This window comes from Anaerorhabdus furcosa, assembly GCF_900167375.1.
GTDB lineage: Bacteria > Bacillota_I > Bacilli_A > Erysipelotrichales > Erysipelotrichaceae > Anaerorhabdus > Anaerorhabdus furcosa.
This window is the reverse complement of sequence record NZ_FUWY01000002.1, coordinates 346028-403698: the sequence shown is the minus strand read 5'-3', so window position 1 is coordinate 403698 and position 57671 is coordinate 346028. Positions and strand designations below refer to the sequence as shown.

The 57671-nt window shown below is 29.2% G+C and carries 51 protein-coding genes (1 of these 51 cut by a window edge); 2 read left to right on the top strand and 49 right to left on the bottom strand.

Annotated elements, in window-relative coordinates:
- From B5D14_RS05005 to B5D14_RS04875, 27 genes are all read right to left on the bottom strand, one after another.
- Positions 1-333: the beginning of a lipopolysaccharide biosynthesis protein gene (locus B5D14_RS05005; RefSeq protein WP_078711500.1), read on the bottom strand. It extends 1197 nt beyond the left edge of the window; only the first 333 of its 1530 coding nucleotides appear in the window; it begins with the start codon at positions 331-333; the stop codon falls past the left edge of the window.
- An 11-nt stretch (positions 334-344) separates the two neighbouring features.
- On the bottom strand, positions 345-1298 hold the full coding sequence (locus B5D14_RS05000; RefSeq protein WP_078711499.1) for a glycosyltransferase: 954 nt from the start codon (positions 1296-1298) through the stop codon (positions 345-347).
- A 2-nt stretch (positions 1299-1300) separates the two neighbouring features.
- Positions 1301-2332: a glycosyltransferase family 2 protein gene (locus tag B5D14_RS04995; protein ID WP_078711498.1), complete on the bottom strand. Its 1032-nt coding sequence runs from the start codon at positions 2330-2332 to the stop codon at positions 1301-1303.
- A gap of 10 nt (positions 2333-2342) precedes the next feature.
- Positions 2343-3317 (bottom strand): glycosyltransferase family 2 protein, encoded by a 975-nt coding sequence (locus tag B5D14_RS04990; RefSeq protein WP_078711497.1) that lies wholly within the window; start codon positions 3315-3317, stop codon positions 2343-2345.
- Positions 3314-4762: an oligosaccharide flippase family protein gene (locus B5D14_RS04985; protein ID WP_159443731.1), complete on the bottom strand. Its 1449-nt coding sequence runs from the start codon at positions 4760-4762 to the stop codon at positions 3314-3316. The genes B5D14_RS04990 and B5D14_RS04985 overlap by 4 nt, the downstream gene beginning before the upstream one ends.
- A gap of 88 nt (positions 4763-4850) precedes the next feature.
- Positions 4851-6017: a UDP-galactopyranose mutase gene (gene glf / locus B5D14_RS04980; protein WP_078711495.1), complete on the bottom strand. Its 1167-nt coding sequence runs from the start codon at positions 6015-6017 to the stop codon at positions 4851-4853.
- Positions 6018-7037, bottom strand: coding sequence for a dTDP-glucose 4,6-dehydratase (gene rfbB, locus B5D14_RS04975; RefSeq protein WP_078711494.1), 1020 nt, complete (start codon positions 7035-7037; stop codon positions 6018-6020).
- Complete coding sequence (locus B5D14_RS04970) at positions 7034-7924, bottom strand: NAD-dependent epimerase/dehydratase family protein (RefSeq protein ID WP_078711493.1); 891 nt, start codon at positions 7922-7924, stop codon at positions 7034-7036. The genes rfbB and B5D14_RS04970 overlap by 4 nt, the downstream gene beginning before the upstream one ends.
- Positions 7925-7935: 11 nt before the next feature.
- Positions 7936-8826: a glucose-1-phosphate thymidylyltransferase RfbA gene (gene rfbA / locus B5D14_RS04965; RefSeq protein WP_078711492.1), complete on the bottom strand. Its 891-nt coding sequence runs from the start codon at positions 8824-8826 to the stop codon at positions 7936-7938.
- A 95-nt stretch (positions 8827-8921) separates the two neighbouring features.
- Positions 8922-11360: an LCP family glycopolymer transferase gene (locus tag B5D14_RS04960; RefSeq protein WP_078711491.1), complete on the bottom strand. Its 2439-nt coding sequence runs from the start codon at positions 11358-11360 to the stop codon at positions 8922-8924.
- A gap of 14 nt (positions 11361-11374) precedes the next feature.
- The gene (locus B5D14_RS04955) at positions 11375-12049 is read right to left on the bottom strand and encodes a hypothetical protein (protein WP_078711490.1); all 675 of its coding nucleotides are present in this window, start codon (positions 12047-12049) and stop codon (positions 11375-11377) included.
- A gap of 11 nt (positions 12050-12060) precedes the next feature.
- Positions 12061-12990, bottom strand: coding sequence for a glycosyltransferase family 2 protein (locus B5D14_RS04950; protein ID WP_078711489.1), 930 nt, complete (start codon positions 12988-12990; stop codon positions 12061-12063).
- 121 nt (positions 12991-13111) lie between these two features.
- The gene (locus B5D14_RS04945; protein ID WP_078711488.1) at positions 13112-14890 is read right to left on the bottom strand and encodes a hypothetical protein; all 1779 of its coding nucleotides are present in this window, start codon (positions 14888-14890) and stop codon (positions 13112-13114) included.
- Positions 14891-14989: 99 nt separating this feature from the next.
- A complete protein-coding gene (locus B5D14_RS04940) occupies positions 14990-15961 on the bottom strand; it encodes a glycosyltransferase (RefSeq protein WP_078711487.1) in 972 nt (323 codons plus the stop codon).
- 69 nt (positions 15962-16030) lie between these two features.
- On the bottom strand, positions 16031-17602 hold the full coding sequence (locus tag B5D14_RS04935) for an O-antigen ligase family protein (protein WP_078711486.1): 1572 nt from the start codon (positions 17600-17602) through the stop codon (positions 16031-16033).
- 11 nt (positions 17603-17613) lie between these two features.
- Positions 17614-19125: a DUF6056 family protein gene (locus B5D14_RS04930; protein ID WP_078711485.1), complete on the bottom strand. Its 1512-nt coding sequence runs from the start codon at positions 19123-19125 to the stop codon at positions 17614-17616.
- Positions 19122-20279, bottom strand: a complete 1158-nt coding sequence (locus tag B5D14_RS04925) for a glycosyltransferase (RefSeq protein WP_078711484.1) — start codon at positions 20277-20279, stop codon at positions 19122-19124. Before B5D14_RS04925 ends, B5D14_RS04930 begins: the two co-directional genes overlap by 4 nt.
- Positions 20269-21228 carry a glycosyltransferase family 2 protein gene (locus B5D14_RS04920; protein WP_078711483.1) on the bottom strand — a complete coding sequence of 320 codons (960 nt, stop codon included), beginning with the start codon at positions 21226-21228 and terminating at the stop codon, positions 20269-20271. The genes B5D14_RS04925 and B5D14_RS04920 overlap by 11 nt, the downstream gene beginning before the upstream one ends.
- 65 nt (positions 21229-21293) lie before the next feature.
- Positions 21294-22661: an MBOAT family O-acyltransferase gene (locus B5D14_RS04915; protein ID WP_078711482.1), complete on the bottom strand. Its 1368-nt coding sequence runs from the start codon at positions 22659-22661 to the stop codon at positions 21294-21296.
- A gap of 6 nt (positions 22662-22667) precedes the next feature.
- A complete protein-coding gene (locus tag B5D14_RS04910; protein WP_078711481.1) occupies positions 22668-23222 on the bottom strand; it encodes an HAD-IB family phosphatase in 555 nt (184 codons plus the stop codon).
- A 6-nt stretch (positions 23223-23228) separates the two neighbouring features.
- Positions 23229-24518 (bottom strand): hypothetical protein, encoded by a 1290-nt coding sequence (locus B5D14_RS04905; protein ID WP_078711480.1) that lies wholly within the window; start codon positions 24516-24518, stop codon positions 23229-23231.
- Positions 24519-24812: 294 nt separating this feature from the next.
- On the bottom strand, positions 24813-25148 hold the full coding sequence (locus B5D14_RS04900) for an EamA family transporter (RefSeq protein WP_078711479.1): 336 nt from the start codon (positions 25146-25148) through the stop codon (positions 24813-24815).
- Entirely contained in the window at positions 25141-25464 is a 324-nt protein-coding gene (locus B5D14_RS04895) for an EamA family transporter (RefSeq protein WP_159443730.1), read from the bottom strand. Before B5D14_RS04895 ends, B5D14_RS04900 begins: the two co-directional genes overlap by 8 nt.
- Before the next feature lies 1 nt (position 25465).
- Positions 25466-26407, bottom strand: coding sequence for a glycosyltransferase family 2 protein (locus B5D14_RS04890; RefSeq protein ID WP_078711477.1), 942 nt, complete (start codon positions 26405-26407; stop codon positions 25466-25468).
- Between the two features lies 1 nt (position 26408).
- Complete coding sequence (pseH, locus tag B5D14_RS04885) at positions 26409-26921, bottom strand: UDP-4-amino-4,6-dideoxy-N-acetyl-beta-L-altrosamine N-acetyltransferase (protein ID WP_078711476.1); 513 nt, start codon at positions 26919-26921, stop codon at positions 26409-26411.
- Entirely contained in the window at positions 26914-28044 is a 1131-nt protein-coding gene (gene rffA, locus B5D14_RS04880; protein ID WP_078711475.1) for a dTDP-4-amino-4,6-dideoxygalactose transaminase, read from the bottom strand. The genes pseH and rffA overlap by 8 nt, the downstream gene beginning before the upstream one ends.
- A 132-nt stretch (positions 28045-28176) precedes the next feature.
- On the bottom strand, positions 28177-28593 hold the full coding sequence (locus tag B5D14_RS04875; protein ID WP_078711474.1) for a GtrA family protein: 417 nt from the start codon (positions 28591-28593) through the stop codon (positions 28177-28179).
- A 92-nt stretch (positions 28594-28685) separates the two neighbouring features.
- On the opposite strand from B5D14_RS04875, the gene B5D14_RS04870 reads away from it, so the two are divergent.
- On the top strand, positions 28686-30962 hold the full coding sequence (locus tag B5D14_RS04870; RefSeq protein WP_078711473.1) for a YfhO family protein: 2277 nt from the start codon (positions 28686-28688) through the stop codon (positions 30960-30962).
- An 80-nt stretch (positions 30963-31042) separates the two neighbouring features.
- Here B5D14_RS04870 and B5D14_RS04865 read toward each other — a convergent pair whose 3' ends face one another.
- The 15 genes from B5D14_RS04865 to B5D14_RS04795 form a co-directional block, all read right to left on the bottom strand.
- A complete protein-coding gene (locus B5D14_RS04865) occupies positions 31043-33322 on the bottom strand; it encodes a YfhO family protein (protein WP_078711472.1) in 2280 nt (759 codons plus the stop codon).
- A gap of 57 nt (positions 33323-33379) precedes the next feature.
- Positions 33380-35461 (bottom strand): DUF6077 domain-containing protein, encoded by a 2082-nt coding sequence (locus tag B5D14_RS04860; protein ID WP_078711471.1) that lies wholly within the window; start codon positions 35459-35461, stop codon positions 33380-33382.
- A complete protein-coding gene (locus B5D14_RS04855) occupies positions 35458-37185 on the bottom strand; it encodes a glycosyltransferase family protein (protein WP_078711470.1) in 1728 nt (575 codons plus the stop codon). Before B5D14_RS04855 ends, B5D14_RS04860 begins: the two co-directional genes overlap by 4 nt.
- 47 nt (positions 37186-37232) lie before the next feature.
- Complete coding sequence (locus B5D14_RS04850; protein ID WP_078711469.1) at positions 37233-38498, bottom strand: glycosyltransferase; 1266 nt, start codon at positions 38496-38498, stop codon at positions 37233-37235.
- Positions 38491-38844, bottom strand: coding sequence for a DUF2304 domain-containing protein (locus B5D14_RS04845; RefSeq protein WP_078711468.1), 354 nt, complete (start codon positions 38842-38844; stop codon positions 38491-38493). The genes B5D14_RS04850 and B5D14_RS04845 overlap by 8 nt, the downstream gene beginning before the upstream one ends.
- A 6-nt stretch (positions 38845-38850) precedes the next feature.
- On the bottom strand, positions 38851-39519 hold the full coding sequence (locus B5D14_RS04840; protein ID WP_200804759.1) for a glycosyltransferase family 2 protein: 669 nt from the start codon (positions 39517-39519) through the stop codon (positions 38851-38853).
- 40 nt (positions 39520-39559) lie between these two features.
- Positions 39560-40687, bottom strand: coding sequence for a non-hydrolyzing UDP-N-acetylglucosamine 2-epimerase (wecB, locus tag B5D14_RS04835; RefSeq protein ID WP_078711467.1), 1128 nt, complete (start codon positions 40685-40687; stop codon positions 39560-39562).
- Between the two features lie 11 nt (positions 40688-40698).
- A complete protein-coding gene (locus tag B5D14_RS04830) occupies positions 40699-41799 on the bottom strand; it encodes a polysaccharide biosynthesis C-terminal domain-containing protein (RefSeq protein ID WP_078711466.1) in 1101 nt (366 codons plus the stop codon).
- A 60-nt stretch (positions 41800-41859) separates the two neighbouring features.
- A complete protein-coding gene (locus B5D14_RS04825) occupies positions 41860-42873 on the bottom strand; it encodes a polysaccharide biosynthesis protein (protein ID WP_078711465.1) in 1014 nt (337 codons plus the stop codon).
- Between the two features lie 18 nt (positions 42874-42891).
- Positions 42892-44025, bottom strand: a complete 1134-nt coding sequence (locus B5D14_RS04820; RefSeq protein ID WP_078711464.1) for a glycosyltransferase — start codon at positions 44023-44025, stop codon at positions 42892-42894.
- A gap of 46 nt (positions 44026-44071) precedes the next feature.
- Positions 44072-45010, bottom strand: a complete 939-nt coding sequence (locus B5D14_RS04815; protein ID WP_078711463.1) for a glycosyltransferase family 2 protein — start codon at positions 45008-45010, stop codon at positions 44072-44074.
- Positions 45007-45699, bottom strand: coding sequence for a polysaccharide deacetylase family protein (locus B5D14_RS04810; RefSeq protein WP_078711462.1), 693 nt, complete (start codon positions 45697-45699; stop codon positions 45007-45009). Before B5D14_RS04810 ends, B5D14_RS04815 begins: the two co-directional genes overlap by 4 nt.
- 12 nt (positions 45700-45711) lie before the next feature.
- Positions 45712-46878: a nucleotide sugar dehydrogenase gene (locus B5D14_RS04805; protein ID WP_078711461.1), complete on the bottom strand. Its 1167-nt coding sequence runs from the start codon at positions 46876-46878 to the stop codon at positions 45712-45714.
- A 223-nt stretch (positions 46879-47101) separates the two neighbouring features.
- A complete protein-coding gene (locus B5D14_RS04800) occupies positions 47102-48010 on the bottom strand; it encodes an ATP-grasp fold amidoligase family protein (RefSeq protein ID WP_159443729.1) in 909 nt (302 codons plus the stop codon).
- A 44-nt stretch (positions 48011-48054) separates the two neighbouring features.
- Complete coding sequence (locus B5D14_RS04795; RefSeq protein WP_078711459.1) at positions 48055-48993, bottom strand: glycosyltransferase; 939 nt, start codon at positions 48991-48993, stop codon at positions 48055-48057.
- A gap of 214 nt (positions 48994-49207) precedes the next feature.
- Here B5D14_RS04795 and B5D14_RS04790 point away from each other — a divergent pair, with 214 nt between their 5' ends.
- Positions 49208-50734 (top strand): lipopolysaccharide biosynthesis protein, encoded by a 1527-nt coding sequence (locus B5D14_RS04790; RefSeq protein WP_078711458.1) that lies wholly within the window; start codon positions 49208-49210, stop codon positions 50732-50734.
- A gap of 78 nt (positions 50735-50812) precedes the next feature.
- On the opposite strand, the gene rfbH is transcribed toward B5D14_RS04790, so the two are convergent.
- Genes rfbH through B5D14_RS04755 form a run of 7 tightly spaced genes read right to left on the bottom strand, consistent with a single transcriptional unit; the run spans position 50813 to position 57391 of the window.
- Positions 50813-52162, bottom strand: a complete 1350-nt coding sequence (gene rfbH / locus B5D14_RS04785) for a lipopolysaccharide biosynthesis protein RfbH (RefSeq protein WP_078711457.1) — start codon at positions 52160-52162, stop codon at positions 50813-50815.
- Positions 52152-53057 carry an NAD-dependent epimerase/dehydratase family protein gene (locus tag B5D14_RS04780; RefSeq protein WP_078711456.1) on the bottom strand — a complete coding sequence of 302 codons (906 nt, stop codon included), beginning with the start codon at positions 53055-53057 and terminating at the stop codon, positions 52152-52154. Before B5D14_RS04780 ends, rfbH begins: the two co-directional genes overlap by 11 nt.
- A gap of 13 nt (positions 53058-53070) precedes the next feature.
- Positions 53071-54132: a CDP-glucose 4,6-dehydratase gene (gene rfbG / locus B5D14_RS04775; RefSeq protein ID WP_078711455.1), complete on the bottom strand. Its 1062-nt coding sequence runs from the start codon at positions 54130-54132 to the stop codon at positions 53071-53073.
- Complete coding sequence (gene rfbF, locus B5D14_RS04770) at positions 54129-54908, bottom strand: glucose-1-phosphate cytidylyltransferase (protein ID WP_078711454.1); 780 nt, start codon at positions 54906-54908, stop codon at positions 54129-54131. The genes rfbG and rfbF overlap by 4 nt, the downstream gene beginning before the upstream one ends.
- Positions 54909-54956: 48 nt before the next feature.
- The gene (locus tag B5D14_RS04765; RefSeq protein WP_078711453.1) at positions 54957-56051 is read right to left on the bottom strand and encodes a DegT/DnrJ/EryC1/StrS family aminotransferase; all 1095 of its coding nucleotides are present in this window, start codon (positions 56049-56051) and stop codon (positions 54957-54959) included.
- A 1-nt stretch (position 56052) separates the two neighbouring features.
- Positions 56053-56457 (bottom strand): sugar 3,4-ketoisomerase, encoded by a 405-nt coding sequence (locus B5D14_RS04760; protein WP_078711452.1) that lies wholly within the window; start codon positions 56455-56457, stop codon positions 56053-56055.
- Positions 56450-57391 (bottom strand): glycosyltransferase family 2 protein, encoded by a 942-nt coding sequence (locus B5D14_RS04755; RefSeq protein ID WP_078711451.1) that lies wholly within the window; start codon positions 57389-57391, stop codon positions 56450-56452. Before B5D14_RS04755 ends, B5D14_RS04760 begins: the two co-directional genes overlap by 8 nt.
- Between the last annotated feature and the right edge of the window lie 280 nt (positions 57392-57671).

The window sequence follows — 57671 nt, the reverse complement described above, 5'->3', positions numbered from 1 at the left end:
GAATGGGAATAAGAAAGCAAGGGCAATACCTAGTATTAGAACAATTGTTCCTGTTGCATTAAATACTTTTTTTGCACCATGATAAATTCTTAAAACAGCTTCCTTATCATCATTTGCAAGTGGCTTAAATAATAATTGTCTAAATGCTAATGAAAATGCTAGCTCACAAATATTTAAAAACATAATGATTTGTGCAATTGTTAATTGTAATCCATTGATATCTCGACCATATAAGCCTATAAAAAGACTTATCTTTACAAACCCTACCAAAGGTAAAATAACGCTTGTAATTAAGCTTACAATGAAATTGTAAAATGAATGCTTAGTACGCATAGTTGTTCCTCCTACTTGATAAATATTGTAAAGACTGCTTTTGTTTTCTTACTAAAATATTGTAGAAACCCACGGTTTTTGATACTTAAATTTTTAATATATTTATTTTTCTTCCAGTTTGGAAAATTTGTACTCATACATTCTTCTGATAAATCATATAGTTCATCAAAGATTGGTGAGCGTAGAAATCTGAACATACCATAAAGTCGTAGATGTTCAATATGAAGGTATTCTATTTCATTATGATATTCATCAAATAAATTTAAATCCTTCATTGTATTTCGTACACTTTCCATGACTCCAAATATTTCTTTAAGTCTCTCACTCTTTGTAACCGACATAATTGATCCTTCACGTTGGCGATAATGAATTAATGTTTCATCCAAATACCCAATTTTAGATGTTAAAGCAAATATCGGTGTTGTGACTGGTATATCTTCATACCATGTATTCAAAGGATAGCGATATCCATCTTCTTTAAAGTAGCGAGCATCATATATTTTATTCCATGCAAACATTGGTGAAAGTATAGCTCTTTTTGATACAGAAGGTGCTTGCCATGAAGTTAACCCTTTCATGATCCAAGAAGGATTTCCATTTTCATAAAAATACTCGATGTTTGTAACAACAACATCAAAACCTTCCTCCATTTTTACAACTAACTTTTCATACAAAGTTGAATCTACATAATCGTCGCTATCTAAAAAACAAATATATTTCCCTTGGGCAAAAGATAATCCATAGTTTCTAGCATCACTCAATCCGCCATTCTTTTTATGAACTTGTTTAATAAGATTTGGATATTTTTTAATCATTTCATCAACAATGGCAGGCCCCTTATCAGAAGATCCGTCATCAACTACAATAATCTCATAGTCACTACATGTTTGGTTGACTAAACTATCCAAACATTGTTGGATATAATTCTCTACATTGTACATTGGAACAATGATGGATAGTTTCATAGTTATTTCTCCTTAAAATTTTGAATCATTTTTTCTTCTATTATCGCATATGTTTTTTTACTAGATGAAGACTTTAATAATTGCATATCACGATATTTTTCCAAGAAACCGCCCTTAGCATTTTTCTTATAGATTGGCTGAATTTGACTACGATGTGGAATTAGTTTTTCTACAAATTCATACAAATGATCTAACTTTTCTTTGTACTCTGTTTTAGTTCCCATCATTCTTGGTGTTTGATAAAGAATAAATTTATAACTCTCAAACATACGATAATAGAACATATCACATGGATTAAGAGACTGTGCTTGATCAACAATTGTCTTAAATACTTCAATGTGTGCATCCAACGCTTTTGGACGAATATCAGTCATCGTATTTCCAGCACGATCAACCAAATAATAAGCACATGCTTTATCTGTATAAATTACTTTGCTTGCCGTTAGCAAACTGATGTAGAAAAGAAGATTATCTGTATAGCCAACTTTATGCAAGAACTTAATCTTTTTAGCTACTTCTTTTTTGTATAGCTTACTGTGTGGTGATGGATCAATATAAAATAAATCGTTATATTCATTTGTACCTGAATTATAAACTGTATTTACTTTTAATTTTGTAAATGCAGTATTGTATGCTGCATCGTAATCTTTATCAGTTCCATCTGAATAGATAAAGTATTTTGCCCCAATTGTAATATCAGCTTCTGATAACTCTGCAAGATCAACTAAATGTTCAAGTGCGTCATCCGCTAAATAATCATCTGGATCACAAATAATGAAATAAGGTGTTTCACATTTTGAAATAGCCATTTCAAGAACTGAACCATATCCCCCATTTTCTTTTTGTATTCCTACAAATTTATTAGGGTATTTTGCTACATATTCATCAATGATGCTTTGTTCATTTGCTGGTGAACCATCATTTACAGCATAAACAACAAAATCTTCAAATGTTTGTTTCAAAAGTGAATCAAAACATGTTCTAACATACTGCTCAACATTGTATATTGGTACAATTACTGTAACTTTATTCATAAGTATCCTCCTAGTGCCAACATTTTCGTATAGCTAAATAAAACTTTAGAATCCTTGGATTTGCATAAATCCAATCGTCTTTATGATGAATTATAAAATATTTACAAAAAGGAAATTTAGGAAATTGTTTATAAATATAAGAAAAACATGTATCAATAAATTTATCTGCTTCTTCTTTATCCGCTATATCTCTAGTTTTCTTTAAACTATTTAATAAATTTACTCCTGAAATACACATTAATTCCTGCTTATATTTTTCAAACTGTCCTTCTTTTTTATAATAAGAACACATTTCATCTATCATATCGATAACATCATAAATTTTCTTATTAAATTGCTGCGTAATATTTCCTGTTCTATCTACAAGGTAATCATATAATGGTTCATTGATAAAACAGATTTGATTCGCCTTAAGCATTAATTTATAAGTAGTACCTAAATCTTCATAATAATACCCCAGTGGATATTCAATGTGATTATCTTTAAATAAAGATAATTTATACATCTTATTCCATGCTGCATTCAATACCTTTGTTAATACTTCAGGGTTATTCGCTACACTTACGCATCTAGAATCACCATATCCATTTTTAATTATTTCTTTTGTATTTGTTTTCATAGAATATTGATAAACATCAAAGATGATCATATCTGCACTAGTTTCATCAAGTTTATTTACACATTTTTCTATTAATGTTGGTTCAATAAAATCATCAGAATCTAGGAAATAAATATAAGGTGAAGTTGCAATCTTCATTCCAGCATTTCGTGCATCACTTAACCCACCATTAGGTTTATCCAACACTTTAATTCTTGAGTCTTTCATTTCGTATTCACGACAAATACTTAATCCGTTATCTGTACTACCATCATTAACTAAAATTAGTTCATAATCCACAAATGTTTGACAAAGGCATGACTCAATACATTTTCCTAAGTATTCTTCAACATTATAAATAGGTACAATAATACTTACTTTAGTCATACAGTTCCCCTCCTTTTCAATACTTTGTTTAATAGATTCATATGAAAGTCATCCTTTAATACAGTAAGTAAAATAAAGTAAACTCCACAACCTGAAGTGATTGCTATTATATTACTTAGGAAACTTGGTTCTAACCACTTGCATACTAAGTAAACAATAGTCCCCATAACTAGACTTGAAATAATGTATTTATAGATATTTTTAAACTTTATTTTTAAATCAATTTTATTTCTTATGTGCAACCATTGAATGAATGTAACAATAAATTCTGCCGTAACTGATGCTGCAATTGCACCAAATGCACCATACTTGGGCATAAGCACAAAATTCAAGGCGGCATTTGTACATGCACCCGCAACAACTGATGTCGTATACTCTTTTGTCATACCAGTAGGCAACATATATTGTGTTCCATATACATTACTTAAACTTATGAAAAGAATGATTGGTGTTGTAAAAATGATAAGTGGCGTTACTACCTGGTATTCTTGATCTAAAAACCAAGCAATGAAAGATGGAATGAGTGTTATGATTCCTACAATCATTGGTATCGCCAAATACAAAGCCATTCTAAGTGTAGTTTGTAAGAAACGAGTAATTTCTGCCTTCGCTTCTTCTCCACGGGTATTCATATTCGCAATTCTTGGAAGCATAACAGCTCCAATAGATGTGATAAAGAAAAGAAACATTTTAATAAATCGTTGTGCTTGTTGATAATAGGAAACATGCGCAACATTAGGATATAAATATCCCAGCATACTTACATCTAACATCGTATAAATACTTGTCGCAATTTGTGGTATAAACAATAAAATATTAGGTTTTAAATGTTGTATTACACCGCTTGCCGATATTTTTTCTATAGAAATATAATGGCGTAATTGAATCCACATGATTGCTTGTCCAAGAACTCCACTGCCTGCATTAATTAATATAAATAAGCCTAAATCATTTTGAGATTTAACAAATGTAAAAATCAGTATGATTCCAAGTACTTTAATAATCATATTTCGAATTGATGCTTTCTTGAAATCCTCTACTCCATAGAAGAACCAAGTAACATCTAATGCTACAGATATTAGAGAAATACTTTGTAAGAAAGCATACAATCGAATATCAGGATTAATTGTTTGTATAAATAACAAATATGCAATCCCAGAAATAAGCATGCAAATAAATTGCATCACAAAGATTTCAAAGAAGGTTTTTGACATTAATTTTTTGTCGTCGCGAACTTCTGCAATCTTCTTATTTCCATAGATATTAACACCTAGTATTCCAAACAATACAAACCACTGAACAATACCTGCTGTCCAATCACTTGTACCAAGTGCTTCACCACCCAAGGCGCGCGTAATATAAGGAACTGTTATGAATGGGGTGATCACCACAAACAGCTGATATAGTATGTTATAAAAGTAATTTTTTAATATTTTTCTATCCATAAAATTCTCCAAAATTAACCTAGTATAGTATACCATATTTGGATGTTTCTTTATATAGTCTCTACAATAGAAAAATAGGCTAATCAGCCTATTTAATATTTTTATAAACCATAAGAGCTCTTGCGACGATTTGGTCCATGTTGTAGTATTTATAGTCAGCTAAACGACCCACTACATGTAAATTTGTAATTCCTTTGATTTTATCACAATACATTTCATATTTTTCTTTATCTTCACTTGTGAAGATTGGATAATATGGAATATTTCCTTTATCTGCTTTACGATTGTAAGCATATGGATATTCAACTGCAATCGTTGTCTTTTCCAAAGGATATGTTTCCATCATTAACTTATACTCAGTAATACGAGTATATCCATTCATTTCTGCAGGTGTTGGATAATTTACAGTTGCAACTTCTTGATAAGTGCCATCATGTGTTTGTTTGTCGAACTCTAAGCTACGGTATGATAAATCACCAAATTCATAGTTTAACAAATCATCTACTGCTCCTGTGAAAATTACAGTACCTGTAAATTCTTCATTATCAAAGTAAACTTTATTTTCTTGAATATCCACACGTAAATGCTCATGTGCATCTACATTCAGTCTTACTTCAATATTTTCGTGTTTCAACATATTTTCGAATATTGCTGTATACCCATTTTTAGGCATACATTGATATTTATCTTGGAAATATCGATCATCTCTACCCACAAGTACTGGAACACGCGCAGTAACACCTGGATCAATCTCTTCTGGAGTTAATCCCCATTGCTTCATTGTATAATATTTGAATACATTTTCATAAATAAAGTCAGCTAATTCCTTAACCTCTTCATTGGGATTCTCTTTTAAACGTAAAATAGGTACTTTTGTATCCATACCATATGCTTCTACAAGCACTTGTTTAAGTTTCTCCGCTTTATCATGTTCAAAACATTGTTCAATACTTGTTAAGTTAAATGGAATTGGTACTTTTTTACCTTGAATCAAACCTAATACACGGTGCTCATAAGGATACCACTCCGTAAAATTTGATAAATAATCTACAACGTCTTTACTATTTGTATGAAAAATATGAGGTCCATATTCATGATAACGAACTCCATTATCATCAATAAAGTCATACATATTCCCGCCAATATGACTTCTCTTCTCTAAAATTAAAACTTTTTTATTTGATTGAGATGCGAATCTTTCTGCAATAACTGAACCTGCAAATCCACATCCAATTACAATTACATCATATTTCATTTAGCGTCCCTCATACATTTTCTTATAATAGTTTTGATAGTCACCATTGATAATGTTTTCCCACCAAGATTTATTATCTAAATACCACTTAATTGTTTGTTGAATCCCCGTATCAAAATTATAAACAGGTTTCCATCCAAGTTCAGTTTCAATTTTAGTAGGATCAATTGCATAACGTAAATCATGTCCTTTACGATCTGTTACATACGAAATTAAACTCTCTGGTTTATCTAGTGCATGTAGAATAGTTTTAACAACTTCAATGTTTGTACGTTCATTATGACCACCAATGTTATAAACTTCACCCACGCGCCCTTTATGTATTACCAAATCAATTGCGCTACAGTGATCATAAACATGTAGCCAGTCACGTACATTTTCTCCTTTACCATAAACTGGTAAACTTTCATTCGCAAGAGCTCTAGAAATCATAAGTGGAATTAATTTTTCAGGGAAATGATATGGACCATAGTTATTAGAACAACGACTAATTGTTACTGGTAATCCATACGTACGATAGTATGCAAGTACTAACAAATCTGCACCTGCTTTGCTACTAGAATACGGACTAGATGTATGAATCGGTGTTTCTTCAGTAAAGAATAAGTCTGGACGATCTAATGGTAAATCTCCATATACTTCATCTGTAGAAACTTGATGAAAACGTGTAATACCGAATTTACGACATGCATCCATTAACACTTGAGTTCCCATAATATTTGTCTTCAAGAATACTTCTGGCTCTTCAATACTTCGATCCACATGGCTTTCAGCCGCGAAGTTGACAATGATATCAAATTTTTCTCTTTCAAATAATTCATAGATAAAATCGCGGTCTGCAATATCACCTTTTACAAATTTGAATTTCGGATTTTTCATTGCACCTTCGAGAGTTTCTAGATTGCCTGCATAGGTTAACGCATCAAGACACACGATGTCATAGTCCGGATGTTGATCCAACATATAATAGACAAAATTACCGCCAATAAATCCTGCACCACCCGTTACACAAATTTTCATTTTAGTTCCTCCTGAATTCTTTGAACTTCTTTTTCTATTCCTTCTTGTAAGGAAATATTACAATTGATCTCAATTAAGTTTTGTAGTTTTGATGTATCTAAAATGATTGACTTAATAATAGGTACATCAATTTCAACTTTCTTTAGATTAATTTTTTTAACTGTAATTTTTTCAACCAAATTAAATACATCTTGTAAACTATGACCAACATTAGAACCAATATTAATGATTTCATTTTTCACATCTTTTTGAATTAGTTTTTCCAACATGACACTTAAATCATCAATGTAAATATAATCTCGTACTGTGTTAGTTTCGCCCCATAATTCAAATTGATCATTTTTCAATACTTTCTCAATAAGTACAGGAATAACCCCTTGCTTCTTATCAGTCACTTGATAACCACCATATGGATTACTCAATCGCATAATAACATAATTCAATCCAGATTTTATTAAGCACTCCTCTAACAAAACTTTACTTTTTGCATACAATGTTTTCGGTAAAAGTTCATGATTTTCTTTTATCGGTATATCACTTGCTCCATAAACTGTTCCACCACTTGATACAAAATAATATGAATGAATTTCTTTTGCTTTTAGCAATTCAAATAAGGCCTCGTATCGTTTTACTAGTTTGTCCAAAAATTCTTCTTCATTATCGGATTTTGCAGTATTCGCAACTAACGATACCGTATCAATGATAATTACATCTTTTAATTCTTGGTTACTTAATAAGTTCAAATCAAAAACATTGATTTCTTTGAATATCGATGAAAACGAAGAATAAGGACTTTCAAGTCCCCATACTTCAGTTTCAAAATCTTCTTTTAATGCTTCACTCAAGTTATATCCTAAGTATCCACATCCTAAAAATAATATTTTCATATATCCTCAATCTATTTGTTATAAGTTGTTTTTAATGAACCTGATGCTACAAAGCGTAAATATTCACCATATCCACTCTTTCCATAGCTTTCTGCAGATTCTAATAATTGTTCCTTTGTTACCCATTTATTATAATATGCAATTTCTTCTGGTACTGAAATTTTAATTCCTTGAATTTCTTCAATTGTTTTCACATAGTTAGTTGCTTGCGCTAATGAATCAATTGTTCCTGTATCTAACCATGCAAATCCACGACCAAATACTTCACAATCAAGTTCACCTTTTTCAAGATAAATTCTATTTAAATCTGTAATTTCATACTCACCACGTGCTGATGGTTTTAAATCCTTAGCATATTGAACAACACGATTATCATAGAAATAAAGCCCAACCACAGCATAATTACTCTTTGGTTCTTTAGGTTTTTCTTCAATACTTATAACTCTACCGTTTTCATTAATTTCAGCTACACCAAATCGTTCAGGGTCATGAACATATTGTCCAAACACTGTAGCACGTCCTTTGTTATCAGCTGCTTTTTTAAGCATATTACCAAACTGATTACCATAGAAGATGTTATCTCCTAAAACCATACAAACATCATCTTTACCTATAAATTCTTCACCCAAAACAAATGCTTGAGCTAACCCATTAGGAACTTCTTGTACTTTATATGATAAATTAATCCCAAATTGCGATCCATTGCCTAATAATCTCTCAAAATTAGGCAAATCAGTGGGAGTAGAAATAATTAATATTTCTTTTATCCCAGCTAGCATTAGAGTACTTAGTGGATAATAAATCATCGGTTTATCATAAATTGGTAATAGTTGTTTTGATGTTACTTTTGTAAGTGGATACAACCTAGTTCCACTACCTCCTGCAAGAACAATACCTTTCATATAATTCCTCCATTTACTTACATAATTGTACCATATTGAACTCATTAAAAAAACCCAAGAATTCAAATGATTCTTGGGTAAATATCCTATAACATCTACAATATATTTTGCATATTATCTAGTTTATCTAGAATTTTATTTCTTGTTGCTAACACAACTGGATCTGTATAGAGTCTAACTATTGGAGTTGACTCTGGAGTTGCCGTTGGTTCTGGAGTTGCCGTTGGTTCAGGGGTTGCCGTTGGCTCAGGCGTAGCTGTAGGTGTTGGAGTTGCTGTTGGCGTTGCCGTCGGTGTAGCCGTAGGCGTCGCTGTTGGAGTTGGAGTTGGTGATGTAGATGGTGTTGGTGTAGCAGTAGCAGTTTTCTTATATGTTACTGTTACATCTACATTATTTCCTGGCATTGTTCCAGTAACTGTTCCAGTATCTGGTGTATAACCAGATAAAGAAGGTGATGTTACCGAATAGCTTGCCCCCTCCTTAACTTTTTGAGTTACTGTTGCAGGTGCAGAAGCACCACCTCCATCAACCGTATACCTTACAGTTAGAGTATATTCCTTACCATTTGGTACAATACATGAATTCGAATTCTTATCATATTGCGTTTTACCATCTGTATTTGCTGTACAAACACAATCAGGATATGTTCCTGTCGAATTAGTTGGACATGCAGTAACTTTTGCAGATTTCTTAATTACTTTTACATTAATTACGCTAATAGATGCAGCAGGCGTTCCAGCAGAAACGTCTTGATAAATAATAGTTCCATCTGCAAGATTTGCATCATAGCCTTCCATTCCTTCACCAATTTCTTGAACATTGACCGTTATGCCAAATGATTTTGCCCAAGCTTGAAGTTTACCTACAGTAGTGAATTTCGGTAAATTATCAGGAATTGTTTGAATTTTCACTTCACCTGAATATGCTTCGTTAGCAATTACAGGCGCCGTAAATTCCCATGTTGCATCCCATTTGATTGATTTAGGAGCTGTAATTTTACTATTCATATCCGTATTTCTAATGATTGCATCGTGCGTATCATTAATTGCTCCTTCATATAAACGATAAATATAAAGGTTTTGTTGAAGTCCATCATTCCAAATACCATCACTATAACCAGTGACACGAGATCCAATAATATTAAATACATTTTCTAAACTTGCTTTATCATAATAACGACCAGCTTTTTTCATTGAGTAGTTAAATAAAGAAATCAATTGGTCAACAGACATATTAGTAGAAATATTCTCACCAGCTGCTTCCACCATGGCTAACCCTTTATTTACATCTCTTAAACGCATCATTTGTCGTAAAATTGCTTGAATAACTTGTTGTTGGTTTGCCTGACGTTGGAAATCACCAGTTGCATATTTATGTCTTTCTCGGGCAAACGCTAAAGCTTGTTCACCATTTAGAGGAACATTCTCACCAGCTGGTACCCACACAGTATAGTGTCCACGTTGTGTTGATGCATTTTGTCCAACAAACTCGATAGGATTGTTAACCACAATTCCTCCAAGTGCATCAACCATTTCAATTACTCCATTGAAATTACTTTCAAAATAGTAATCAATATCAATATCTAATAAATCTTCGATTGTATCAATCGTACATTGTCTATTTCTTGCACGTGCATGACCAATCTTATCTGAACCTTTCCCACTATAACAAGCAATAGGAACATAACTATCACGAGCTATTGAGCTTAGAGTAACGTTAAGACTAATTGGATTAAATGATGCAACCATAATTGCATCTGAACGACCTTCATCTACTCCAAGTATCAAAATAGTAAACGGGTCTTTTGTAATATCTTTTGTTGATCCAACTTCAGTTTCTACTTTAATTACTTTATCGAAAGTTGAAATTGCTTTTGTATTATCTAAATATTCAGTAAATCCATCATTTACTTCTAGTAAACCAACATAATTACTTGGTAAGGCTGCACAATCTACTTCACCAGCAAATAATGCTTGTGCCAAGGTAATATAATCGCTATATGGTTTTGTAGTTGCATTAATATTTTTTGCAGTTAATTCATCAAGTGCCATAGTACCATCATTTGCACCTTCAACATACCCTACTGTTTTTCCATCAAGTCCATTGATATCTGTTATTGAGCTTGATCCAGTAGCACTGTAAACTACTAAACTTGTTTCTACTTTTTCGTTTTTTGAACCTGTGTTTGTAATTTTATTAACATTAACATTGATTCTTGTTGTTGCATATGTTGCGAATGTTCCTACAAGTAAAAAAACAACTAACATAGCAGACACTGTATTCATAAATTTTACTTTTTTCGTTCGAATTAACATGAACAATAAGTAATTCATCGTAAGCATTAATAGTAAAACAGCAATATTAATCACAATGAACACAATTTTACTAAATGAACTATATCGAGTAATACTAAATATTGACCACCACATCATTAAGTTTATAACTAAAGCTAAAACTGAAAATATGATATTTACAACAGTAAGGTCTCTATTAATACGTTTTGCTTTTTTTGCTTGTACTTTTCTTTTAGCCATATTAAGTTCTCCTCCTAGTTATAATTGTCAAATATTGTAACGATTTCATATCGCCCATCATTGATAGCTACAGTAAAATAACCTGTTTTTTGAAACTCATCTACATTGATTTTATCTGATTTTTTATAAATCCACGTTGCTTCGACATAATAAGCAGGCATTTCTTTATCTCCTATTACAAAATTTCCTGTCGGTACAACTTCAGTAGTCTCAATTGACTCTACTTCAAGTAAATTTTCACGTCCAAACTGAGTAATATATAAATCTAAATCAGAATAAAATCCCCAACGAGATTCCTCACTAAATTGTGTAAATTTAGGTCCATAAATATATTGAAGTCCACCAACTTCATAATTTCCATCTTTGTTTGTCCAAGTGAAATAGTCTGAAATAAAACAACGCACAACTGCATCTGTAATCTTAAGTGGATCATTATCTTTCAACGCTGATGTTAAGGCTTTAAAGCTTGTCTTATTCAATTCGGTTGGATTATTTCCAATTGTATACAAATCATTTTTCATTGTATTTCCATTATCTAATTCAACTGTTTCACCTGAACCGCCACCTTTTTTAAACGCGACTGTAACCATATTAAAACCAAATAATAATGTTATTAATATTGAGACAGCCATTATTCCTAACAACAAGTACCCATTAATCTTATTGTTCTTTGTTTTTGATTTTGACATAAAATCCTCCCTTATTCATAAATCTTTCTGACGATATAGTTAGGACGCTTCTTAACTTCCATATATGTCTTTGATAAATATTCGCCAATTATTCCTAAAGCAAGTAGTTGAATACCTCCTAAGAATAACATGATTGTCACCATACTTGGCCAACCACTGACAGGATCTCCAAACATCATTGCACGCACTATTACAAATACCATAGTAAGAAATGCAATTACTGAAATGAGTACACCCATAAATGTTGCGATTCGAAGTGGTGCAACAGTAAACGCAATAATCCCTTCAAATGCATAAGATAATAATTTCCAGAAAGACCAACTTGTCTCTCCAGCAACTCTTTCAACATTTTCATATTCAAGATATTCAGTTTTATATCCAACCCAAACAAAAATACCTTTTGAGAATCGATGATATTCCTTAAGTTCTAGAATTGAATCAACAACTTGTCTTGTCATAAGTCTGAAATCTCTAGCACCATCTACAATCTCAACATCTGAAAATTTATTAATTAACTTATAGAATTGTCTAGCAAAGAATGAGCGAATAGGAGGTTCTCCTTTTCTTGATACTCTTCTTGTTCCTACAATATCGACACCTTTTTCTTCCATCGTCTTAAACATAACTGGCAGAAATTCAGGAGGATCTTGTAAATCAACATCCATCACAGTAACATAATCACCTTTAGCATATTCCAATCCCGCAAGAAGCCCTGCTTCTTTACCAAAATTTCTACTAAAATCAATTACGCGCACTACATCTTTATGTTCTTCATATAATTTTTGAAGTTCACTAAGAGTATTATCTCTTGAACCATCATTTACAAAGATTATTTCATACTTCATATCCATCTTTTCTACAACCTTGCTTGTTTCTCGATAGAAAATTGAAACTGTTTCCATCTCGTTGTAGCACGGAACGACTATTGATAGTAATTTCATAAACTTCCCTCCATAGCCCTATAATTATACGATATATGAAAACAAAAGTACAACCTACTCTATTAAAAAAAGCATTTCTTTAGGAAATCTAAAGATTTGCTTTTCACATATTTTCACATATTTATTCAGGTAACATTTCAAACTCATACATCTTTGGTTCATTTGGATAGTAAGATTTTAATATATCACTTATTTCTTGTCTAACTGAGTTTGGTACATTATCTATTCTTTCGAATAATTTAACATTGAAACCATTATTTATTTTTATTTCTTTTATTAAACGATAGTATTTATCAATGTCAGGATAGTTTAACATAAAATCACCTAATACAGATATTACTCTTTGCTGGCTCTCATCAAATTGTAACTGTACAGGATCAGTTACAATCACATAGCGGTTGTAAAAGAAATTATTTGGCAGGTAATCTCGCAAATCGTATACTCTTGTAGTCATTAGATTATGTAATCCTTCCAAATCATTAGGTAGTAAAGCATTCCTCAAATGATCTTCATTAAACTCAACCGAACTTGCTATTGCATACGTATAATCAAATTCTTTAGTATTAGCATTAATATAGTTTATTAAGTCAATTATTCCTTCTTTATTTTCAGTGATACGTACAACTGGATACATTCGCCCATACATCCAATTTGTAACTGTAAATAAAGGTTCAAACTTTTTATTGCTTAATACTGTTGTTTGCAAACTATTAATAACTAATAAAACTATTATAGGAGTTATAATAAATAATCTTATCTTTTTGCTTAATAACTCCGTAATGAACAAGATTCCAATTATTATCAAAAGTAGGCACATAGTATTTATAATGTAGTAATGATGAGATCCAAAGCGCTGAACTTGATTAAATAGTACAATACTAACTACTATTTGAGTAACTAAAAATATAACAAAACTCCTAAGATATTTAAATTTCACTGAAGCAAATATGCCCAATCCCATTAAAACAACATTAACTACTCCATAAACTTTTATGAAATTAATAATTATTTCAAATATGCCGGTTACTTTCATAACTGAATAAGCTTCGCTATAATTATATGTGGTTATTGTTTGAACTAAAGGAAAGAAGAAAATCAACAGCAAACTTAGTGCAACAGATCCACTGACAAAACAATTTATGATGATATTTTTAAAATTTTTCCAATTATCTTTTATTGCTAGAGTTGCTACTACTGTTGCCACAAAGAAACCTACAATCCAATATGCATACCATCTTCTTGTAACTAATAGTATTAACAATAAAATTCCCGTTAATATTGAGAAGGGAATATTAACTTTGTTGAACTTTCCCAAAAAGACAAAAAACAAAATAAATACTATATAAAACAATCCTGAGCTTCCAATATACCCATGAATCAATGGGTACATGTTTGCAGAAAAGAAAATAATGAATAGTCCAACTATAATATCTAACCATTTGTTTTTAAATTCATCAGAAATTTTTAAATATAGTATATACAGTAATGTGTTACTCGGAATAAGAAAAACATTTATCATACAAATTATAAATCTAAGATAACTATTACCCAATATTTTCATTGGCAAATACAGGTACCACTCCGCAACGTAATTATACTCATCAATATTTATAGACTCATATAAGCTCTTTGCTGCATCTTGCAAAGAAAAATCTAACTTATCTGTAAATTCAAGAGCTCTTCGATAAAATCCTCCAAAATCCCAAGAAGGAATAAATGATTCTTTAGATAAATGAAAATAGCTAATCAAGGTAATGAGTACAACATTTATTAAAATAAAAGCTAAGATTTTATACTTATTCTTAATAATGATTTCCTGTATTCTTTTCTCTTTGAATACCACTAAACTTAGACCAATCAAAATAAAGAAATATATAGATCCAAATAGTATTTTATCCATTATGAATCACCTGCAACTTTCTCTTTTTTATTTTAGAAAATAACTGATATAACATCACAATAATCATAATTATTTTCATGTTATCTTTTATAAACATTCTTATACCTCAAACTTTTTAAAATGATGGAATATCCACGCATATAAATTAATATTCCAATTACTTACTGTTTTAAAATATTTGTTTTTCATACCACCCAAATCTTTGAGATAATGATTTGTTTTCCAATTTGGAAATTCTGCATTTAATAAATTCCAACCCAATTGAATTGTATCTTTACGGTCTTGTTTATCACTGATTTGTGAACTTCTCAAAAAACTATTTCCCAAGAAAAATTTAATATGCAAATATTCCAGTTCACTGTAATACTCATCATAAAAATTATTTTTCTTGAAATAATCTACGATAATATGAAACACAGTAATCATATTTTTTACTTGGCTATTGTTTGTGTGTGTAATACTCGCTCCATGTTGAACATAAGATACAAAAGCTTCATCAACAAAAGAAATACGAGTTACATTGGGTGACAAACAATATAGAAAACATGCATCTTCATATCTATTTCCTGTAGGAAATTGAATGCCAGTATTTTTAATAAAATCAGTCTTATAAATTTTATTCCACAATGTCGCAAACAAATGAACCATCATTTCCTTACCACCTTGATAGGGGCCTTCTTTTTGAAGTTTTGTTTCTTTGCTTGATACCCAATTGAAATTACTAACAACGACTTCAGCATCATCCTCTTTCGCTTTTTTATACATCTTTTCATACATATCAAGGGTTGTATAATCATCACTGTCTAAAAACCCAATATATTCTCCTGTAACTTTGGATAATCCAAAATTTCTTACATCAGCTATGCCCCCATTAGGTTTAACAAAAGACTTCACTTGTGGGTAATTTTCTACATACTTATCGATAATCGCTTGGCTATTATCAGGAGAACTATCATTAACAACAATAATTTCCATATTTTCAAGTGTTTGATTCACTAAAGAATCTAGACATTTAGGTAAATGTTTTTCTACATTATATACAGGCACAATAACACTAACTGTTGGTTTCATATGATTCTCCTAACTTTTCCTTCATTATTATAGCCGATTTTACTACAAAAAAGAACTAGTTCAAATGAACTAATTCTTCTTATCATATGCTTCTTTAATTTTACAGAACAATGTTCCTAATAACAGTGCCATAAAGGTAGTAGAAATAAATTGATCTAATGTATGCCCACTCATATACGCAGTACCTAATGCTGCAACAAATGACATCGCATAAACAAAAATATCCAGTTTAAACAGCTGTTTCCATTTCTTAACTACTAAGAATGCACCAACTAGTAAACTTGCAATCCAAGGAAATATAGTAAGAAATGAACCAATAGGTCCTAGTGTCATCCATTGCTGTTTAAAGTCTTGTTCAAGAATAATAGATCCATTCATGAAAGTCGAGTACCCTGCTCCCATTATTTTTTGATATGTATTTAATTTATCAAGTTTATAATTCATGAATATTGTTTGTATTTGACGCCCATTAACTCGATCATATACATCCATAAAAGTTACATCAACCCAAAATTTTGGATCATAATTATAATTATACCAATCAATATAATACATTGATGGAACAGAAGAAATATATTTTGCATTAATTCCATACTCTCTAAACATATGAATATAGAAATTATTAAATTCAGTAGAACCAGGAACCAAGCCTACTCCTCCTTTTAAGCCTTTTTTACCTTCATGAACCGCTCCGTTATCTATCAAAGCAACTGTATTTTCAGCATCAACCTTTTGATTTTGAACTGCTGGTGTAAAGTCGAGAATCGCTCCAAATAATCCTGCAAAACAAATGCACAATATCACAACATTTTTCATTATTTTTTGATTCTTCATGATGAGTGCATCAAATAAATATAATACTAAGAAGATGATAGGAATAATAATCGCTCCATAAGTTGCAACACGTGTTGCAAGTATTTGCATCGATAAACTTTGAATACCAATTAAAACTCCCACCATGATTTTAGTTTTTTTGTTATTTTCTTTTGTAAAGAAATAATACATTAGTGGTAGAATCATGAATAATAAGATACCAATTGTATTCCCTTCATTGAAGAAGAATTTACTCGCTAATTCGCGAGGATGATATTGTTCATAAATCCCAGTAAACCATGTAAAGAAGTTTGCTACTGTATACCCAAAGTAAGTACTTTTTCCAAATACAAATAAATCTCCTAAAAATATTGGAATTGAAATGATACTTGATAAGAAGTAAACGATTTTCTTAATTACAGTTTCACTAAAGTTCATATTGTAAACACAATAGGTAATTCCAAAAGGAAGAATTAGTGTCAAAATATAAATAAGTTCTTGATACCAACTAAATTTAAAGTTGGTTGTAAAACCCATGATATTGTATGCTTGAGATGCAGACATACAATGGAGAACAAAGTACCCACCTAGCAATGCACCATAGATTAAAACAACAGTAATAACTTTCTTTTTGTTCTTTTCTTTAAGAAAGAATGTCCATAGGATTAAACCTGGGATTATTAAAAATCTTATAATTGTCGATAAACGTGGTAAACCAAATTGATCTAAAAATTCGTACGCTAAATAATCCATGTCAATAATAGGTTGAAGTGCTATTAATAAGATGATTGCGATTGATAAGTTTTTTTCATTGAATAGTTTTTTCATGCAAAACTCCTTTATTTTTTGAAGAACACTAATTTAACATCGGGATTTAATCCATAATATTCTTTAAATACTTCCATGTGGTAATCATCGCCCTCTTCAATGTCTGCAGAATGAATAAATCCTGTAGGCATCCTAGGAATCCAGGCTTCTTTTTCATCTTGATTAACACGATAATACTCAATTATTGAGTTTCTTTCATTTTGAACTGATTGCACAATTTTATATTGTTCAAAAAGACTTCTACATTTTATCATAATAAATGCTGCAAATAAAACTACTAGTCCAAATTGGATATATTGATTAATTTCAATGTTTGCTATCATGAATGCAATTAATACGATGATAAAGAATACTGTATAGATACTTGATCTAGCACCAAATATAGGTGATAGTAGCATCGCAATATTGGCAGTACCCGCAAGCATAAGGTAAAAACTTCCTTCTAATCTTTGTTTTAAATCCAGTGTAACAACCATTTGCCAGAATAGTATGCCAACATACGCTAGGTAAAATATACTACAAAATAGAAGTGCAGTAGATGTAAATTCAACATCATAAAATACAAGTAAGAAGTTAAGATTCGTTTTATCATATAATGTAGGAACAAATGTTAAAACAAAGCATAAACCGTGCATAATTAACATGATTATCGTTGATATTGACCACTTCTTTGACTTATTAAATGATAGAAGTCCCAATATCATTGTTATACTCAATATCATCATCATATAGCGATTATAGATGAATGTTCTTTGCAAGAATGCTACCCAGTTACTACCAATCTGATTAAACAACCCCAGTTGAATCCATTCTTGATTATCTCGTGCTAACCTAAATGTTGCTCCAGGTGATACTCGAATTAAGATTAAACTTATTATGCTAACACCCAGTAATAGTAAAGACTTTTTAAAGTAATCTTTGTTATTAAACCAACAATAAATGGCAATAAGAAGATTACCTAGAACTAAGATAGCTGTTGCATTTTCCATGCATAGTCCAATATAAAAATTTAAACCTATTGAAATTCCAAGAATCAAATTCGACATTTTCTTTTCACCAAATACAATTGGTTTAATAAGCACTAGATACATTAGTAACAGTGCTAGCGGAACAACATACGTCGTTCCCATGATCCATGTATATGTTTCAATTCTTAATGTGTTATCAACACTAAATAGTATTGATAAGACTAGAATAATTAGTAACACTAGGTTATTTTTCTTATAAGTGAGTTTGATGATACAAAATGTAATTAATGCAAATAATGCAGGATTTAAAATATTCCATAACCATTTTCTTGGTGCAACTACAAATCCCCACAACTCACTAAAGAATCGTCCAGACCATGTAAAGTAAAATTCCCATGCCTTTGTAAAAGGGTTAGCTTCCATTCCTTGAACAGCATATCCCCAATCATCACCAGCAAGTGGAGTCATTTTAGTAATAAGTGCAAAAAATAAGAGTACAAATAAAACAGCTCCCCCGATGATAAGTTCACTTTTATGGTCTTTTATCCATTTCATTTAAATACCTCTTCAAATTGCTTCAATATTTTATCATTTGGGTATTTGTAAGATTCTAGTGAATCTTTCATTTCTTTTAATTTTTCGGGTTTACTTAAAGCAAGAATATATCCTGCCTTTAATGCTTCTTGAGTATTCTCTACAATCCAACCTTGATTCGAATCAGTGATTTGGTCGCTAACTCCACCTACCCTAGTAGTTAATACTGGGGTTCCTGCAATCAAACTTTCATTGATAATGGTTGCAAACCCTTCATATAAACTTGATAATACAAACAAATCACATTTAGCAATATAGGCATAAGGATTTTGTTTATATCCTAAGAAAAATACTCTATTTAGATTATTTTCTTTAACTATTTGTCGTAATTGTGGTTCAGTTTCTCCTCCACCAATAAGATATAAGTTATGTTCGATACCTTTATCAATTGCAGCTTTATGGGCATATAATAATCTTTCTAAACTTTTTTGAGGATGAAATCGAGCAACTGCAATCACATTGATTCCTGGCTGTACCACGGATTCATTATATGCGGATTCTACACCATTTTTGACTTTCTCTACATCCATTAGGTTATGAATTGTGACTCCTCTTGTAATTCCAAATACTTCTTTAAATGATTCTAGTACATCTTCAGAATCCGCAATATTCATATCAATTCTTTGTAATGCTTTAACAACTAATTTCATGTGGTTTTTGGAATAGTTATTTTGTTTATAATCTGTTAATACCCAGTTCATTTTCTTCTTACTATCGCCATAAGCAGTAAAAATCGTACAGAATCCTTCTTTTGCTGCTAATTCTACATCATATCTTTCTTTAATAAGTTTTTTTCTTTCATGCAAAATTCTTTTCTTTATTAATCCTGTTTTCATATAAAACAAGAGTCTTAACTTACTCGCTAATGCTTTTAGATCCATCCTGTTTAAAATATCAATCAATGGTCTATCAATTGTATTAAAAAATGGAGTACCCTCTATCACATGGACATGACTTGGAATTTCTGATACTAACATACCTGTTTTGTGCAAAATAAGACACGAAATATCATATTTATTAGTATCTAGGTTTGCCATGAGTGTATTTAAAACACGGGCAACTCCTCCCATTTCCATTTCGTCATTTACAAATAGTATTTTTGTTTTATTTGTCATAAAGCTTTAATACTGTTCTCACTTTCCCTTTTTCTAATAGTGAATAGATGAATTTCTTCTTTAGTCCAGCTTGTAGATAATAACTATCTTTCTTCCATAGTGGATAACGTTTTTGAAGTTCATTCATATTTTCTATTAAATACTCTTCACGTAAAGACTTATCATTAAAGTCCTTAATTCTTAATGTCGTTAAATCTAATCCATGAATAATATAGAAATGGTTTAGTTCTTTAATGATTATTTCTTCATTTCCATGTTGTTTAACATATTGTATACAATCATCAATTGCATCATAGATCTCAAAGATTTTTTTATTTGCTGTGTGTGCAATTGAACCACTTCTTTGATAATAAACATAGAACGCATCATTTACTTTTGATACTTTATTTGCCTTATAAATTAAAATAGGAATTGTTGCAAGATCTTCATAATATTTTCCTACTGGAAATTTGACATCTTTGAACATCTCTTTTTTAAACAACTTATTGCAAGCACTATTGTTTATTCTAATTAACTCAGGAGTTTCTTTGATTGATGACAATTTAAAATCTCCACCTGATGCAAAGTTAATTTTGCCATCATCATATAGATATTCCATGTCACACACACAGATATCAGATTCATCTTGATTGATAGCAATCATCATTTGTTCAATCATAGACTCTTTTATAAAATCATCACTATCAATAAAACCGACATAATCACCAGTAGCTACGTTTAATCCCGCATTTCTAGCATCACTTAAACCACCGTTGATCTTGTCTACTATTATAACCCTTGAATCACTTTCATAGCCCTTACAAATTTGTAAGGAACTATCTGTAGAGCCATCATTGACTAAGATAATCTCTGTATTTTCATAAGTTTGACCTACAATACTCTTGATACAACGTTCTAAATACTTCTCTACGTTATATACTGGTACAATAATACTTACTTTCTTTGACATATCATCACCATGTCTAGTATACCAAAAATGGCTTTTTATAGAAAGCCACTTTTATATTCTATCCTTTAAAATGTAATATAAATAAAGTCATTTGGATTATAACCCGTACCATAAACCCCAAAAACAATAACTATTGCGATTAAACATACGTAGGTACACCATCTAAATATTAAGCCTTTATTGTTAAACCAAGTTATCATATTGGTCTTGTATCTGAATACATCTGTGATAACTGTTATCATAACTAATATGATAACCCAAGAGAATTGGATTAAACTCATTCCTAAATACTCTAATGTAAATAAATCTGGTTGAATGAGTCTACTAATTATGTCCATAACCTCTTGAATTGAATTATTTCTAAATAAAATCCACAAGAAACTTACAATGATGAAATTAGTTGCAATTCCTAGAATCTTTGTGAATTTATTCATTGGGAAATCTTTAAACAAAGGTTTCAGTGTTTCCTCAATAATTAATACCAATCCATGCCCAAATCCCCACAATAGGAAAACAAATGAAGATCCATGCCATAGACCACTTAACCCAAATGCGATAAATATATTCGTATATTTCCGTATCAACCCTTTTCTATTACCCCCTAATGGGATGTAAATATAATCTCTAATCCAAGTTGATAGTGAGATATGCCATCTATGCCAGAATTCTTGCAATGTTACCGATAAGTAAGGTGTATAGAAATTTCTTTTAATATTAAATCCCAGCATATTACTAACACCTATTGCGATATTACTATAGGCATCAAAATCCACATACAGTTGAAAGGAATATAGGAAAAGTCCAAATAAAACATAAACTCCTGTATATTCGGGATTATCCAAAATATTCTTTACAACAATATTTAAGTAATCTGCAATCACAATTTTTTGAAACATTCCAAACGCACATAAAGTAGCACCATTTTTTAAAGTCTTATAGTCAAATGATTTTGAAGCGCTTAACTGATTAAAGAAATCATATGATCTATGAATTGGTCCTGCAGATAAACAAGGGAAAAAACTAACATATAATGAATAGTCAAATAAATTAAAATCGATATCATCATTTCTTTTGTAAGTATCCACTAAATGACTTATTACTTTAAATGTATAGAATGATATCCCAATAGGCATGACTAAATTATCAATTTTAATGAAATTAAAATATTTGAAATAAATAAGTACAAGAATTGGAATGACAATTGCTAGAATTAACCCTTTCTTTGATTTAACTTTTAATAAATACTTTGAAAAATAATACGTATAGATGATAATAAATATTAAATAACTTAAATGAAACAAATTACCAAAAGACATCACAAAAAATACATTGCTTACAAGAAGTATGATTTTTCGAATCTCCCCTTTTGTTAGCCATGTCAGTATAAATACAAAGGATACAAATCCGATGAAATTAAATGACAATACCCCCATAATTCATTACCACTTTTCTAATTGATTTCCTTTTACAAGAAATGCTTGCTTCGCTAATTTAGCCATTGGATCATCTGAATAAGAGTCTGAATAAAAATTATCAATGCATTTTCTATCAAACTGCGCATCAAATCGAACTACCTTCTCTTCACCATAACAGTTTAAACCATCATAAGTGCCTGTAACTTGATTCACTTTTGAAGCAATTAAGTTTTTAATCCCTAATTTATCCATAAATGGCTTTAATAAGAATTCAGGTGATGCAGATATAATGACATCATCATCCTTTTGTTGTTCGATATACCACCACTTAATACAGTGCATGTGTGTATCTACGAATGTTTCTACTTCAGTATCAATGTTTGAAATATAACTAAACATTGAATACACATTTTCTTTGAATTCTGTTTTTGAAATATTTTTTAAAACATAACTTATTCCCTTAATTCCAATTTTAGGTAGTTTAAATAGACATTTTGGATATTTTTTTACTAAATAAAAGACAAAATCTCTTGTACTATCTCCTTCGTAGATAGTTTCATCAAAATCATAAACGTTCATAGTAACCTACTTTCTAAATATGTATGTATCACCAACAGTTGAAACAGATATTGTATCGATAATATAGCCTGAAGAATTATCGATGATTGATAATGTCAAATTTGTTTCAGGAGAATTCATTAATTTCTCATCGACAATCAATTCACCTCTTGTATTCACTTCAATTTCATGATTATTTATTATGAACTGTATATCTTCACTTGATTTCTCTCTTGTTTGTTTATTGTAGTCTAAGAGTATAATTTGATTTTTATCAACTTGTTGGATATCCAATCCCAAATCAATCAACAATTGTATTTGCTCATCAGGTAACCACAATTTATCTGAACCCTGGTAATTCACAATAATAGTTCCATCCAAACTTTTTGCGATTTCAATCCAATCTTTCAAATCTGTAATTTTATTTAAAGCTGCAACTTCTGTTTTAATATATAAATTGTTGTAATCATTTGAATAGAAATCGCTTGATTGATCCAGATTATAATTATGATTAATATAGTTTGATAGATATGATGTTAATTTCATTGATCCTAGAACATTCGCATGCCAAGTACTTCCATCAAAATCAAATTCATAATCAATCGTTGACAATAGTTTATTGAAGTTAATAAATTCAATTTCATTCTCTTTAGCATAATTTTCAATGTAATTATAAATCAGAGCATCCTCATCTGAAGCATAGTATGGTGTCTTAATTAATAATAACTGACTATCATTTTCCTTACAAAGGTTATTTATTTCATCTAGTAAATCTATCTTGGACTTTTCAGGCATTACAAATGCATCATCATGACTATATTCATAATAAGATTCATATTGTCCATATGGGTAAGCCAATGTAAAGCCGAAATTCGTATTATTAAAATGACTGTACCCATTTTCAAAATCCTTTTTGTCCATTTCAAATAATCGGTTATGGTATTTTGCGACATCAAAAATATTGAATAGCATATCCATATCATAAGTACTGGCTGCATCAATTTTATTTTGATTTAATTTTAAGTCTTCCGTATTTACTTTAGTTGAACCATCAGTTCTACAAGATTCTATTGAATTTGAGACTCCAAACACATCCAAAATAATTAGTTGCGGACTTTGTGTTTTAAATGATTCCTTCATATACGCTAATGTAATTTCTAGTGGCTGACATTCTCCACCAAATACATAACTGTTTATATTATTATTTCTCCATAATATGGAGGGATTTATTCCATAAAATATATGACTAGTACCAAAAAGTAAGACATCCATTGTATTTTCTTCTAAGCCATAAAACCCATCTACCTTAGAAGTCATATCAGAGGGTCTCGCTAACTTATTAGGTCTAAAAAATTCAGAAAAAGAGTATAGTAAAAGAAATGTTATTAATAATAGAGTAATCACTTTTACGCATATTTTTACAATATTCTTCATACATTGCCTTCTTCCTTACAAAGTATACCAAATTATATGATTTACAAGCAAATTATATTAACGATTAAATCCACTTAATAAACGGTATACTAAATCAATCAATTTAATAAAAAAAGAACTGATTGTTCCCAATAGTTCAATTTTATAAAAATATTGATTAATACTACAAAATTGATGTTACCAAACAAAAACAAAGATACCCAGTATTATTAATCCAATACCTATCAGCATTTTTCTATTCAACTTTTCCTTTAGTAAAATCCAAGAAAGCAAAGGAACAAAAATATAGCCAAACGATTCAATAATATTGATTGTTGATAGATTTATATTTTTATAAATAATTCTAGAATTAATAAATGTCACAATGAAAAATAAAATATATCCAATGATTACTTTAGAATTAAGAAAATAACGAATACCACCACTTTGTTCATTAGCTGATTTTTTCAATAGAATTTGTGTAAATGAACTTATCAAAACCATACAGGAAGCCAATAATAGATAATTATTCATATGCTTTACCTACATAAAACACACCTATAAATATCAGTGCTGTTCCTATAATCATTTTAAAAGTGATTTGTTCTTTAAATATAAAATATCCAAAAATCATTCCAAAAATAATAACAATAACTTTCAATGGATAAGCTACACTTAATGGTATATTTTTAATAATAATTTGCCATCCAATCGCATAAATAAATAGAAAAAGTAACGAAATTCCATAGAATAATAAAAAATAAAGTTCATTTTCTTGTAAAGAAGCAAATTTACTCATAAGTACAGATAAGGAATAAATTAAGTAGATAGCAAATAATATTACTATCATTCTACTTTTCTTCATGATTATTATCCCTACTAGTTTTTTTGATTACATATTGAGGAGTTTCATTTAAACTCATGTAGATACGTCCTATATACTCACCTATCATTCCTAAAACAGCAAGAATAATTCCACCTAAGATTGCAGTAGTTGCAATCATACTTGTCCACCCTTGGGGAACCATTGGATTATTTAACCAATTAACTAGAGAATAAATCAAAAGTAATAAACCAAAGAACGCTGCTATTATCCCAATATATACAGAAATTCTCAATGGTTTTATAGAAAATGCAGTAAATCCATTTAGCCAAAGCTTTATTAAGGAAGTGAATGTATAACCAGACTTTCCAATTTCTCTGTTTCTGTGTTTTACATTAACATTTGATATTGACGCTGTTGTTCTAAGAACTAAACCACTTATATATGGATAAGGACTATTGTATTTTAACATTTCATTAATTATATATTTCCTTGCTACAAAATAACTTGAGAGATATAAGTTTTTAGGTTTATTCATTAATTTGTTCGCCATTACATCATTAAGTTTGCTTCCTAAATTTCTCATGAAGTTATGTTGTTTATCTGGATATTTTGCAAATATTACATCATATCCTTCCTCCAACTTATTGATTAAATCATATACTTGATTTGCAGGCGTTTGTCCATCATCATCCAAAGAAATAACTATGTCGCCACTAGTGAAAGAGTATCCTGCTAGCAAAGCAGAATGTTGGCCAAAGTTTTTCGACATAGTTATAGCTGTCACATTAGTATTTTCATTTGACAAATTAAAAATTACATTCTCTGTTCCATCTTTTGAATAATCATTAACTAAAATGATTTCAAAATCAAGTTCATTATGAGACTGCATTGTTTCAAATATTTCAGAAACAACTACCTTTATTGTAGCTTCTGAATTATAGCAAGGAATAACAAATGAATATTTCATATTACCATTCCTCCTTAAGTACTGACATAAATACAATATCTAAAAATTTACCCTCTACAAAAACATCCTGTCTAAAACATCCTTCGAATTTAAAACCTGATTTTTCGTAACTTGCTATTGCTCGTTTATTCTCAGATAAAACTCTTAGAAAAACTTTATTTAAATCAAGTTCATTAAATGCATACTCTAAAATTTGTTTTATCACTAGTTTCCCAATACCTTTTCCTAAATAAGCCTCTTCTCCTATAAAAATTCCAAATTCTGCTTTTCTATTAGCACCATCTATATCTCTTAAAAAAACTGTCCCAATATCAACCTCATTGGCATTAATTATAAACTGCTTTACAAAACCTTTCTCTATCTTGGAAACAAAATATTGTATATGATCTTCATCAGTAATACTTCTTCTATCAATAAAATTCTCTAACACAAACTTCTTGTTTCTCCAACAGACTATATTTTTGGTGTCCTCAAGTTTCAAAGGTCTTATTCTTACCATCATTTCTCTAGTCATTATAGAATTCCTTGACACACCTTATAACTTTATCTAAATCATTATCATCAATTTGATAATATAAAGGCAATCTTACCAATCTTTCACTTTCTTTGGTTGTAAATGTATCTTCTCCAACAAATTCTCCATATTTTAGACCCGCTGGTGAAGAATGCAAAGGTATATAGTGGAATACAGCTAAAATTTCATTCTTTTTCAAATATTGTATTAACTCTGTTCTTTCAGATAAATCTTTACATTTTATATAAAACATATGAGCATTATGAGTACAGTTAGTAGGTATACTTGGTAAATCAATCTTTCCTCTTTCTGCAAGGAATTTGAAATTACTATAATACTTATTCCAAGTTTTCAATCGGTTTTGGTTTATCTCCTCCGCTAATTCAAGTTGAGCCCAAAGGTATGCAGCAAGCATATCACTTGGAAGGTACGAAGATCCCATATCTTGCCAAGTATACTTATCCACTTGTCCACGAAAAAATTGCGCTCTATTAGTTCCTTTCTCACGAATAATTTCAGCTCTTTCAGCTAGTTTCTGATTTTGAACTAAAAATGCACCACCTTCACCCATCGAATAATTCTTTGTTTCATGAAAACTATAACAGCCAAAGTCGCCTATTGTACCTAAATACTTGTCATTATATTTGGACATTACACCCTGTGCTGCATCTTCAACAACAGCTAATTTATACTTCCAAGCAATCTCCATAACCTTGCTCATTTCACATGAAACACCTGCATAGTGTACTACAACGATTGCTTTTGTATTTGAAGTAATAGCAGCTTCTATTTTATTTTCATCTATATTCATGGTGTCTGGGCGAATATCTACAAATTTTATTTTTGCACCTCTCAGCACAAAAGGGTTTACTGTTGAAACAAAAGTAAACGATGGACAAATTACTTCATCACCTTCTTTAATATCAAGCAATAATGCACTTAATTCAATTGCACTTGTACATGATGTAGTCAACAATACCTTATTTGATGTAAACTTTTCTTCCATCCAACGACTACATTTCTTTGTAAAAGTGCCATCTCCACATATTTTTTCATTTTTAACTGCTTGCATCATATATTCTGATTCTTTGCCAGTAAATGGTGGGACATTAAAATTTATCATAGTCATACCTCTTTAACAGTACTATTTTACAAGATTTTCAGGTAAAGTTAAACCCATTAATTCCAATTACTATCTAAAGTATAGTTAATAAATGCGTTGAAATATTTGAGTATCAAAATAAAAACAGCAAATTTAATCAATTTTGCTGTTTTCTTTTGTTCCAGTTAATTTTACGATTATTGACATGCAAATATAATTTACTGGTATAGTAATTGGCAATGAGAATAACTTAGCATAGATTTTAGGAATCCCCAACCAAACTACAAGCGCAACAATAAGCATATTAATAATAATTCCAGGTAAATAACTTATAGGAAAAGTTATAGCATTTTTCCAAGTGCACTTTTCATGATAAGTATATTTCATATTCATAAAGTATGAAATAACCATAGTTATTGCATCTCCAAAGAAACTAGATATTGATGGTGCAATACTCATATTAACAAATACAATATATAATATTTGTGATCCAATTGTATTAAATCCACCAATTAATCCAAAAGTTAAAAACTGTTTATTGAAAAATTTATTCTTAATTTTATTCCACATATCTATCACCTTTAACTTCAATATTATACCAAACTCACTTCTATTATCAAAGTAAAAGTCATGATATAATATCAAATATTAGGGGTGATTCTATGATTAAACATGAAAAAAAATATCTTATACTACTTTTCTTGATTTGCACAATAATTATGGGATGCTATTTTGGACAATATATTTTCAATAATTTACCTTTGGAATATGGAACCGATATTCGCCCTCAATGGTACTTATTTTATGAAGAATTTCGTAATTTAATGACAAATTTCCTTGAAAATAAATCACTGCCTTTCTACTCATGGTCAACATTTTTAGGAACAAATTTCTTTGCTTCAAAAAGTTACTATTTAATGGGTGACATATTTAGCTATATTGGACTTTTATTCAAAATAGATTTTTTCCAAACTGCTTTGATTCTGGAAATTCTCAAATTTTATGTTGCTGCTTTTGGAATGTATTATTTATTATCGCAGTATAATTTAAAGGCAAAAGTAAAAATGATTGGAGCAATTTGTTATACATTTAGTGGTTGGGCTATTTTCTTTAGTGGTCAACTTGTATTTCTTTCTTTTTATGCATTTGTGCCTCTATATTTTGCAGGTTTAGAAAATATTCTTCAAAAGAAAAAACCTATTCTTTATATCACTTTTACTTCGTTATGCTTATTTACAAATTTCTATTTCTTTTTTACTATTTCATTTTTCACAGTTATTTATTATATTTATCGTTATTATATAATCAATGAGAGTTTTAACAAATTCTTGAAGGACACATTAATAACTATTGGCTATTATCTAATCGGGGTTTCTATAACAATGATACTTACCTTACCTACTATTTATTACATTTTAGGTAATGATCGTTTGGGAGCATTCAAAGAAGGGCTAGTATTCAAGGATATTCAAGTGTACTTACATGAACTTGTATCAATTTTCGTCCCAAATTATCTATATATTTACAATACAAATGTATTCGAAACAAATTTTCACTATTCTCGTGAGATTTGCATGTATAGTGGTTTAATCACAGCTCTTCTTTTACCTCTAATACTCACGATAAAAACTAAATTTAGAACTGCTACACTTGGTGTTTGGATTTGTTTTTTACTAATTTTGTTATTCCCAAGAATCGGATCAGCTATTCATGGATTTGGCGATCCCAGTTTTCGATGGACATTTTTCTTAATATTATTTAATATAATAACTTCTTCTATCATCTTGGATAAAATAAGTGAAATTAATTTAAAAATATTTAAACTTTCATCTACTATTTCCTTTATCATATTGATTTCTATTATTCCAGTAAGTGCCCTTATTACTAATCAATCTTTACAAAATTTAACATATCAAATTGTTTTATTTACAATTTACGCAATAACATTATTAATCTATGTTCTTATTATTTCAAAAAAACCTAAACACTTACTGAACATATTACTGATTTTTACATCAATTGAATTATTAATTGGTGGAACAATTTTATATGCAAGAAAATTAAATGAAATATCTAAAATCGAAAATTATGAATTTATTAACAAAGTATCACATGTATTACAAGATTATGACAATCAACTCAATGAAGTGTTGAATTCTATTGAACCCGTAAATCCAAGTCAATATTTTAGAGTTTATATACCACATGAATCATTATATTGGTCTTATAGTCATAATATGTCAATGCTTTATCAATTAAATGGAACCATGGGATATGATTCAACTTATGCTCCCTCAATAAATGATTTAAAGGCTTTAGAACCAAGCATTCGCGATTTTGAATCAGAGTGGATATTTAATATCAAAGATATTAATTTATTAAATTTCCTTAATGTTAAATATGCGATAGTCACAAACGAAAGCGAGTTACCTGTTGGTGGTAACTGGAGATTATTATCTAATAACTTCCGATATAGTTTTCTTATATATCGAAATGATAATTACCGCGATTTAGGTACAACTTATTCAAAAATAGAATTAATAGATAATTACTCTGACAGTAAGTCACTATCCAACACATTATATGTAAATGATAATGATTTTGAAGATATCAATGCATTAATATCCAGCCAAGAAACTTCCATTCTCGAAAACATTCAATACTATGATAATCAACTTACTGGATACGTTTACAGTGATGCCTCTAGTTTTATGGTTATAACTTTACCTTATGATTCTGGGTGGAAAGTAAAAATTAATGGCGAAAATGTTAAGACGTACAAAGTTAATGGTGGTTTCATTGGTATTCCGATATTTGAAGGAGATAATCAAATCGAAATGTATTTCACCCCACAAGGATTTAAGGAAGGTGCTATTATTTCATTCATTGGTATTTTGTCATTTGCAGCAATTATTTACCTAAAAGTTAAGAAGAAATAAATAATAAATATACGCTATTATGTGACTTTTTGATCATTTAGGTAGTACTCAAACACTGTACGTAATCTAAAAGAACTTTTCTATTTTGAAAAGTTCTTTTTATATTGCAAAATTACTACGCCTATAAATAAAATCAATCCAGTTAATGATACAACTACCCCTAATTTAAATCCACTAGGTACAAAGTATCCTTCAACATGATTATATCCTTTCTCTAGTGGAAATCCAAGTGTACCTCCTTGTACATTGTAAGTCGAAACTTCGACACCATTTACGATTATTTTCCATCCCTTATCAAATGGTATTGAAATTGTGGCAAATCCCTTTTCCTTTAATTCAATATCTCCTACAAAAGTATTCTGTTCTAAAGAAACCCAGTCAAAGCCTTCAAAATTACTATCACCTAAGTATCCAGATAATTCATTTATCATATTATCATCTACTATTAGTGTATCCAAAATCACACTTGAATCATTTATCTTCTTATACTCAGATAATGAAATTGCTTTATCATAAACGCGAATAAAATTCTGATAATTAATATTCTCATAAACTGAAAAATCATTATAAATCCCAACTTCAACAAAATTTTGATGAGGAAGTTGATCCGGATTACTCACAACTGCATATTTTGTACTAAAATAATCAATTAAATTCGAATCTTGTATGTCAAAAGCCCATGCTAGATATGTACTAATTGAGCTTATCTCATTCATTTGCAATATAGCAGAACTATATGTTGAATCATAGGACATCAGTCCCTTGAAATTGTAGTTCAAATTCAAGTTTGTAGAATAGTCCCAGTAAATTGCAGAAGCAGGTACATAAATCCGATAGAATTGGTTGCGATTTTCTTCATCTAGGGTATATAAGTACTCATTTAATTCATTTTTATCTTTTAGAACATGCTCAACTCCATAAACAGTTTTATTTGAGAACTGTTTTGTATAAGGATTACCAAATGTAGAATAAAATGCAACAACCGTAATTTCAAGTACTGTAAATAAATAGATATATTTGAATTCTAGATTTTTTCTCAAAATAAGGAAAGCAATGGTCATGCTAATAACTACAAGTACAATCCTTGTGTACTCAATAGGAAAGCCCATTTCCATGGGTGCTGTGACATTATGAATTACAATAGGTAGCATAATCATTAATATCGCTCCAATAATATACGTCCACTTTAAGACTTTATCATTTATAATTTCAATTCTATCAATATAAGGTAGTGTAAGAACAATAGTAAAGAAAACCATAAATTGTGTCCATCTAAATGAAGGCTCGCTAAATCCATGCATCAGTGATGATCCAAGTGGGATAATCAACAGCAACAAAAATAGCAACAAGATGAATTTGTTCTCTCTTTTCTTAGAAAAGAAACTTTGCACTATTAGAAATCCATGAATTGATCCTGCCCAACAAAGAACGCCAAGAACTGTATTATTAGAACTAATTGTTTCAAAAACTGATTGAAATTCTAAGCTATGATTTAAAAATAATGATGTTGGGGTAAAAATGCCTAACAAAATTGCAAAATATGGTTTTATTGAGTCATAGACAAGAAAAGATGATGACTCTCCCAATCTACTATTTCCAATGATGTCTAATAATTCTGGAATTAAGGCAAAACCAGATAAGAATACACCAATAAAATATGCACCGATTAGTGGGAGAGAACATTTTATAAGTCCACTAAACTTTAAATTAATTTGATAATATCTAAATACAAAATAGAATACTGTAAATACACTTAAAGTATAAAATGAATAATAGTTTGTTATCGCTAAAAAAGCTGTAACTAATATGTAGACGGAAATTTTCTTTTTTACAAAATAATTTTCAATACAAGCAAAGTAAAGTGGAGTAAATACATAAAATGACAAAAAGAATGGATTGCAAAATGAATCTAATGCCCAAGCAGAGAAACCAAAACATATCGATCCATAAATGGCTGCATTTTTACTATAATTTCTAATATGACAATAGTAGTAGAAAAAAAGAGATGCTCCCATTACTTTAATTACTGTTTGTATCATAACGATCTGGCTATACGTTAAATTTTTAAACACTGTAAAGAAGTAATCAAAAATATCGTGATAGTAAAACAATTTACTTGCCCAAAAATTGTTTCCTAAGAAAGTGGTCCATGAAAAGAATGGAAGAGTTCCCTCCTGAATTGAAGTCTCGAAAGCCGTCTTTAAATTTTCATAGAATAAACTGTATTGTGTCCTCATATCCCAGCTTAGAATAAAAGCAGTATCAGTTAATATGTAAGGCAAAATGCATATTGCGATGATTATCAATACAGTTGAGATCAATATGATAATCTTCTTATTTTTTTTAAAAAAATCCATCATTGCTAACTATCCTCCATTCTTTAGCTCCTTATTATTATCAAACTCAAAATGAATCACTCATTTATTTACTTTGTAAAATGCCCAATCATTATTTTCAAAAATCTTTGTTGAGCACTCTCGTACTTTGAATGTAAAAGGTAAATACAACTCATCTTCTTGATAAGTAATAGCTTTGTCGATAACTAAATAATCTGCTTTAGACTCATAAACTGCGTTACATGTATTTTTAAAATCAGGCTCTTCATTCCATACTTTTTGGCCATAAAAATCTCTAGGGTAAAATATATTCATCCATTCACTCGGTGCATCAACATTCAAATCACTATATGCCGGAGCAGAACGATACTGATTTGCATCAAGCAATACTTCAATTCTAGGTATATAACCTTTTAATCCGATGTTTTGACTCAAGATTTTAGGTCTTTCAAATGACGATTCATTTACTTCCTGAATAATTTCATTATATAGTTCATATTCGTTATTTGTAATTCTATATTCGCTATTATAATCACTTGTTGGAATTAAATATGTAGAATAGTAATTCGTAGTTATTTGATAAATTAAATAAATTGAAACCAGAGTTAATATGATTGAAAAGAAATAATTTATTTTCTTACCAACAACTACACTGAAAATACTTCCAGCTATTATCGTTAGAATAAATGGATTTACTATAATTTCAAATGAGCGACTATAAACCATATATGTCATATATTTTGCAACAAATGGTGTTACAAATGGATTTAAGAATAAAAGAACAATCAATAAAAGAAGCAGCTTGTATTCTCTTTCATACTCTATCTTTGCAATGAATACCAATATCATCACCCAAAAAATGATATTTCTAATCATCTCACTAAAGTTTATTGACTGAAAATAATTTAGAGTCATATCTCCTACACTATTGATTCTAAAGAAGAAATCATATCCACTAAAATGTGCATCAACTCCTGGAAACATCGTATTCGAGACAAAATAACTAATAATAACAAAAAATAACACTATACCACAGAATGAAATTCTCAATAATTTTAATAAAATATCCCATTGCTTATCATTTAATTTTTTTGATAATAATGCAAATAATATTAATATGATATAGACAGTAAAGATTATAGTTGCAACTAGCATCGATATACTTTCAATATAAAGAAAAGTAAATATAGCTATAGGTAAACAACTTACTGCAAATGAAAAATAAGTTCTATAATCTTTATAATTTTTGAAGATTAAGTAAAAGAAAAAACTAATAGCAATGAAGGCTGCTATGAAGAAACCAGAAGAACTACATGCTATCAAAGCAGAAAAAAGAAATGTTAATATGTAAATTTTCTTATAATCCTTTGAATTTATAAACTGATAAATACTCAACATAATTGTAGCTATTACTAAAGTTTTCCATGTATTGCCAAAGAAATTGAGTGAAATATTAAAGTAATTCATAAAAAACAGAAGTGTCCAAAAGAAAATAGATAGCAAACCTAATTTACTAATATTTTTATTTTTTAAATAAGTAAGTGATTTGAATAATAACTCCGACAAAATGAAAAAATACATTATTGCAGACAAATTTAAATAAATTGGTGTCAATGATATATTCTCGAAACTAAATATATTTCTAACTAATTTTATAATCATAGAAAAGAAATGATAAAAACTTTGGTAGTCATATTGAACATTGATATCATTTCCGATAATACCCGAAAATGCGGAAAATCCACCGATTTTACTTGATGCACTATTTTCAATAACCATTGATGTATAGTGAACTGAATCAAAAGCTTTTTCTCCTTGCGTTTGCAAAGACATCATAGCGAATAGAATCAAAGTGAAGATTATACAAAAAAGAAGATATTGCATTTCCTTTTTAGAAAAGTATTCAAGTCGATGATTTTTAATTACTAATATAATCGACATAAGAAAAATGCCAATTAATGAAACCATTAGTATAACAGAATCCAGTTTTAAATAAATAATCAGAAATGAAAAAAATTGAAAAATTCCAAGCAATAAAAAGAACCCAATCGCTGTACGCGGAACTTGATAATTATTGCTAAAGAATTTATTTACTATCAAAGTACCAAATAAGTAAGAAATTGAAAGAATTATAATTGCTACACAACTTGATATTAAAGTCATTTTCTTTTACCCTTCCTATTAAGAATTGCACTAATAATTAGATAAACAAGAGTAACACCTGTTATACCATAAGAAATAAATTGTATTCTAGTTCCTTCATATTGAATTCTTAAAGTTATCCGTTGATTATACTCACCTGGATTAAATGAAACCAAATAAGATTCATCATCTGGATAAGTTGATATCGATTTAATTAATTTATTGTGATCATCTAATACATCAACTGAATAACCTTTATAATAAATGAGTGGCAATATATAAAATGTACTAGCATCACTTGATTCAATTGAGAATTCAATTTTGTTATATTGCCTACTAAAATTTTCAATTTGAACTGGGTTGTTAGTTTTAACATAATCGCCGTATTCCCTATAATTGACATTATCTTTTATTGGCAAATAATCTGCAGCAGCTAATTCGGCTTGATTATAATATGTTACTATACCATGTTTTCCACTATAACTATCATCTGATATCAAATCATATTCAGTATTATTAAATATCTTTGTATCTTGTTCGCATACAAAAGATAATTGATATATTCCAATTAGTGTTGTAATTAAGAAAATGATAATAATTATTAATTTTGATTTTTTTTGTGGGAAGTAATCTATACTCTTCGCTGCAACAATTGAGAGTAAAGAACAAGCAACAATCATCAATCTCCATGGAAATTGTATGAAACTAAAGAAATTATTAAAGAAAGACCATGGCATAATATTTAAGCAAAAAATCATGCTTCCTATTCCTACAAATCCTAATATAGAAATAAATCTTGATTCTTTAGTTTTATCTTTTCTTACAAATAGGTAAAAGACTGATAAAATCCAAATCACAGGTCCTGTATTAGTGGTCATCCAATACTCTCTTCCAAATTCGTGTCCTGCTAATCCAAAATTGAGTCTTATAGTAAACAGTTGTTCAAAATAAAGAGTATAATTACTAATATTTGAATCCTTAACAAACTCATTTACTGCATAGTTACCCCCACGTAATTGCTCAAACATCGGTAACAAGAAAAACGCCAATAACCCTAGTGACAATAACATCGCTTTACATATTTTCGCTATACGATATTTATCCTTAATCAGTGTTTTAAAATTAATTATTAATACAATACCGTAAACAATACAGAATAATATAAATGATATATTATGCACAAGAAGAAGCCCACTAAATCCTATTACAAGATACATACACTTTGGTTTTTCTTCATAGATGCTATTATACATCCCATAGATGACTAATGGGATGAATATCATTGCCATTACTTCTCCTAATGCACCTCTTACATAAACATCTGTGATTCTATATGTACAAAATAAATATAGAAGAGATGACAAATAAGGTCCATAAGTATTTTTCACAATCTTTTTCGAAGCCCAAAACATACATAAAACACTGATAAACGAACAAATAAATAAATATAATTTGTATGTAAAAACTAATGATAATCCCATCAATCGTAACAATGCAGGTAAAATTAAAAATATATCTGAATAAAAAAGAGGAGTTGCATATCCAAACATAAAATTTTGGTGATAATAAAGTCTAGGAAAGAAATCAAAATTGACATATGCATCTTTCAATGCCTCTATTCTTCCCAAATGAAATAATGTATCATGCCCAATAACCAAGTTTTTGCTAAATAATGGATATACAAAAATTAATGAAATTAAAAAGCAATAAAATATCACTATTTTCTTATTAGTTAAATATTTCATATAATTCCCTCCTAATTTCTAATTAATATAATTTAAATTTATAATGCTTATTTTGAATTTGATTCGATATATTCCTTTAATTTTACTGTGGCTTTACTATTTTCATATTGCTCAATATCATAATTATAAACTCTCTGTTTATTATTGATAAGTTCTTTCAAGCTTTCTTTAATTGCTTGAATATTGTTTAACGTTGGAATAAAGCCCAATGACTTAAAAATACGATACGCTGGACTTTTTTTAGTTGTTAAAATAAAGACCTCTTTCTTTAATAAAATATATTCTAATGTTTTTGAAGGCAAATAAGGTTGCTCATCATCATCTTTCATAATCGTATCAAATAATGCAAGAACATCGCACTCAACCATAAGATTCATAACTTCATCATATGAAACCTTATCAAAATTTTCAAATACATCAGAAATATTTAGTTCATTTATCATGTTCTTATATCTTTGATTAAATTCACCATATTGCTTAAATTTGATTTTATAGCATAAATTAGGATCTTCATCTTTTAGTTCTTTCAGAGCCAATAAAAGATTATCGATTTTCCGTAATCCATAAATTCGTCCAAAATGATAAATTTTTCTAGGTTTTTCGCTTGAATTCTTTTTGCAATTCATTAAATTCGAATAAATTTCCCAATCCTTGATATAGTTTAAAGGTATAATCATTGACTTTTTCAGTAATTCATCTTTATTCTCATAATGCTCAATCATAAAGTTTCTTTGTTCTTCACATATATAAACAATTTTATCTGCGTATTTCATAGCAATTTTCTCATACCAAGCATTCATATAAATCCAAATGTAAATATAAAAACCTATTTTAGTAATCAATGAGTATTCCCTCAATGTATCTTCATCATATTTATATGGCGATTTATATAAAGGATCAGAAAAAGAAGCAACCCATTTGATTTTGTCACCCTTCATTTTTTTAATCCAGTATCCCGCTAAATGAGTGAAAGCTGGAATACTTGAAGTATAGACAAAATCATAGTTGTTTAGTTTCGCTTTTTTCTTAGCAAATCTGCAATACTTCATTATATTTATTACTCCTGAAAGAACATTCTTTCTTTCAAGTGTAGCAATCGCATCATTATAATCACATACATATTCAATTTTAAACTTACTAAAATTCTTATCATTTTCTACACATGATTTTAGCCCTTTGTCCTCTTTACCTTGTAGAGCAACAACATCAAAATCAGCATCAATGTTTCTTAAATGCTTGTAACTTAAAAGTGTAACTGTATCGTTATAAGGAACAAACCCACCAGGAATAACTAAAACTTTCTTCTTATTCATTTCTATTTTTCTCTTTAATTTCTTTTGATAATTTTGCAACCTCATAGGTTAGATTCTTTATTTCGTCATTTTGCTTCGATATTTTCATAAATAAGTAAAAACTGAGTGCATAAGCTAGAAATATAGTTATTAAGAAAACTGTATTTGATGCAGTTTGTACTCCTAATAAATCGGAAAATCCAATTAATATAAATGGAAATATACTTAAGAACAAAATAATTAAAGCCCAAAGAATCCAAACAATACCATACTTAACATTCATTTTAAATCGTACAACACAAAAAGTAACAAACACCGTTGTTAGCAAAGAAGCTAATAATAAAGCTAGTTGTAGTTTAATTGACATAGAACCTCACCATTGTATGAACAGAATACTCATACATACATTTATCATAAATCTCATAGAATTAAATGGATTACTAAAAAAACTACTACCATCATTTCTATCATCCATCTCCACTTGTACTTCTGTTACTTTAAATCCTGCATGCAAGGCATATGTTAGAGCATCCGGTTCAGCTACAAAATTCATACTTCTAGCAAACTCTGAAATCAATTCGTTTCCTACTGCTCGCATCCCACTTGTTGGATCTGTCACTTTTGTTCCTGTTTTAATTCTAATTAATGATTGGATTAATCTACTACCAACCATTCTTAAATTCCATGGTTGTTTCTTTTCTTTGAATCGTGATCCAACAACATAATCATATCCTTCTTCAATTTTTGCTAGAACAGGTTCAATGTACTCGGGTTTATGTTGCCCATCACCATCTAAAACAATTGCAGCATTATAACCATAATCATAAGCATATTTAAATCCCATTTGCGTTACACCAGCTAAACCCATATTGTTAGGCAAATTTAGATGATTGAGTTTCATTTCAACTAACAATGCTTTTGTATTATCTGTAGAGCAATCATTCACAATCAAAAAATCATATGGATAATTATTTAGACTTTCAACTAATTTGGGTATATTTTTCTCTTCGTTGTATGCCGGAACTATAATTAGAGTTTTCATGATTACTCCCCTTTCTATACTATACATTATTTTATCATATTTATTTTTTCAACCAAGTCGTTCTATTAACAATATCTGTATAACTTTGAATTATTTTTACTACCTTAACTGATACGTTTTTATCTTGATAATCATCTGCAAGTACAGTCAATTCATTGTTATTACTCATAGATGTCGCTAGTTCAATTGATTGTTCTATGGTCTTCTCTGTTATTCCACCGACTACCACAGTTCCTTTGTCTAATACCTCCGGTCTTTCTGTACTTGTTCTAATTAAAACTCCATTGAAACCTAGAATAGCACTTTCCTCAGACAATGTTCCACTGTCACTCAAAACACAAAAACTATTCATTTGTAAATGATTATAATCAAAGAAACCAAATGGTTCTAAACTTCTTACTAATGGATGAAAAATAAAGTTTCGCTTTTCAATAAACTTTTTACTTCTTGGATGTGTACTATAAATAACTGGTAATTCATAATGCTCTGCAATACTATTAATCGCATTCATCAAAGAAATAAAGTTCTCTTCATTATCTATATTTTCTTCACGATGTGCACTAACAAGTATGTATTCTTTTGATTTTAGATTCAATTTTTCTAAAACTGTTGAATTCATGATTGAATTCATATGGGCATTTAGAACTTCACTCATTGGAGAGCCAGTCACAAAAATTGTTTTTCCGTCAATTCCTTCACTCAATAAATATCTGCGACTATGTTCAGTGTATGGAAGATTAACATCACTAATATGATCAACAATGGTACGATTAACCATTTCAGGCACATTCCAATCCCAACATCTATTCCCTGCTTCCATATGAAAAATTGGAGTTTTTAATCGCTTAGCCGAAATAGCTGCAAGAGCACTGTTTGTATCACCAAGAATGAGTATTGCATCGGGTTTTTGTTCAATCATCAAATCATAGCTCTTTGCGATGATGTTCCCCATAGTTTGTCCTAAACTTTCACCAACGCAATCCAAATAAAAATCCGGTTTTCTTAGTCCTAGTTCATCAAAGAATACTTGATTTAATGTATAATCCCAGTTTTGTCCTGTATGCACCAAAATATGATCAAAATATGTATCACATGCTTTTATACATTCACTTAATCTTATAATCTCTGGTCGAGTACCAATGATTGTCATCAATTTTAGTTTTTTCATTATTCTACTCCTTACACTTCTAAATAATATGTATCTGGGTTATCTTTATCAAATATCTCGTTACACCACATTACAGTAACCATATCGGTATCCCCAATATTCTCAATATTATGTGTATATCCTACAGGAATATCAATGACTTCTAATTTTTCACCACTTACAAGATATTCAATTATTTCGCTGCTGTTTACATCTCGAAATCGAATTATTCCCTTCCCACTTACAACAAGAAATTTCTCATTTTTTGTGTGATGCCAGTGATTTCCCTTAACAATACCTGGTTTCGAAATATTAATAGATACTTGCCCTCTATCCACTGTTTTAACAAACTCTGTGAATGATCCTCTATTATCAACATTCATTTTCAAAGGATAACTAAATTCATCTTCTGGAAGATAACTCAAATAAGTACTATACAACTTCTTTTCGAATCCATTGCTAAGATTTGGAACAAATAAATCATCTCTACTATTTTTAAATTTATATAATAAATCTGCAACTTCACCTAGTTTAATTTTATAAATTGGTTCTACATTTTTAATTGAACCATTCGCTTCTTTACCAATACAGCTAATGAAAGAATCAACAATATCATCAATATAGACTAGTGGTAATTCAGTGTCTCGGTCATTGATTTGTATATCTTTTCCATGAGCAATGTTATAACAAAATGTTGCGATTACAGAATTGTAATTAGGTTTACACCATTTCCCAAAAGTATTGGCCAACCGATAAACAAAAACTGGATTCTCTGTCTCTCTGGAAAAATTGAACAATGTATCTTCAGCCATTTTCTTACTTTTACCATAGTCATTATCTACAGCGGCATGGATTGACGAACTTAAAAGAATCGGAATATTTCTGTTTTCTGGTTTAACAAAATCAATGATTTTTTGTGTTAAATCATAATTCCCTTCATAAAATTCATTAGTTTCTTTCGGACGATTAATACCCGCCAAATGCATGATGAAATCAGCTTCATGAATTTTTGACGCTAAATCATTAATAGAATTATCTCTATCAAATTCAATAACCTCATATCCTTCTTGAAGACATTTATACACTAAATTTTTTCCTATAAAGCCTTTTGATCCAGTAATTAGTATTTTCATCATTTTCACCTTTAATATCATACCATTTAAAATCCACATAAAAAAGGGATTAGGTCCCTTTTATTTGAATAAATCTAATTTTAATAACAGTTCTTTCATCGCTCCAACTGTAAGTCGTTCTGTATTGTGTGAATTATATTCATCTATATTTTCAAAGCGATGATCACCTTCTGCTATAAACTTATCATAGTTCAAGTCTCTATTATCCGCAGGAATTCTAAAATAATTACCTAAATCTTCAGCCTTTATCATATCTTCTTTTGTAACAAGTACTTCATACAGTTTTTCACCATGTCTTGTTCCAATACAAACTGTTTCACTTTTAACTTCTTTTAGTTCCCTTATAGCTTCCGCCAACACTTCAATTGTAGATGCAGGTGCTTTTTGAACAAATAAATCACCTTGTTTACCATTTTCAAACGCAAACAATACCAAATCAACTGCATCTTCTAGTGTCATCATAAAACGTGTCATATGTGGATTTGTAATAGTAATAGGTTTCCCTTGCTCAATTTGTTCACAAAACAAAGGAATTACACTACCTCTCGACGCCATTACATTACCATAGCGTGTTAAGCAAAGAACAGTATCATCTTCTCCAAGTTGTCTACTACGTGCTACTACATTCTTCTCCATCAAGGCTTTTGTCATACCCATTGCATTAATTGGATATGCAGCTTTATCAGTACTTAGAAAAATAGCTTTCTTAACGCCATGCTCTACACAAGCTTTTATTACATTATCGCTTCCAATGACATTCGTTTTTACCGCTTCCATTGGATAGAATTCACATGAAGGAACTTGTTTCAAAGCTGCCGCATGAAAGACATAATCCACACCTTTAAATGCATACTCTATCGAATTATAATCACGAACATCACCAATATAGAATTTTAACTTATCTGAATACTCTGGGTATAGAGATTGATATTCATGTCTCATATCGTCTTGTTTTTTCTCATCACGCGATAGGATTCTAATTTCTTTTATGTCCGACACTAAGAACCGCTTTGCTACTGCATTACCAAATGATCCAGTACCACCTGTTATTAGTAAAATGTTATCTTTTAGCATTGTCTTATTCTCCTTATGTTACTCTACGCTCATTCTAGCTATTTCTTTATATGAAAAGTATTTCTTTTTTTCTATTGCATTCTTTTTCATAGCTTGATATTTTTCATTGTTATCTCTTAAATTTTCTATCTCTTTTTTTAGATTTTCTTCTGAGCAATTATCCATTATTATACAATTGCCACCTAAATCAACATGTGTAGTTCCCTTCCATTTTTTAAATATCGAGGGTAATCCAATTCCAACCGCTTGTTCCCACAATACTGAGTGTCTTCCTGGAAATACCGCTAAATCTGATACAGCTAAATAATCATATGTTTCTTGCTGATTAATCCATCCTAAATAAGTAACTTTTTCACTTAAATTCGCATTAAATTCGCTTATTAACTCTTCTACAATTGATCCAAATATAAGAAGTTTCACATCTTTCATTTGATTAATCGCTTTCATCAAATCAATAGTTTCTTTTTTATGCATATCTATCTTTCCACCTGTTATAATCAAAAAATTATTTGCTGGATTTACTTTTTTACTTAATTCATTTAAATTTTTAGATGTATTTTCGATTAGCTCATCATCAGCGCCCATTACAAGCAAATCTATTTTTGATTTATCGATCCCATAATATTTCATCAAAAAGTCACATCGCGAAGGCATTACTCCATAAAACTTTTCGGCATATCTATCGATTTTTCTAGCACAATATCTCCATAAAGTATAATGAAGAATTTTTGCTGGAACTGATTTCGCACTGTTTGTATAATCAGCATGGTTATCCACTTTTACTCTTACATTAGGGTGATTTTTGACATACTTGCATACATTGATAATATCTACAAATTGACAACAATGAATGAAAATTAAATCAGGATTTTCTTCGCTTAAACTACTATATAATCCTCTATATTTTCTAAAAATTTTAGTTATCCAAGGAAATTTTACAAAATTCAATCTTTTAATTTTTATTCCTAATTCATTAATATATATACCACTTGGAACAGTTAAATACTCCTCACTATTTTTCTCATTTACAAATCTTGAAGTAATTATTGTAACATCATTCCCATTTAATTTTTGATATTTTGTTAGTAAATTATCTTGGTAACCCCATCCATCATTATAAGAACCCGCTAAACATATGTTTACTACTTTCATGAACATTCTCCTTAAGAATCAAAATAATCAAATGAATTATAACATTTTATTTTAGCTTTTTACTTACAATATAAAATAAACATGAACTTACCGAAATAATTGAGGCTATTCTAGCTTTATTATCAGGATATTTTTTCATTTCTCTAACTAATTTTTTGCCATTCATTCCTATATATAATTCTCTAAATTGATGATATGGCATATACTTCGAACAACTATATAAAGCACCTAAAACCCATCTTGGTAAGATATATTCTTTGATGTCACTTGGAAAGTCATATTTCTTAACCATTTCTTTGATCCCATTGTACCCGCCCATAATTTTACTTAATCTTGAAGATGTCATAACAGAATCTTCATGTCGGTAATAATAATATAGTTTTTCTTTCAAATGAACAACATTTTCTTCATATAAAAAACATAACCACATAAAAATTTGATCTTCAGAATATCTTACTTTATTTTCGAAAAATATTTTATTTTGTATTAGGAAGTCCTTTTTAATTATAAAAGCTGGAATAATGATTTCAAACTTTCTTAACAAAAATTCTTTTAAAATTTCTTTGTTTGATGAAATTATTATTTTTCCATTTTCAAATAGTTCATTTGGAATTGTTTGATCTTTTATGTACATAAAATCGCAGAAAGCTACATTTGTTTTTTCATCTTTAATAACATAAAATAGGTGCTCCAAAAAACAAGGAGATAGTAAATCATCAGAATCTACAAAAACAATATATTCACCCGATGATTCCTGAATCCCTCTATTTCTAGCACTACCTTGCCCATTATTGACTTGCGAGATGACTTTCCAAAACACTTCACTTTTCTCCAAATAATCTTTGGCAATTCTTATTGAATTATCAGTACTACCATCGTCAATAAGAATTAATTCAAAATTCTTAAAACTTTGATTAATAATACTTTCTAAAGATTTTTCTATATACTTCTCAACGTTATAAACTGGAACTATTACCGAAATCATTTAATCATCTCCTTAAGAAACTTACAATTATTATTTACGTTTATTCTTGGAATATTATGGAAGTCTCCGTCGAAACTCATATTTATCGTTGTAAAAACATAATCATAAATTTTACTAGCTTGAATTATATTCTTCTTTGAACATGCGTATAATGAACCATATGGGAATGCAAATGATGTACAAATCACATCAAATTTTTTTTCAAGAAATTTTTTTGAGTTCAATAATTCCAATTGTAATTTCTCTTCAGATATATTTCTCATAAAAATATGATTTATTGAATGGCTTCCTAGTATACAATTAGAATCACTCAACATTTCTTTTATTTGTTCTGTTGTAAGATAATTATCTTTATCTAACATTTTAATATTCAAAAACAACAAATAAGGCACTTGAAGTCTTTTCAATAAAGGATATGCATTTACATATACACTTTGAAAGACATCATCAAAAGTAATCACAACACTTTTAGATATAGATTGATATTTTAAATCTTCAATTTTACAAATTCTTTTTTCTTCATTTAATTTTGTAATAAGTTTGTAAAAATTTTCTTTAGAAATCGTAATGTCATTATTTTCATTAGAAATATTGTGAAACATCAGAACATGAGAAAATTGATCGTTGCGAATACTTCTAAATAAAGTGTATATTCTTTGATAAATAATAAATAATATTCTTCTTATCATAATTCACCTTATCTAGTCACACCCTGTTATATCTCGAGTGTAAACTTTCTCTTTATATTTTGAAATTTGATTTGTCATTCTATTAGCAACAATAATATCGCTATTTGCTGCAAATTCATTAAAATTATTTATAATTCTAGCTCCTAGAAAATAATTTTCTTGAATTAAGGGTTCATAAATAATCACTGTTACACCATAATTAGTTAAATTTTCAATTATTTTTTGTATTGAGGATTCTCTAAAATTATCGCTATTTGCTTTCATTGTTGCTCTATAAATACCAACAGTTCTTGGTTTCATCTTAATTATCTGCTCACTTATAAAGTTTTTTCGAATAACATTCGCTTCAACAACAGCCGTAATTAAAGAATTAGGTATTTCTTCATAATTTGCTTTCAATTGTTTAGTATCTTTAGGTAAACAATATCCTCCATAACCAAAAGATGGATTATTATAGTAATCACCAATTCTAGGATCTAAGCATATTCCCTTAATAATATCTTGGGAATTCAACTTTTTCATCTCAGCAAAAGTATCCAATTCGTTAAAAAATGATATTCTAAGAGCTAAATAAGTATTTGAAAAAAGTTTAATTGCTTCCGCTTCAATTGTATTAGTATACAGTACTTCTACATCTTTTTTTTCAATGCAATTTATCAAAACACTCACAAATTCTTTAATTTCTTTGCTATCATTTCCAAATATTATTCTTGATGGATATAAATTATCATATAACGCTTTCCCTTCTCTAAGAAATTCAGGTGAAAAAACAATATTTGAATTACCCGTCTCAAAAATCTTATTTTTTACATATCCAATTGGTATAGTTGATTTAATTATAATTAAACAATTAGGATTAGTGTCTGTAATAAAATCAATAGTTTTATCTACACTCGATGTATCAAAATTGTTTATTTCTTCATCATAATTAGTTGGAGTAGCTATTATAATATAATCCATTTCTTTTACCGCGTCATTCAAAGTATCAACAACTTGAAAACTAATGTCATCATGGGTTAAATAGATCTCAATTTCTTTATCAGCAATTGGTGATTTTTTTTCTTTTAATAATTTCCTTTTTGTCTCAGTAATATCAAACGCATAAACATCTGCTTTTTTTGAAAGAAGTAAAGCATTTGATAGTCCAACATACCCTAATCCTATTACACCAATTTTCATTCTCATTCTCCTTTTAAAATTCAATCTAAATCTATAATCAGTCAACACATCATTCATATAAGAAAGCTTATTAACTATTATATTCAAAAAAAGTATTTTTGAATATAATATAATTAATTTGATGTTATTTCAAAAAATTGCATAATCTATAACCAATTTTCCCCAAAATAATTTTTAATATATTTCATTTAAAGTCAGATTAATTTGTAATTTTACTATGATATTAATTTAAATCAATTTGAGATCCCAACCATATATCCAATTCTTTTGTGAAACCTGTATCGAATCCACCTGTAGGTGTAAAAGTTAATTCACCAAAAATCACTTTATTTCGTATAACATAAAAATCAACTCTAACAAATTTAAAATCTTTTGATAAATTCTCTGATATTTCAATAATTTCATTTATTTTTTCAGTATATTTAACTTTTTCTTGGATTTCATTCATTGATTCTGATGTATTGGACTCAAGAAAATTCCAATTTTTATCAAAATGATATTTCTTTAAATCATGATCTTCACGGCCAGTTATAACTCTTATCATTAATACCTTGCCCTGACTACAATATAACTTATAATCGTTCATTATGCCACCAGATTCACTTTCAAGATATTTTTCACAAAGAATTTTTCTATTAATATTAAAATATTGTGGTTCATAATGCAAAACTCCAAACTTTTCTTTCAACCAAGAATTTAGTTTCTTATTTGCTTCTTCTATATTTAGTTGGCTTTTATCCTTGCAAATAATGTTATATCCACATCCATGATTACACTTCAAGGCAAATTGATTAGGCAATAAATCGTAATTTATTTGTTCTGCATTGTCATAAACTCCTAAGATATCATTTAAAATTGCTCTATATCCTTTTGATATGATATAATCTCTCACTAATATTTTATCAGCACAATTTGTTATTAGAATTCCCTTTTCATTAAATTTTAAATATTGAATTTTTTCATTAAAAGTACTAGGATTTTTTAAATCCAAGCTATACCCCATAGAAATTAAAAATTCAAATTTAACAGCAATTTTAGAATTCATTGAATATAACATCTTTAGCAAAATAAGATATGACTTTTCAATTATATCTGATTTTTTCAAACTTTCCTTAAGCGATGCATACGACATATGTGCTACCTCTTCTTTCCTCATTAGTAATTAACTAAAATCTATTATTTTATATCAAGAATTTTAATATAAAACCTTCTTAAAAGATTAAGAGGAGCAGAAGGTAAAATTGAAATAACAATTAATACTAATTTATTTGTTTTATTATATAACCTTATATATTCATAATCTTCTTTTATCATTTTATAGTTAAATTCTTTTTTCGCTCTAAGTGAAAGTAAATTCATGTTTGTCATTCTTCCATACTTATATCCATTTCTACAGCACAAAAGTTTTAATTCATATGAGACTCCTTCATATCCCATTATCATATCTGCCCAAAGTTTGGATGTAATCTCATAATATTTCTTTCCCCACGAAACTTCGTTCCCACACATTCTAAAAACATTTTTATTGTGCAAATAATACAACTTAAATGGATTTTTCAACATATAATTTAAAATTGCTCCAGTATGTGACCAATAAGTTCCTTGATATCTATCAAAATCCAAATTTGCTATGATTTGCTTTGAAAGAATCAAACCACTAATCCAATTCATTTGGTAGCATAATTCCGAGAAAATATAATCTTTATCTTCCTTAATACCTTCTGTTATTTTATGGTCTTCTCCATTTATAATTAAATCATAGTCTCCTTCAATTTTTAATAAGTTAAGAATTGAAGTCAAATCTCCTTGAATTGAATCATCTGACCCTAAAAGCCATGTATAGTCACAGTCAGAAATTTTTAATGCATTCGCAAAATTGTAGTCATAGCCCATATTCTCTTTATTTCGATGATAAACTAAATTAGGATATTCCTTTTTTATAACTTCAATTTCTTCTTCTAATCCATCAGTAGATGCATTGTCTGAAACAAAAAGTTTAGGAAACTCTAAATTATTTTCTAAAAAAACATCTCTAAGATTAAGAACATTTTTTCTAAATATTTTTTTATTATTATAAATAGGTACAGCAATACCAAATGTGTGATAATTTTTCATAGTATATCCCTCATATCAGTAAAATTATAATATAGATTATTCTTTTTTCAAAGTGTTAATCTATATATTAAAAAATAATAAATTAATTATAACCAAACCTAGATGCAAAAACTGCTAAATTTCAATATTCTCACTCTTTATTCTCTAAACTAAAATTATTTGATATAAATCTATTCATTTTCAAGTTATAATTAAAGAAATGTGAGGATTGAACATGAGAAGTAAATATTCAATATTAAATACAACCTTAACTATTATTTCTCAAATTTTACTTTTTATTTACTCATTAGTGCTTAAAAAGGTTTTTTTACTTTATTTTCCTGTTGAGTTACTTGGTATTACAGAAGTGTTTTCAAATTTCTTCATTTCTTTATCACTTATCGATATTGGCTTTAGCACTATTTTTGTTTTCAATCTATATAAAGCAATTGCGAAAAATGATCAAACTGGAATTATTTATCAAGTTTCTTTGTTTAAAACAATTTATAAGTATATTTCATTGTTTATTCTAATCGTATCATTACTAATTTCACCTTTCATTATTCAAATATTCAATATAAGTTACAATAATTTATTGCTAATTTATGTTGTTTTCTTTATCAAAATGGTTGAAATGTATATTCGATTTAGAGTTCTTTACAAAACAAACATATTAAAGGCTAATCAAAAAATGTATCTTTCCGTTTCATTTTCTGTTTTTTTAGAGTTATTTATTTTTATATTACAATATTTGACCATTGTTTATACAAAAAATTACATACTTTATATCGTTATTTTATCAATAAAGACAATATCCCTTTATATCTATGAATTTTTCATAGTAACAAAAGAATATAGTTACTTACGTAAAATCAAAGGACTAAAATTTGAACAAATACGCGAAAGTAACATTTTTGTCCAATGCAAATCATATCTTTTAAGAGCAGCTTATGATGTAACTTATTTTTCAATGGATACAATTATTATTTCAGTTATGTTTTCAACAGATGTTGTTGGTTATTTATCAATATATACTATGATATTTAATACCATATCTGAGTTTCTCAAAAATATATTTGTTTCATTAAGAAGTTCTATGGCTGATTTTATGCATACAGTTGATGATAATAAAAGTTTTTTTGAAATTTTTGAATCAATGAATTTAATCAATTTCTTTCTTGCATCAATTATTGTAGCTGGTTGTTATTCGCTAATTAATCAATTTATTATACTATGGGTAGGATCCACTTACTTGATTAATAACGGTGTTGTTTTTACTCTAATCATCATTTTGTCCATTGACATTCTTTTTTGCACAATTGACAGCATTTTTATGATCAATGGTTATATGTTCAAAGAAAGACTGCCTATTATATTTTCTGCTCTTTCAAATCTAATCGGTTCAATTATTCTTGCATCTATGTTCGGAGTTGTTGGTGTTTTTATCGGTACCGTTATTAGTAAAATAATTTGGTATTATGGAAAAATATATCATGTCTCTACAGATATATTTAAACCTTATCGAATGAAATTAGTCTTCACTCAACTTTTATATATCCTTCTTTTATTTCTTGAAGTTCTTTTAATTAGTACTGTCTCTGGTATGATATTTCCTACTGTATCATCGCTACTATCTTTAATTATAAAAGGTATGTTTGTTGTTTCTTTTTCCTTTATACTTAATCTTGTTATTTTTGTAAAAACTAAACCTTTTAAACTTGTGTTAGCAACAATAAAAAATTTAGTCAATAAACCAAGTTAAATAATTTCAAAATTTATTTTCTAAATTCTTTTATTTTGCAAATAACCATTATCAAAAAACTTGTTTATTAAACAGCACTTATATCTTATTTTCTTCTTTATTTTGATAAAACAAATGAATTGAATTAGCCATATAATCAAGCATTTCACTTGTCATTTTAGGAGATACTCCTATCCAAAAACTATTGTATAAAACCGTATTAGTATTTTCTAAATCACCAATTACTCTATATCCATTATTATTTTCTGACATTTGTGTGAAGCATGGATGCAGAATCATATTTGAAGCAAAGAGCATTCTTGTTTGAATATTTCTGTCTTCTAAAAATTTTACAAGCTTGTTTCTATCTTCAATATTTTTAACTGTTATTATATAACCAAACCAACTAGGTTTACTATTTTCAGTAGCAATTGGAAGGATAATTTCGGATTGTAAATCTGATAGTTTAGAATTAAGATAGTCAAAATTTAAACGACGCATTTCTACAAAAGAATCTATTTTCTTCAATTGTGCAACACCGATTGCTGCCTGCATCTCCGTTGCTTTTAAATTATATCCAAAATGAGAGTATACATATTTATGATCATATCCATAAGGTAATTTGCCATATTGTTTTGTAAATCTATTCTTACATAAATTATCTTGCCCTGAATTACAAACACAGTCTCTACCCCAATCTCTAAATGAATTAACAATCTTATACAAGAGTGGATTGTCAGTGACTACTGCTCCTCCTTCACCCATAGTTATATGATGAGGTGGATAAAAACTAGATGTTCCTATATCTCCAATTGTTCCTGTCTTTTTTTCTATACCACCATATGAGTATATTGAACCCAAAGCATCACAATTGTCTTCAATTAACCATAAATTGTGCTTTTCACAAAATAGCTTCACCATTTTTAAGTCAAAAGGATTCCCAAGGGTATGAGCTAACATAACAGCTTTAGTTTTTGGCGATAAAGCTTGTTCAAGCACCCTAACATCTATGTTGTATGTTGGTAAAGTGATATCTATAAAAACAGGAACTGCACCATAATTTATAATTGGAGATACAGTGGTTGGAAATCCTGCAGCAACAGTTATAACTTCATCACCTCTATTAATTTGTCTATCTTGTAGAAGTGGAGAAGTCAATGCCATAAATGCCAATAAATTCGCGGATGAACCACTATTTACTAATGAGCAATATCTAACATTCAAATATTTTGCAAACTCCTTTTCAAATTTCTGGCAATATTCTCCGGAAGTAAGCCAAAAATCTAAAGCACTATCAACAAGATTACATACCTCTTCCTCATCATAAACACGTCCAGCATAGGAGATTCTATCTCCTTCATGAAATTGATTCTCTGTTAAATGATACTCTTGAACATATTCTTTTACTAAATTTAAAATTTTATTTTTACTCGTTTGTTTATCGTTCATCTTGTTTTCCTCCAACAGTTTTTTTTAATGCACTGACTATGTCATATTTGTATTTAACATCCAAATCATCTTTAATTTTTGACACATCAAATTGATTAAAATCAAAATACGTTGTTTTTTCAGTTCTTTTTCCAATTTCTAAAAGATAATTCTCATTAATAAGATTACGTATCATTAATACAAATTCTAACAAAGGTCTAACATCGCCATAACCTATATAATATTCGCACAAATTATGCCCTTTTTCTGCAATACAAATAATCGCATTAATTGCATCCTCGATATAAATAAAATCATACATTTGATCACATTGTGATAATAGAAATTTTTCATCATTTTGAATTGCTTTTATAAATGAAGAAATAAATCTCTTGCTATTTTCATTTTCTCCAAAAACATTGGAGATAAGACAAGAATTAAATAACATGTTTTTTTCGTTACACAATGTTAAACACATTTGATGTGCAGCAAGTTTCGCATAACTATAGTTTTTAGCACTATTACTTGTATCGAAAGTAATATTTCTATTCTGTATATTTTCATATTCAAAAATACTACCAGCAAATATAAATTTCTTACATTTCAATCGAGAAGCAAATTCGACATATTGACATGATGTTTCAATATTTTTGATTTGAGTCAAATAGCTTTGCTGAAATTCAGATGAAACACCACTCCATGCAAAATGAAAAAAATAGTCATATTCCTCATTGACTTGAAATAGATTTATCATTTTACTTAATTCTTCATTAAAAATAATATCTTTATACATTTCATTTTTAATTGTTGTTCCATATCTTGAAATCCCATAAACTTTATAACCTTGTCGAAGTAATTCTCTACATAAAGAATTCCCAATAAATCCATTAGCTCCACTTATCACAGCACTTTTCATAATGTCACCTAATTTAATAATCTTTCAAGAATTCTTTTATTTGGAATTGAGTAATATTTGTCATATTTTTCTTATTTAAGAAATCAATATACCAATCAATTGTAAATTCAATTGCTTCCTTTGAACTCCATCTAGGAGCATAATTCAAATTTTTTCTTGCTTTTATATTGCTTAACTTAAGAAACCCTGATTCATGCGGTCCAAAATAATTCACTGCATTCCACTTAGGAGAGTATTCAATGTGATTGCAAACTATGTCGCATAATTGCCCCGTAGTAATACAATCCAATTCATCTGGCCCAATATTATAGTTTGTAGCCAAAGTAATATTTATCGATTGTTTCATTGCGAGCATTAAATAAAAAATATCAGCTTCTAAAACATGTTGATAAGGTCTTATTGAATTAGGATTTCTAACCAAAATAGATTCATTATTTTGAATAGCTCTAAAACAATCAGGTATTATTCTATTTGCTGAGTAATCTCCCCCTCCAATCACATTTCCAGCCCTACATGTTGATGTTGCAATATTTAAATCATTAAAAAATGATTTTCTATAACTATCTGTGATTAATTCCGAACATGATTTACTATTTGAATAAGGGTCATAACCGTTTAATCGATCTGTTTCTAAATAAGCATGACTCTCTTCTTCTATATTCTCATATACTTTATCTGTTGTAACGTTTACAAAAGACTTTACCGATTCTGTATGTCGAATACATTCACATATATTTACAGTACCCATTACATTAACATCATAAGTATAAACAGGATTTTCATATGACTCTATTACCAGAGGTTGAGCTGCTAAGTGAATTACAATTTCTGGCTTAAATTCATTAAAAACTTTTTTAATCTCATTTAAATTACGAATATCAATAATATTATGTGAACTTATTCGATTTTTCAAATCAAGTTGATTAAATAGATTAGGATTTGTTGAAGGTTCCAAAGCTATACCACATATTTCAGCATTAAGTTCTAAAAGAATTGAACATAGCCAACTACCTTTAAATCCAGTATGCCCTGTAACCAACACCTTTTTATCTTTATAAAATTCACTTAGATTCATTTTTTCCAAACCTCCCATGGTGCTTCATTATCTTTAATTAGTTGTTCCAAATATTCTTTATCTCTTACCGTATCCATACATTGCCAAAAACCTTGATGCTTATATGCATATATGTTCTCCTCTTGTGCAAGTTTTTCTAATGGTTCTTTTTCAAACACTGTCGTATCACCTTCAATGTATTCAAATACTTTAGGATTAATCACCATAAATCCACCATTAATCCAACCTCCATCTTCCGGATTTTTTTCTTGAAACGATTTTACTACATTATTTTCATCAATTTCTAATGATCCAAATCTTCCCCCAGGTTGAATAGTCGTTAAAGTAAGTAGTTTATTACTTTTTTTATGTTCATCTATCAACGAATCCAAATCGACATTAGCTACTCCATCCCCATAAGTCAAAAAGAAAGGCTCGTTATCTATGTAGTTTTTAATTCGTTTTATACGCCCGCCTGTCATAGTACTTAAACCTGTATCAACGATTGTAACTTTCCAATTCTCTGACACGTTATTGTGTACAATTAATTTATTACCTTGAGTAAAGTCAAATGTAATATCGCTTGTATGCAAAAAGTAATTCGAAAACCATTCTTTTATCACTTCTTGTTTATACCCTGCACATATTACAAATTCATTATGTCCAAAAAAACTATAATATTTCATAATATGCCATAGTATTGGTTTTCCTCCAATTTCAATCATCGGTTTCGGTTTTAAATGAGACTCTTCACTAATTCTTGTCCCATAACCACCAGCTAGAATAACTACTTTCATCTTCATACCTCTTTCGCTTTCTAAAGATAATAAACTGCAAGTATTTTACTAATACTTGTTCATTTCACCAATTATATAATCAACTTCCTCTTTGGTCATTCCATTATACATTGGTAAAGACACAATATGATTTGCTTGATTTTCCGTTATTGGGAAATCATTTTCTTTATATCCCAAATACCTATATGCATCACTCAAATGTGGTGGTTGAGGATAATGAATTTTTAATCCAATTTCTCTCTCCTCACAATACTTCATAAAATCATCTCTATCTTCAACTTGAATTACAAATAAATGAAATACATGTCCCTCTCGATTAAATTGATACGCTGGAAGAAGTATTTTCGGATTGTTGATTTCCTTAATAAATCTTTCTGCATCTTTCCTGCGTTCTTCAGTTAACTCATCTAAATATTTAAGTTTTACTCTTAATAAACCTGCTTGAAGTTCATCCAGGCGAGAATTAAACCCAACTTTTTCAAAATAATAGGTTTTCTTTGAGCCATAATTACGCATCATTCGAATTTCTTCTTCAAAATCTTTATTATTTGTGATGATTGCTCCTCCATCTCCAAATCCACCTAAATTTTTTGTTGGATAGAAACTGAAACACCCTACATCTCCCCACGTACCACATTTTTTACCATGTAAAGAAGCTCCGTGTGATTGTGCACAATCTTCTACAACATAGAGATTATGTTTTTTGGCAATTCTCATTATTTCTTCCATATTAGCAATTTGACCATACAAGTGAACAACACAGATTGCTTTTGTTTTAGGACCGATTGCTTCTTCAATTTTACTAATATCTAAATTATAAAATTCATCTGGTTCTACAAATTTAGGTACTAAACCATTTCTTGTAAACCCCATGATTGATGCTATATAGGTATTTGCAGGTGCTATAACTTCATCTCCTTCTTCAAGGTTTAACGCTTCAAATGCTAATATTAATGCATCCAAGCCATTCGCAACACCAACACAATATTTCACATTATTATATGTTGCAAATTCTTCTTCAAAAGCCTTTACTTCATTCCCTAACACATACCATCCACTGTCTAATACTTCTTCAACTTTTTTTAGATATTCATCTTTATATTTTAAATATTGTGGACGCAATAAATTATTAGCTACTTTCATTTTATTTACCTCTCTCTTGAATGAAGTCTTCATAATTTCTTATATAATCAGATTCACAATAACCTTCACTAGCCAAAACCATTAGAATCGCATCATCATGATAAGTCAATGTATGCCATATGTAAGGACCACAAACTAAGCCAATATGAGGATCATCTAGTATAAACTTTTCTTCATTACCCTCTAAATCCTCACAATGAACTTCAATTTTACCTTTTAAAACAAAGAAAATTTGAAATAGTTCTTTATGTGCATGATAACCCCTCACATTGCCTTCTTTTGTGTTAATAACAGTATAAACACGCTTAATATCAAAAGGAAGTCCAGTATTCTTTTCAATTGCACTTAAATAGCCATCTTCATCACTACCATGTGCTTTAAATGCTTGTAAATAAACATCATTCATTTGCTTCTCCCTCAATTACATTTTCAATGATATAAAGTGGTCTTTTTCTAGTCTCATCAAGATTTCTCCACATATACTCGCCGATAATACCTAGCATGATCATTTGAACACCTGCTAGTACCAATACAACTACTATTAATGATGTCCAACCGGCAACATCTACTTTGTTTATTAGTTTATCAAATATAAAGTAAATTGCTGCGATAAAACCTGTTATACTCATTAAAAATCCAAATACACTAATCCAACGAATCGGCGTATGAGAGAATACAATAAATGTATCTATAAATAAATCAAATCTCTTTTTGTAAGACCACATGGATTCGCCTTTTTCACGCTCCATTCGTGTATATTCTATAACTTTAGGTTTATATCCTGTCCAGATAAGCTGAACATAAATTGATGAATTCTTCTCTTGCATATTCACTAATATCTTTGCAACATCTGAATCCATTAAAAAGAAATCAAATCCCTGTTGTGGATAATCTTCAATGACTAATTTTCTAACTACTTTGTAATAAGTATTTGCAAAAAAATTCTTAATCCACGGTTCATTTCTTTTATTTCTTGCTGCAATTACAACTTTTTCACCTTTTTCCCAGTATTCAATCATTTCAGTGATTAAATAGGGTGGATCTTGTAAATCAGCACTCATAACCGCGATTGCATCACCTGTTGCAACACTCATTCCTGCTACAATAGCCCTAAATTCACCAAAATTACGGGATAATTTAACTATTCTAATTCTTGTATCCGTTTTTTGAGCTTTTTTAAGTTCTAGTAAAGTATTATCCTTTGAACCATCATCGACAAACACTAATTCAAATAAGATATCTTCTCTTTTATCTAAAACATCCCGCTTTAAAACTGAATACGTTTCCGGAATATTCAATTCATTGAAATAACACGGAATGACAATTGATATTTTCTTCATAGTTTACCCCTTTACTTTATACGTTTTATTAAATCAACCAAATTAGCTACTTTAGCTAGAAATAATCATGTTCTCTTACGATCACTCTTGTTTTTGTATTCTTATGGTACTGAATACAATTCTTAATTATTATCTCATTTTTCATTCAGACTTCCAATATATTCTACATTCTATCATTTTTTACATCTTACCTAGGGATTATATCTTTCATCTTTCATCATATCGAAGATTTAATACAAATTTATAGTTATCAATGTATTACTTCTCTTTAACAAAGGAT

Bases quoted from the DNA above. Each gene is read 5' to 3' on its own strand.
- B5D14_RS05000 (WP_078711499.1), bottom strand. From the start codon at position 1,298: ATGAAACTATCCATCATTGTTCCAATGTACAATGTAGAGAATTATATC.
- B5D14_RS04995 (WP_078711498.1), bottom strand. From the start codon at position 2,332: ATGAATAAAGTTACAGTAATTGTACCAATATACAATGTTGAGCAGTAT.
- B5D14_RS04990 (WP_078711497.1), bottom strand. From the start codon at position 3,317: ATGACTAAAGTAAGTATTATTGTACCTATTTATAATGTTGAAGAATAC.
- B5D14_RS04985 (WP_159443731.1), bottom strand. From the start codon at position 4,762: ATGGATAGAAAAATATTAAAAAATTACTTTTATAACATACTATATCAG.
- glf (WP_078711495.1), bottom strand. From the start codon at position 6,017: ATGAAATATGATGTAATTGTAATTGGATGTGGATTTGCAGGTTCAGTT.
- rfbB (WP_078711494.1), bottom strand. From the start codon at position 7,037: ATGAAAATTTGTGTAACGGGTGGTGCAGGATTTATTGGCGGTAATTTT.
- B5D14_RS04970 (WP_078711493.1), bottom strand. From the start codon at position 7,924: ATGAAAATATTATTTTTAGGATGTGGATACTTAGGATATAACTTGAGT.
- rfbA (WP_078711492.1), bottom strand. From the start codon at position 8,826: ATGAAAGGTATTGTTCTTGCAGGAGGTAGTGGAACTAGGTTGTATCCA.
- B5D14_RS04960 (WP_078711491.1), bottom strand. From the start codon at position 11,360: ATGGCTAAAAGAAAAGTACAAGCAAAAAAAGCAAAACGTATTAATAGA.
- B5D14_RS04955 (WP_078711490.1), bottom strand. From the start codon at position 12,049: ATGTCAAAATCAAAAACAAAGAACAATAAGATTAATGGGTACTTGTTG.
- B5D14_RS04950 (WP_078711489.1), bottom strand. From the start codon at position 12,990: ATGAAATTACTATCAATAGTCGTTCCGTGCTACAACGAGATGGAAACA.
- B5D14_RS04945 (WP_078711488.1), bottom strand. From the start codon at position 14,890: ATGGATAAAATACTATTTGGATCTATATATTTCTTTATTTTGATTGGT.
- B5D14_RS04940 (WP_078711487.1), bottom strand. From the start codon at position 15,961: ATGAAACCAACAGTTAGTGTTATTGTGCCTGTATATAATGTAGAAAAA.
- B5D14_RS04935 (WP_078711486.1), bottom strand. From the start codon at position 17,602: ATGAAAAAACTATTCAATGAAAAAAACTTATCAATCGCAATCATCTTA.
- B5D14_RS04930 (WP_078711485.1), bottom strand. From the start codon at position 19,125: ATGAAATGGATAAAAGACCATAAAAGTGAACTTATCATCGGGGGAGCT.
- B5D14_RS04925 (WP_078711484.1), bottom strand. From the start codon at position 20,279: ATGACAAATAAAACAAAAATACTATTTGTAAATGACGAAATGGAAATG.
- B5D14_RS04920 (WP_078711483.1), bottom strand. From the start codon at position 21,228: ATGTCAAAGAAAGTAAGTATTATTGTACCAGTATATAACGTAGAGAAG.
- B5D14_RS04915 (WP_078711482.1), bottom strand. From the start codon at position 22,661: ATGGGGGTATTGTCATTTAATTTCATCGGATTTGTATCCTTTGTATTT.
- B5D14_RS04910 (WP_078711481.1), bottom strand. From the start codon at position 23,222: ATGAACGTTTATGATTTTGATGAAACTATCTACGAAGGAGATAGTACA.
- B5D14_RS04905 (WP_078711480.1), bottom strand. From the start codon at position 24,518: ATGACTTCTAAGGTAGATGGGTTTTATGGCTTAGAAGAAAATACAATG.
- B5D14_RS04900 (WP_078711479.1), bottom strand. From the start codon at position 25,148: ATGAATAATTATCTATTATTGGCTTCCTGTATGGTTTTGATAAGTTCA.
- B5D14_RS04895 (WP_159443730.1), bottom strand. From the start codon at position 25,464: ATGATAGTAATATTATTTGCTATCTACTTAATTTATTCCTTATCTGTA.
- B5D14_RS04890 (WP_078711477.1), bottom strand. From the start codon at position 26,407: ATGAAATATTCATTTGTTATTCCTTGCTATAATTCAGAAGCTACAATA.
- pseH (WP_078711476.1), bottom strand. From the start codon at position 26,921: ATGACTAGAGAAATGATGGTAAGAATAAGACCTTTGAAACTTGAGGAC.
- rffA (WP_078711475.1), bottom strand. From the start codon at position 28,044: ATGATAAATTTTAATGTCCCACCATTTACTGGCAAAGAATCAGAATAT.
- B5D14_RS04875 (WP_078711474.1), bottom strand. From the start codon at position 28,593: ATGTGGAATAAAATTAAGAATAAATTTTTCAATAAACAGTTTTTAACT.
- B5D14_RS04870 (WP_078711473.1), top strand. From the start codon at position 28,686: ATGATTAAACATGAAAAAAAATATCTTATACTACTTTTCTTGATTTGC.
- B5D14_RS04865 (WP_078711472.1), bottom strand. From the start codon at position 33,322: ATGATGGATTTTTTTAAAAAAAATAAGAAGATTATCATATTGATCTCA.
- B5D14_RS04860 (WP_078711471.1), bottom strand. From the start codon at position 35,461: ATGACTTTAATATCAAGTTGTGTAGCAATTATAATTCTTTCAATTTCT.
- B5D14_RS04855 (WP_078711470.1), bottom strand. From the start codon at position 37,185: ATGAAATATTTAACTAATAAGAAAATAGTGATATTTTATTGCTTTTTA.
- B5D14_RS04850 (WP_078711469.1), bottom strand. From the start codon at position 38,498: ATGAATAAGAAGAAAGTTTTAGTTATTCCTGGTGGGTTTGTTCCTTAT.
- B5D14_RS04845 (WP_078711468.1), bottom strand. From the start codon at position 38,844: ATGTCAATTAAACTACAACTAGCTTTATTATTAGCTTCTTTGCTAACA.
- B5D14_RS04840 (WP_200804759.1), bottom strand. From the start codon at position 39,519: ATGAAAACTCTAATTATAGTTCCGGCATACAACGAAGAGAAAAATATA.
- wecB (WP_078711467.1), bottom strand. From the start codon at position 40,687: ATGAAAAAACTAAAATTGATGACAATCATTGGTACTCGACCAGAGATT.
- B5D14_RS04830 (WP_078711466.1), bottom strand. From the start codon at position 41,799: ATGAAAATACTAATTACTGGATCAAAAGGCTTTATAGGAAAAAATTTA.
- B5D14_RS04825 (WP_078711465.1), bottom strand. From the start codon at position 42,873: ATGCTAAAAGATAACATTTTACTAATAACAGGTGGTACTGGATCATTT.
- B5D14_RS04820 (WP_078711464.1), bottom strand. From the start codon at position 44,025: ATGAAAGTAGTAAACATATGTTTAGCGGGTTCTTATAATGATGGATGG.
- B5D14_RS04815 (WP_078711463.1), bottom strand. From the start codon at position 45,010: ATGATTTCGGTAATAGTTCCAGTTTATAACGTTGAGAAGTATATAGAA.
- B5D14_RS04810 (WP_078711462.1), bottom strand. From the start codon at position 45,699: ATGATAAGAAGAATATTATTTATTATTTATCAAAGAATATACACTTTA.
- B5D14_RS04805 (WP_078711461.1), bottom strand. From the start codon at position 46,878: ATGAAAATTGGTGTAATAGGATTAGGGTATGTTGGACTATCAAATGCT.
- B5D14_RS04800 (WP_159443729.1), bottom strand. From the start codon at position 48,010: ATGTCGTATGCATCGCTTAAGGAAAGTTTGAAAAAATCAGATATAATT.
- B5D14_RS04795 (WP_078711459.1), bottom strand. From the start codon at position 48,993: ATGAAAAATTATCACACATTTGGTATTGCTGTACCTATTTATAATAAT.
- B5D14_RS04790 (WP_078711458.1), top strand. From the start codon at position 49,208: ATGAGAAGTAAATATTCAATATTAAATACAACCTTAACTATTATTTCT.
- rfbH (WP_078711457.1), bottom strand. From the start codon at position 52,162: ATGAACGATAAACAAACGAGTAAAAATAAAATTTTAAATTTAGTAAAA.
- B5D14_RS04780 (WP_078711456.1), bottom strand. From the start codon at position 53,057: ATGAAAAGTGCTGTGATAAGTGGAGCTAATGGATTTATTGGGAATTCT.
- rfbG (WP_078711455.1), bottom strand. From the start codon at position 54,132: ATGAATCTAAGTGAATTTTATAAAGATAAAAAGGTGTTGGTTACAGGG.
- rfbF (WP_078711454.1), bottom strand. From the start codon at position 54,908: ATGAAAGTAGTTATTCTAGCTGGTGGTTATGGGACAAGAATTAGTGAA.
- B5D14_RS04765 (WP_078711453.1), bottom strand. From the start codon at position 56,051: ATGAAAGTAGCTAATAATTTATTGCGTCCACAATATTTAAAATATAAA.
- B5D14_RS04760 (WP_078711452.1), bottom strand. From the start codon at position 56,457: ATGAATGATGTTTATTTACAAGCATTTAAAGCACATGGTAGTGATGAA.
- B5D14_RS04755 (WP_078711451.1), bottom strand. From the start codon at position 57,391: ATGAAGAAAATATCAATTGTCATTCCGTGTTATTTCAATGAATTGAAT.